This window comes from Catenulispora yoronensis, assembly GCF_039531695.1.
Classification (GTDB): domain Bacteria; phylum Actinomycetota; class Actinomycetes; order Streptomycetales; family Catenulisporaceae; genus Catenulispora; species Catenulispora yoronensis.
The window spans coordinates 1-56692 of the sequence record NZ_BAAAQN010000035.1 but is presented as its reverse complement, the minus strand read 5'-3'; the positions used below and the strand labels follow the sequence as shown (position 1 = coordinate 56692).

The window sequence follows — 56692 nt, the reverse complement described above, 5'->3', positions numbered from 1 at the left end:
GCGGTCAGGTCGACGCCGTACTTCTCCAGCGCCTGGTAGGTGGCCTCCGGGTCCTGCGACGTCACCCGCGCCGACCCGCGGACCTTGGTGAACGCCTCGCGCAGCGCCTTCGGCGTGGCGCCGGCCTGCTTGAGCAGATCGGCGGTGGCGTCGTCGCCGAGGGCCAGGCCGACCAGCAGGTGCTCGGTGGAGACGTACTCGTCGTCGAGCTTGCGGGCCTCGTCGCCGGCGGCGTTCATGGCGTTGAGGGTGTTGCGGGCCAGGGTGGGCGCGGACACCGTCGAGCCGCTGGCCGAGGGCAGCCGCTCGGCGGCCGCCGCGGCGGCCTCGCGCAGCGCCTTCGGATCGGCGCCGACGGCCTCCAGCAGCGGCCGGGTGGTGCCCTCGGGCTGGCCGAGCAGGGCGTGCAGCACCTGGACCGACTCCACCTGGGGGTTGCCGGCGCGCGTGGCCTCGCGGATCGCGACGCTCAGGGCCTCCTGGCTCTTGGTCGTCAGCTTCTGCGAATCCACTGTGAAACCTCCAAGAGATCAGCCCCCCGAACATTCAGTTGTGTCTCCCGCACCGCCCGGTGGCGCGCACCGGCCGGCGGCGGGTCAGCGGCCCTGCGGCTTCCACACCGCCAGCGCGGTGGTGAAGGTCGCCGGCAGCGCCGGCAGCAGGTCGCCGCGGTAGCCGGGCGGGGCCGGCGGCAGCGGGGAGGCGGGCGGGGACGCCGGCAGCGGCCCGGCGGGCCCCGCGGCCCGGGCCGGGTACAGGGTCGCGGCCTCCAGCTCGGCCACCCGCCGGGACAGCGCCGCGACCTGTTCCTCCAGCTCGCGGATCCGCTTGATCCCGGCCAGGTTCACGCCCTCGTCCTGGGACAGCCGCTGCACCTCGCGCAGCGTCTCGATGTCCCGGGCCGAGTACCGGCGGCCGCCGCCCCCGGTGCGCTCCGGGCACACGATGCCCAGCCGGTCGTACTGCCGCAGGGTCTGCGGGTGCATCCCGGCCAGCTGTGCCGCCACCGAGATGACGTAGACGGGCGTCCGGTCGGTCAACGGCAGGAACGGGTTCCTCGACGCCATCGGTCTACTCTCCCTTCGCGGCTTCCAGCAGCTCCGCCCGCGGGTGGTGGTTGCCGGTCGCCTCCTGGTACTTCTTCAGCGCCGTCCGGGCGTCCTCGCCGATCTCGGCCGGGACCGCGATCTCGAAGCGCACCAGCAGGTCGCCCTTGGTCCCGTCCTTGCGGAGCACGCCACGGCCGCGCACGCGCAGCACCCGGCCGTTCTGCGAGTTCTGCGGCAGTTTCACCGTCACCGGCATGCCGCCCAGGGTCGGGACCTGGATCTCCGCGCCCAGCACCGCCTCGGGGAAGGTGACGGGCACGGTCACGGTCAGGTTGTCGTCCTCGCGGCCGAAGACGGGATGCGGACTCACGTGGACCACCACATACAGGTCGCCGGCCGGACCGCCGCGCTCGCCGGAGGCGCCCTTGCCCTTGAGCCGGATGCGCTGGCCGTCGCGGACGCCCGCCGGGATGCGGGCCGAGATGGTGCGGGAGCTGGCGGCCCGGCCGGAGCCGTGGCACACCGGGCACGGGTCGTCGACCAGCAGGCCGCGGCCCTTGCAGTCCCGGCAGGGCTCGGAGAAGGCGAACCCGCCCTGGTTGCGGCTCACCTGGCCGGTGCCGGAGCAGGTCGGGCACACCCGGGGGGTGGTGCCGGCCTTGGCCCCGGTGCCCGAACAGGCCGAGCACGGGGTGTCCGAGGTCAGGCGCAGCGAGACCGTGGCGCCGTCGATGGAGTCGCTGAACTTCAGCGTCACCTCGGACTCCACGTCCGCGCCGCGCCGGGCCTGGGTGCTGCGGGTGCCGGTGGTCGTCGTCGGCCCGCCGCCGCGGTTGAACAGCCCGCCGAGCAGGTCGCCGATGTCGAAGTTGAAACCGCCGGGCGCGCCGCCGGTCGGGCCGCGGAACCCGCCGTTGCCGAACACCGAGCGCGAGTCGTCGTACTCCTTGCGCCGCTTGTCGTCCGACAGGACGTCGTAGGCCTCGGAGATCTCCTTGAACTTCTCCTCCGACGCCGCGTCGCCCTTGTTGGCGTCCGGGTGGTACTGGCGCGCCAGCTTCCGGTAGGCCTTCTTGATGTCGGCGGCCGGTGCGTCCTTCGAGACACCGAGGATCTTGTAGTAGTCCTTGTTGACGGCCACCTAAACCCACGCCTCCCGTCCGGGTCCTGCCTGTACGTTCACGCCGTCGCCCGCGCCCGCGCCGGTCACAGCCCCGAATCGTCGTCGTCGTCGACGTCCGCGGCACCGTCGGCGGGCTTGGTGCTCCCGTCCGGCGCGCTCTCGGCCGCCGCGGCCGGGCTCGGGGCCGCCGCCGGGGCGGGGGCCGGAGCCGGCTCGCTGTCCGGCGCCGGACCGGGCTCGGCCACCTGCACCTGCGCCGGGCGCACGATCCGCTCGCCGATCCGGTAGCCGGGGCGGAACACCACGTGCACGCTGACCTCCTCCACGTCCGGGGAGGAAGTGCTCATCAGCGCCTCGTGCAGGTTGGGGTCGAAGACCTCGCCGGAGGCCCCGAACCGGGCCAGGCCCAGCTTCGCGGTCACCGCCTCGAAGGCCTCGCCGACCTGCCGGAAGCCGCCCTCGAGCTCGCCGTGCTCGCGGGCCCGGCCGATGTCGTCGAGCACCGGCAGCAGCTCGCTGAGCGCGCCGGCCACCGCGGCCTCCTTGACCGCCTGGCGGTCGCGCTCGACCCGCTTCTTGTAGTTGCTGAACTCGGCCTGCAGCCGCTGCACGTCGTTGGTGCGCTCGGCCAACTCCGCCTGCACACCCTGCAGCTCGTTGGTCCGCTCGGCGAGCTTGGCCAGCAGCTCGGTGACCGCGAGATTGGCGCGCTCACCCTCGCCTTCCCGCTCGGCCGTGTACTCGTCGCTCACGAAAGGTCCTCCTGAACCCGCCGCTTCCCACGTCCTCGGGAAGTCTTCAATCTCGCTGGGGAGTGGTGCCGCGCGGGGCGGGCGGTCCATCCGTTGATGGTCCTGCCCCGCACGGCACCGTCTAGCCGTCCTGCCTCATCGCCTCATCGCCGGATCCGGCCCGGCGGCCCGAGGCTCAGGCCTGGCCGCCCGCCTTGCCCTCGTCGACGATCTCGGCGTCCACCACGTCGTCGTCGGCACCGCCGCCGGCCGCGCCCTCGGCACCCGGCTCGCCGCCGGCCGCGCCGGCCTCGCCGGAGGCCTGGGCCTGCTGGTACAGCGCGGCGCCGAGCTTCTGGCTGGTGGTGGCGAGCTTCTCCGAGGCCGAGCGGATGGTGGCGCTGTCCTCGCTCTTGAGGGCTTCCTTGGTCTCGCCGATGGCCGCCTCGACCTCGGACTTCACATCGCCCGGGACCTTGTCCTCGTTGTCCTTGAGGAACTTCTCGGTCGAGTAGACCAGGGTCTCGGCCTGGTTGCGGACCTCGGCGGCCTCGCGGCGGCTGTGGTCCTCGTCGGCGTACTGCTCGGCCTCGCGCATCATCCGGTCGATCTCGTCCTTCGGCAGCGCCGAGCCGCCGGTGATGACCATCGACTGCACCTTGCCGGTGCCCAGGTCCTTGGCCGAGACGTTGACGATGCCGTTGGCGTCGATGTCGAAGGTGACCTCGATCTGCGGCAGGCCGCGCGGCGCCGGCGGCAGGCCGGTCAGCTCGAACATGCCCAGCCGCTTGTTGTAGGCCGCGATCTCGCGCTCGCCCTGGTAGACCTGGATCTGCACCGAGGGCTGGTTGTCCTCGGCGGTGGTGAAGGTCTCCGAGCGCTTGGTCGGGATCGTGGTGTTGCGCTCGATCAGCTTGGTCATGATGCCGCCCTTGGTCTCGATGCCCAGGGACAGCGGGGTGACGTCGAGCAGCAGGACGTCCTTGACCTCGCCCTTGAGGACGCCGGCCTGCAGCGAGGCGCCGATGGCGACGACCTCGTCGGGGTTGACGCCCTTGTTCGGCTCCTTGCCGCCGGTCAGCTCGCGGACCAGGTCGGCGACGGCCGGCATCCGGGTCGAGCCGCCGACCAGGACCACGTGGTCGATGACCGAGATGGAGACCCCGGCGTCCTTGATCACGTTGTGGAACGGCGCCTTGCAGCGGTCCAGCAGGTCGGAGGTGAGCTGCACGAACTGGGAGCGGGACAGCCGCTCGTCCAGGTGCAGCGGGCCCTCGGCGCTGGCGGTGATGTAGGGCAGGTTGATCGAGGTCTCGGTGGAGCTGGACAGCTCGATCTTGGCCTTCTCGCCGGCCTCCCGCAGCCGCTGCATGGCCATCTTGTCCTTGGACAGGTCCACGCCGTGCGCGTTCTTGAACTGGGTCACCAGCCACTCGACGACCTTGTTGTCCCAGTCGTCGCCGCCGAGGTGGTTGTCGCCGTTGGTGGCCTTCACCTCGATGGTGGAGAAGCCGTCCTCGTCCTTGCCGACCTCCAGCAGGGACACGTCGAAGGTGCCGCCGCCGAGGTCGAAGACCAGGATCATCTGGTCGCCCTCGCCCTTGTCCAGGCCGTAGGCCAGGGCGGCGGCGGTGGGCTCGTTGATGATGCGCAGGACGTTCAGGCCCGCGATCTCGCCGGCCTCCTTGGTGGCCTGGCGCTCGGAGTCGGAGAAGTAGGCCGGCACGGTGATGACCGCGTCGGTGACCTTCTCGGACAGGTAGGCCTCGGCGTCGCGCTTGAGCTTCTGCAGGATGAACGCGGAGATCTGCTGCGGCGTGAACTGCTTGTCGTCGATCCCGATCTTCCAGTCGGTGCCCATGTGGCGCTTGACCGACCGGATGGTGCGCTCCACGTTCGTGACGGCCTGGCGCTTGGCGACCTCGCCGACCAGCACCTCGCCGTTCTTGGCGAAGGCCACCACGGACGGCGTCGTCCGGGAGCCCTCGGCGTTGGTGATGACGGTGGGCTCGCCGCCTTCCAGGACGCAGACGACGGAGTTCGTCGTCCCGAGGTCGATGCCGACCGGACGTGCCATGGGGATTCCTCCGCGAAAGACGTTTCGTTGTCGCTTCGTTGTCTCTGCCGCGCGCCCTGAGAGAAGTGGGGAAGGCCCGCGCCAGGTTGAGTCGAGTTCGCTCAATGATGCATGGTGCGGCCGGTCGAAGTCAAAAGGTTGCGCGCAGGGGGCTCAAGTTTATCGCCGGTATCGCGCCTGACCTGCGAGGAAGGTGTAGACGGAGCTACGTCGACGCGGTGATCACGAGTACCTCCCATGGCGGATACACTGCCTTGCCCGGCATCTCGAGCCCGCTCACCCAGGACGATCCGTACTGCTCCCTGTTCGCCATGAACACCGTGCCGCGCGGGGCGACGGTGCTGGTCGCCCCGGGCAAGGGCTACGACCTCGGAGGCAACATCGGCAACTCGGGGAACGCCTCCACCACGCCCATCGTGATCACCGGTGTCGGCGGTCACGTGAAAGTGCACGGCGGGTTGTGGCTCGGCGGCGTCGACAACGTCGTCGTCCAGGTGCGACGAGGGTGGTCGGGAACACGATCACCGGCCCCTACACGCAGGGGATCGCTGTCAGCAGCGGCAACGGGGACCGCTCCGGCCGCTGGACGACCCCCGGCCTGGTGGACGACAACGAAGTCTCCGGCATCGCCGCCGGCGGTGCCGCGATCAGCCTCTACGGCGCCAAGGTGCAGGTTTCCCGAAACCGGGTCCACGACAACGACGGCCCGGGCATCTCCAGCCAGTCCGCCCTCGCCGGCGGCGCGGCGGTCGTGATCGCCGACAACCTGGTCCGGGCCAACGGCGGCCCGGGCGTGTCGGTCACCACCGGGATCACGGACTACATCACCTCGAACACTATCGTCGGCAACAACGGCGCGCAGGTCGCCATCGACGTCAAGAGCTACAGCCCGGCGTTCGTCCGGAACAACATCATCGCCGCGCACGACGGGACCATCGCCTCCTACTCCGGCCCGGTCGCGGCGGCCCCCCTGGTCGGCATCCGGACCGACCCCGCCGCGTGGTCGAGCACGGTCATCGAGAGCAACATCGTCGACGTCCCCGGGGGCACCGCCTATTCGAACGGTTCCGCAACCTACGCCGACGCGGCAGCGCTGCGGCAGGCCGGCAAGGGCGCCCACGAGATCACCGCCGACCCCGGCCTGAACGCCGACGGCACGCTCAAAGCCAGCTCCCCGGCGATCGACTCCGCCGATTCCGGCGCCGACGGCGAGCTGGACACCGACCTCGGCAATGCCCCGCGCGTGAACGTCCCGTCCGTGGCCGACACCGGTCTGGGCCCTCGCTCCTACGACGACCGCGGCGCCGAGGAGTACGGCTCGACGTCCCCCGGCACCCGGTCTCCGGCTCCGACGATGCCGATCCTGCCGCACACCGACTGCGGAAAGGCGGCGGTCTCGCCCGAGCTCCCCGCCGACATTACGGACGAGCCGAGCCTGTCCTCGACCGATCTGCCGCCGCAGGGCTCCAGCGGGCACAACCTGTTCCAGGGCATCCCGGCGGTGGTCCACGCGCACTCCAGCGGCGGCACTGGCGGAGTGGTGTGCTACAAGTTCGCTGTCAGCCTCATCGGGAGCAACCCGGTCGGCACCACGGTCGTGGCCGCGGACGCCCAAGGGGACGCGGACCTGATCATCAGCGGCTACGCCTCAGGCGTCCAGGTGGTGAACGTCGTCGCCATCGACGCCGCCGGATACCAGTCGCCGCAAGGCACGTACATGTTCTACGCAGTGAGCGGCGGCACGGACTACACAATGCGGCTCACCACCGCCGGTGTCTCCGGCCAACCGCTCGCCATGGACGTGACCGGCCAGGCAGTCAGCAATGTCCTCCCGATTCCCCTGCCCCCGGGGTACTCGTACCTGTTCTCGTTCGGGGACGGTTCGCAGGCGGTGGCCCAGACCGGCACCACAGTCCGGCACGTTTTCCCGAGGCCAGGTACCTATGCCATCGCGGCCCGGCTTCTCGACGAGACCGGCGCGATCGTCACTGAGAACGCCCAGTACGTCAGCATCTCGGTGCCGGTCGCCACGCCGCCGGACGGAGGCGGGACCACTACGCCGCCCGGAGGTGGGACCACTACGCCGCCCGGGGGCGGGACGACCACGCCACCTGGAGGCGGGACCACCACCCCACCGCCCGGCGGCGGAACCGGGACCACCCCGCCGGCGACCGGGGTCACCGTCGACCGCATCGCCGGGAACGACCGGTTCGAGACCGGCGTGAACGTCTCCAAGAACCAGTGGCAGGCCGGCCAGGCCGGGGCCGTGGTGCTGGCGCGCGGCGGCACCTTCCCCGACGCCCTGTCCGGCGTCCCGCTGGCCGCGCACCGGCACGGCCCGCTGCTGCTGACCGACACCACCTCGCTGAGCCCGATCGTCGCCGCGGAGATCCGGCGGGTGCTCGGGCCGGACACCTCCAAGACCGTCTACATCCTCGGCGGCACCGGCGCGATCACCACCGATGTCGAGAAGGCGGTACGGGCTCTCGGCTACCAGGTGGTCCGCTACGGCGGCAAGGACCGCTTCGCCACCGCGCTCCAGGTCGCACAGAGCTTCGGGGCGACCCGTCACGTCGTGGTCGCCACCGGTCAGAACTTCCCGGACGCCCTGTCGGCCGGTCCGCTCGGAGCGGTCGAGGACGCGCCGATCGTGCTGTCGGACGACCACAACCTGGATCCGACAACCGCCGCCTTCGTGGCCTCCCACACCGCGATCGAGACGGTCGGCGGCCAGGCCGACACCGCGGTCCGGGCCCACGTCGGCCTGGCGGGCAAGACGTATCTTCCGCTGTGGGGCCACGACCGGTACTCGACCTCGAAGACCGTGGCCCAAGCGGTCGTCGCCGCGGCCGGCCACGCCCCGGCCGGCGTCGGCCTGGCCAGCGGGACGAATTTCCCCGACGCCCTGACCGGCGGCGCCTTCGTCGCCAACGCCGGCCGGCCGCTGCTGCTGACCGACCCCGCGTCGTTGCCCGGCCCGATCGGCGACGAGCTGGCCGCGCTGGCCGGACAGCTACGGACCGTCACCATCTTCGGCGGTCGCAACTCGGTCTCGGACGCCGTCGCGGCCCAGGTCGCGGCCCGGGTCCAGCGCCGCTAGGCGTCGGGCGGCCGGGCTGACGCCACCGCCCCGCCTCGCGGCCCCGCCACCCGCTCCTTCCGCCGTCTCCTTCCGCCGTTTCCTTCCGCCGGCCCCCTCCGCCCGCTCCGTCGCCCGGCTGCACCGCCAAGATGCAGCGGACCGGCCTACGGCATAGCTTCGGGCCGAGGGGGCTGGTGGAAGGAGCCACAGCATGATGCGCAACGTCGTCGGCGGCCTCCTCGTCATTCTGGGCGCGGCGGCCACGCTGGTCAGTCCCTGGCAGGCCTGGTACAACGGCCGCCACGGGAGCACGTACAAGTTCTGGGAAGTCTTCGGCAGCGGGGTCACCGATTCGCGGTCCGGTGTCACCGACTCGGTCTTCCTGATCTTCCTGATCACGGCGGTGGCCGCGGTGGTCGGCCTGCTGATGCGTTCGCGGACGCTGGTGTTCGTCGCGAGCCTGGTGGCGTTCGGCTTCACCATCCTGTGGATGGTGCGGCAGGGGCAGGCGGCCGGGGAGCTGACCATCAGCTCCAACAACCGCGGCCTGGGCACCGGTGTCGCCAACGCCTTCGGCGGCAGCTTGTTGATGATCATCGGTGCGCTGGTGATGACCGGCCGGCCGAAGGAGGTCGCGGTGGCGGACCGGACCGGGGCCAAGGCCGTGGTCGCGCCGGCGCCGGCCCCAGCACCAGCCCCGGCCGGCAAGATGCCGGAGTCGAACGCCATCCCGACCAACCCGCCGACGCCGTCGGCTCCGGCCAAGCCGGTGCCGCCCCCGCCGACTCCGTCCGAGCGCACCGGGACCGAGCGGCTGAGCAAGGAGGAACGGGAGATGCTGGGCCTGGACGAGGAGGCCCCGACGCAGAGCAAACCGCCGGAGAAGTGAGCGGGGCCGAGCTCGCGTCGAGCGTCTCCTGACGATGGCTCAGGTGATGTTTCACGTGAATCATCGGCGGCCCGCACCTCGACCAGCGGCTCAGAAGCCCTGGTCGAGGAACTCTATGACCTTCGGGAACGACGCCGTCACGAAGTCGTAGGTGTGGCCGCCGGGTTCGAGGTGCCAGTTCAGGTCGACGCCGCAGGCGCAGGCGTGCAGCCGTTGGGCGAACTCGGACGCCTCGCCCTGGATCAGCGAGTCGGTCTCGTCCTGGTCCTCCAGCAGCAGCACCCGCTTCCCGGACGCCTGCTGGACCAGGTCGTCCGGGGTGTTGGCGGCCTGCAGCCGGCTGTCCGAACCGAACATCCCGGCCGGGTCGTCGACATGGAAGTACCCGGCCAGCGAGGCGAACTGGCCGAACAGGTCCGGATGCCGCAGGGCCAGGTTGGCGGCGCCGTAGCCGCCCATCGAGAAGCCCACGATCGCCCGCATGCTCGCGGGGCGGGGCGTGGGCCCCTCCACCGCCGACAGCACGTTCTTGATCAGGTAGGTCTCGACCAGGTCCTTGCCGTCGGCGGCGTCGGCCCACTCGGTGTCGCTGTGGGCGCTGCCGCCGCCGGTCGGGGCGGCCACCTCGAACGGCGCCTGGCCGCCGGTGGTGAAGGCCTGGTCCAGGGTGTCCTTGACAGCCTCCATCATCCGGTCCGGCTCGCCCGGGACGCCGTGCAGCAGGTACACCACCGGCAGCACCGTCGCGTCGGGCACGGCGGGCCGGTAGACCACCACCGGCCGGCTCGTCAGGTCGCTGTCCGCGGACGTCACGTTCAGGGTGGTGACCGTGCCGGGCCCGGTGGCCTTGACCACGGGACGCGGCGACGTGGGCGCGGACGCGGTGGCGGACCCGGTGCCGCCAGTACCGCCAGTGCCGCCAGTGCCGCCAGTGCCGCCAGTGCCGCCGCTGCTCCCGGCGGGTGCGGGCACCGACGCCGACCCCGAGGGAACGGCGGCCTTCACCTCGGGCGCGGCAGCCTTCTCCGTGCCCTGATGCTTGGCGAACAGATGCGAGGCATAGCCGATGGCGGCACCGGTGCCGGCCACCAGGACGGCACTGACCATCACCAGCACCAGCGCACGGGACCGCCCCCGGCGTTTGGGCGCGCGACGCCGCCCTCGCGCCGTACCGGCCATAGACCCGTCGCCCTCCTCGCGAACCCGACTCTCGCAGGGCCGCGACAATCTCGCCCCGCGAGACCGTATCCCCCGTGTCCACTGGTTCACACGAGGCTAGTCAGACTACATAAAGCCCAGGTTAAGGATGATCCGGAAGATAGAGTGCGGCCATGTCAGGGACTTCAGCGCGGCTCCAGTCCCTCTTCCGGCGGTTCGGCCTGCCGGCGCCGACCAGTCTCCGGGCGGTCGACAGCGGTCTGCTCAACCGGTCCTACAAGGTGGCCTCGGCCGGTCAGAGCTACTTCCTCAAGCACTACCTGCCCTGGCGCGGCCAAGGACTGCCCGACGAGCACGGCCGGCACCGCTCGGCGGCGCAGACGCTGCGCTGGCAGCACGAAGCCGTGATCCGATTACAGGCCTTGGGAATTCCCGCGGTCGCCCCGCTACGGGATTTACGGGGCCGCACAGTCGCTTATGTTCGAGGCCGTCCACTCGCCGTGTTCCCGTGGAAATGCGGGGAACATCGCTACGGCCACCATATGCAGGAAACTGATGCGTACTACCTCGGGGCCTTGCTGGCCGACATCCACAGCGGCCTGGCCCGGGTCCTCCCGCGTGTTCCACAGCCGCTGTTCGTCACCACGAAGCCGGAACAGCGCGCGATCATCGAAGCTCAACAGCTCTTGGCCCTGATCGCCGTGCGTCCCGATCCCGACGACATGGATCTGCTCTCCGCACATCGATTATCCGAGCGCCTGGCGCTCATTCCCGAGGTGGCCCACTTACGGCCCGCGCCGAGCGCGGTCAGCACCGTCGGGTACATCCACGGAGATTTCCACGGGGGGAACATCATGTGGTCGGGCCTGGAGCCCGGCAGCCGGGTGACGGCCATCGTCGACTGGGAGAAGACCTCGGTGGGCCCGTGCGGGGACGAGGTGGTGAGCACCTCGCTGGTGTTCTTCACCGACCAGGTCTCCGGCCACCTGGACCTGGACCTGCTGCGCATGTTCGTCGCCGGCTATGTCGCGGCCCGCCCCCAGTTCTCGGAGCGGGAGCTCGCGGACTCGGTACGCCGTGTCTGGTGGGAACGCCTCACCGATTTCTGGATCCCGATGTGGCGGTATCTGCACGCCGACCACCGGGCGGACTCGCTGTTCCCCGCCACCGCGGCCCTGGTGCCGTGGTGGACGGAGAACTACGACAAGGTGCTGGACGCCTTCCTGGACGGCGCCGGCCAGGCTAGAGGTACGGCCCCGCGCCGCTGATGCGGCTCGGCTGGTCGCCCTCGCCGCCCATCCCGGGCGGCACCGAACCGGGCGGCAGGGCCCGGCGGATCTGCTCCAGCTGCGCCCGCGCCGCCATCTGCTGGGCGAACAGCGCGGTCTGGATGCCGTGGAACAGCCCCTCCAGCCAGCCGACCAGCTGCGCCTGGGCGATCCGGAGCTCGGACTCGCTGGGCACCTCGTCCTCGGCGAACGGCAGGGACAGCCGCTCCAGCTCGGCGACCAGCTCCGGGGCCAGGCCCTTCTCCAGCTCGGCGATCGAGGAGCGGTGGATCTCGCGCAGCCGGGCCCGGCTGGCCTCGTCCAGGGGCGCCGCCCGGACCTCCTCCAGCAGCTGCTTGATCATCGAGCCGATGCGCATCACCTTGGCCGGCTGCTCGACCATCTCCGCGACGTTCATCGGGTTCTCGCCGGCCTCGTCGTCGTCCCCGCCCGCGGGGACGACGATCACCCGGCCGGCCAGGTCGCCGTCGTGCTCGGGGTCGGTGTTCAGGCTCATGTTCATCGCTCCGAAGATGTCGCCGGTCATTCCCGTCATGTATCCGTCCCTAGGTTCCACGCGCGCGACTCCCCGTCACCCGCCGCCTGCCGCCGCCACGTCCAGCAAGACCTTGCCGACGTGCCCGCTGTCCTCCACGATCCGGTGGGCCTCGGCCGCCGCTTCGACCGGCAGCACGCGGTCCACCACCACCCGGAACCGCCCGGCCTCGATCAACGGCCACACCGCGTCCCGGGCCGCGGCGACGATCTCCGCCTTCTCCTCGGTCGGCCGCGCCCGCAAGGTGGTGGCGGTGACGCTGGCCCGTTTGGTGAGCAGGGTGCCGAGGTTCACCTCGCCCTTGACGCCGCCCTGCAGACCGATGATCATCAGCCGGCCGCCCACGGCGAGCGCCTGGACGTTGCGGTCCAGGTAGGCGGCCCCCATGTTGTCCAGGATCACGTCGACGCCCCGGCCGTCGGTGGCCTCGCGCACCCGTTCCACGAAATCCTCTTCGCGGTAGTTCACCAGCACGTCGGCGCCGAGGTCGCGGCAGGCCTGGAGCTTGGCCGCGCTGCCCGCCGTGACCACGACCCGGGCCCCGAGCTGGTGCGCGAGCTGGACGGCCGTGGTGCCGATGCCGCTGGAGCCGCCGTGCACCAGGAAGGTGTCCCCGGCCGAGAGCCCGGCCAGCAGGAAGACGTTCGACCAAACGGTGCACACGGTCTCCATCAGACCGCCGGCCTCCGTCATACTCAGCCCCTTGGGCAGCGGCGCGACCTGGCCGGCCGGCACCGCGACGCGCTGCGCGTAGCCGCCGCCGGCGAGCAGGGCGCACACCTCGTCGCCCGGCACGAAGCCGGTGACCCCGGCGCCGACCTCGGCGATCCGCCCCGAGCACTCCAGGCCCGGATAGTGCGAGGCGCCGGGCGGCGGCGTGTAGAAGCCCATCCGCTGCAGGATGTCGGCGCGGTTCACCGCCGTGGCCGCGACCTCGATCAGCACCTCGCCCGGACCGACGGCCGGATCGGGCACCTCGGCCCAGACCAACCGCTCCGGCCCGCCGGGTTCGGCGATCGTGATGGCACGCATGACTTCACCCTAGCGAGAGGTTCGCGCCGGGGTCGGATCAAGGCGGAGAACCGCTCTCGGCCGGTACCCCTGACCACGGCTGGGACCCGTGATCAGGATGAGGCGGCGGGATTCGCCCATTCGGTCGACAACAAGTAAAAACCCACCGGTATGACTTGGCACCGTCCTGGATCAGTCGTAGAAAGAGAACTAAGGCCGGACGACCACCCAACTCAAAGAGAAGGAATGGTTTGGCACAGGGCCGTCAGACCTCGACATCGATCGGGAACCCACGCAAAGACCGACCCCTTGAGGGGCCAGCCAGCCAGGCAGTCGGAAAGCAAGTAACAAGGACCTGGAAGGCGACTACGGCGAGCGACGCTTGGTAACTCGTTCTCGATGTCACTGACAGCGGTGCCGCTGCGCAGCGGCACCGCTGACGTTTGTTCCGGGGGAACCGCGGGCACCGCGCAAACGTCTGAGGGACATGACCGGTCTTATCAGGGCTCGCATTTCCGCGGGGGTCTCCGTCGCCGCGCTCACGCTCCTGGTCACGGGGTGCGCCAGTCAGCATTCGCACGTTTCAGGACACATGGTCCTGACCACGCCGCCGACCGACGGGCCGACCTCCGGCCTGGCCGGCAGCCCGACCGACAGCCCGGCCAACACCCCGACCAACACCCCGACCTCCGCCGTGGAACCCGCCGTCGGATCGTCCGCTCCGGCTCCCACGGCGACCACCTGGGTCTCCGGCATGCCGCCCGGGCAGAACACCCTCCTCACCGCCGCCGAGAGCATCCGGCCCATGCTGGCGCGGGACTACGCCGACTGGTTCGCCGCCATCGCGTTCCAGCAGCCCAAGTCGCCGGACGACAAGACCGAGTACGCGCTGCTCGTCTACCGGGTCCCGCATCCGGCCCTGGACGACGCGGTCCGCTCGGCCCTGCCGACGACGAAGGTCGTGTTCGTCGACACCAAGCTCAACCTCGAACAACAGCGGGCGCTGACGAACAGCGTCAGCTTCGGCTATTGGCGCGACCAGGGCCTCACGATCAACACGCTCGGCTGCGACTTCGACGGCGTGTGCACGTTCGGCGTCGACGACCCCGCCAAATGGCGCGCGGCCCTGGAGGCCAAGTACGGCAAGGCGAAAGTCGTGGTCATCAAACAGGGCCAGGCCACGTCCCTGACCGGTGACGTGGCGCCGGGCACGACGCTCGCTAGCGGTCCCCGGTAGCAGCCGCCCGCGGCAGACCCGCCGCGACCAGCGCGGCGGACAGCTTGTGCGCGGCGTCGGCGTCCAACGGCCGGTGACCGATCAGCCCCCGGTACCAGAGCAGGCCGTAGGCCAGATCGGTGAGGAAGTCCAGGTCCGTGCCCTCGGCGATCTCCTGGCGCTCGGCGCCCCGTTCGAGCAGCGTGCGCAGGCTCGCGCGGCGGTTGGCCAGGAACTCCTGGAACGGCGCGGCCGTCTCGGGGTTCTCGATGGACGCCGCCATCATGTTCTTCAGCTGGTTGAGCACCGCCGGATCCTCCGACTGGCGGAAGGTGGCCTCGAAGAACTCGGTCAGATCGGTGCCGAGCTCCCCGGTGTCCGGCAGCGGGATGGTGTGCCGCGCCCGGGTGCCCACCGCCTCGGCGATCACCGCCGCCTTCGACGGCCACCAGCGGTAGACCGTCTGCTTGCCGACGCCGGCGTCCTTGGCCAGGCGCTCGATCGTGAACCCTTCGTAGCCGACGTCCTGCAGCAGGGCGATCGCGGCGTCGATGATCGCGTCGCGGGCCGCCTCGTTGCGGCGTCTTCCGGTGTGGGGGCGCTCCATGACCGGCAGCCTAGCCGAGTTGTCTAGACGCGTCGTCTCGGTAATAATTGTCGAGACGGATCGTTTCGACAAAGTGGTTCGACGGAGGGGACGGGTATGTCCACCCAGGGCAGGTTCACCGGCAAGACCGTTTATGTGATCGGCGCCAGCCACGGCATCGGCGAGGAGACGGCCCGCGCGTTCGCCGCCGACGGGGCCGAGGTGCTGATCACCGGACGCAGCAAGGAGCGGCTGGACGCGGCGGCCGAGCGCATCGGCCACACGGTCCGCGTCTTCGAGGCCGACGCCACCCGGCAGGCCGACGTCGACGCCCTGTTCGCGGCCGCCGGGAAGATCGACCACCTGGTGCTGGCGGTCAGCGGCGGCATGGTCGGCCTGGGCGCCCTGGCCGACCTCACCGACGAGGCCCTGCGCGAGGGCTTCGAGGGCAAGGTGTTCGCCCAGCTGCGGGTCCTGAAGGCGGCGCTGGCGCACCTGGCCGCCGACGCCTCGGTGACCTTCATCGCGGCCGGCAGCTCCCGCGCCGCCTTCCCCGGCACCGTCGCCCTGGCGGCGGCCAACGGCGCCCTGGACGCCGCGGTCCCGCCGCTGGCCACGGAACTGGCCCCGATCCGGGTGAACGCCGTGAGCCCGGGCGTCATCGACACCGCGTGGTGGCACCCGCTGGGCGAGAACCGCGACGGGTTCATGGCCCAGCAGGCCGCGGCCACCCCGGTCGGCCGGGTCGGCCGGCCGCACGACGTGGCCGAGGCGGTGCTGTTCCTGGCCGGCAACGGCTTCACGACTGGCGTGGTGCTGGACGTGAACGGCGGGACCACGCTGGCGGCTGGGAAGTAGTGCTCAGCCCCGCATGATCGCCTCGCACACCGCCAGCGACTCCCGCGCCCCGAGCGCGACGGCCTCGGCGTAGTGCGCGAGCCAGGCGGTACGGCCCTCCTCGGTGCCGCTCGCGTAGCCGCGCGCCGCCGCCAGATAGGCCTCGACCCCCAGATCGACGTGCCCGGCCTCGACCACGGCCAGCGACTGCGGGTCCAGGCCGCGGTCGGCCAGGATCAGCCGGGACGAGGCCCGGGCCAGCAGGCCGTCGCCCCAGCCGAAGGGCTCGGCGACGAGCAGCTCGGCGTGCACGGCGGCGGCGACCACGACCGCCGGGACCTCGGCCGACGCCGGGTCGCGCAGGTCGTTGGCCAGGGCGGTCAGCAGGGCCGCGGCCTCCGGGCCGCGGGGGCGGCCGACGGCGTCCGGGTCGACCGAGCCGGCGGCGGCCAGCAGATGCATACGGGACAGCGCCTGGATCGGCGAGCGCTTCCAGACCGTCGCGAGGCTGCCCAGCTCGCCGGAGATTCGCAAGGCGCCGCGCAGGTGGCCCGAGCCGTCCTCGTCCCCGAGGTCGGTCCGGCGGCGGACCTCCTCCAGCGGCCAGTCGGTGCCCGGCTCGCCCAGCGACCCCAGCGCCGCCGAGGCCCGGGCGCCGCGCAGCTGGGACTCGGCGGTGACCCGGGACGACTGGCTGCGCAGGACTTTGTGGCCGCGGACGCGGTCCACGGCCTGGCGCGCGGTCTCCGCCGCGTCGGCGGCGTTCGGGGCGGCGGCCAGGCGCCGGATCGGAGAGCTGCTGTCCATGCCCCGGACTCTACCTACTGGCAAGTAGCGCGGCCGCCACCCGATCGGAGGACGCTTGGTTGACGCGCCGCCACGACGGCGCGGAGACTCGGCGCGTATCCGTTTTAATGAAAACGGTTGTCATCAGACGCGGACCCCGCTGGGGGCCCGCGCTCTGCTTCCCTCTCCCGGCGCAAGGAGGTCCGGCATGCGCATCGCCCTGGTCGGCAAAGGCGGCAGCGGCAAGACCACGGTCTCGGCCCTGCTCATCCGGCACCTGGCGGCCGGCGGCCGGCCGGTGGTCGCGGTGGACGCCGACATCAACCAGCACCTGGGCGCGGCCCTCGGGCTGTCGGACCGGGAGGGCGCGGCGCTGACCCCGATGGCCGCGCGGCTCCGCGAGATCAAGGACCACCTGCGCGGCGACAACCCCCTGATCCCCGACGCCGAGGCGATGGTGAAGACCACCCCGCCGGGCCGCGGGTCGCGGCTGCTCCGGCTGGACGAGGACAACGCGGTCCACAGCCTGTGCGCGACCCGGCTGACCGGCGACCTGGAGAACGTGCGCCTGCTGGTCACCGGCGGGTTCGAGGAGCAGGACCTCGGCGTGTCCTGCTACCACTCCAAGGTGGGCGCGGCCGAGCTGTACCTGAACCACCTCGTCGACGGGCCGGACGAGTACCTGGTGATGGACATGACCGCGGGCGCCGACGCCTTCGCCTCCGGGCTGTTCACCCGCTTCGACCTGACCTGCCTGGTGGTCGAGCCGACCCGCAAGTCGGTGTCCGTCTACCAGCAGTACCGGGAGTACGCCAAGGAGTACGACGTCGCGATCCGCGTGGTCGGCAACAAGGTGACCGGCCCGGACGACGTCGCCTACCTGCGCGACCACACCGGCGCCGACCTGGTGGCCTGCCTGGGCGCGTCCGGCTACGTCCGCGCCCAGGAACAGGGCCGGGACAAGGGCTTCGACTCCCTCGAACCGGCCAACCGCACCGCCCTGGCGCGGCTTCAGATGGCGGTGGACTCGGTGCCGCAGGACTGGGCCAAGTTCACCCGGCAGGCGGTCCACTTCCATCTGAAGAACGCCAAGGCGTGGGGCGACCGCGCGACCGGCGTCGATCTCGGCGCGCAGGTCGACCCCGACTTCGTCATGGGACCGGAAGCGTTCGCGGCACAGCGCTGAACGTCACGACCGTCCGCACCACGTCCGGATCGATCAGGATCCGGAAGTGGCCGAGGCTGGTCCACGGGTCCAGGACGGCGCCCGGCCACATCGCCTTCAAGTGCTCGCCCGACGCCGCCGGTACCTCGCGGTCGCCGAGGTCGTGGACGATCAACAGCGGAGGAAGAGTGGCCGGGTCCACAGTGCGCATGCGCTGAGGGATGTCGAACCTGTCCATCGGCATACCCACGCGCTGTTCGACGAGCTCAAGGAACCGGGTCCTTATACGTTCGCCGAAGCCGGCTGTCTTCGCGAACGTATAGGAGAACCCGATGGGGTCGGACATAGGAGCGATCACTGCGACGCGACCGGCCGGGAGCCCGTCGAGCACGGCCAGGACGACGGCGGCCGCGCCGAAGGAGTGCGCGATCACCGCATGGGGTTCGCCATAGCGGTCGACAGCCGCCTGCAAGCTCTCCATGAACTCGGGAAGCGTGCTGCGGCCGGGCCCCGCCATGCTCTGCGCGGACGTTCCGTGCCCCGGCACGTCGAACGACACCACGCGGTGCCCGGCCGCCACCAGCGGTTCGACGAACGCATCGAGTTGTTCGGCGACGCCGCCCCATCCGTGCACCAGATAGACCGTCGGGCCTTCGCCCCAGACTCGGCCGTGCACCGTGCTGGCGCGCACTGCCACAGTGAACGGCTCACCGGCCGGCACGGCCACCGGTGTCCGCGGCCGCCAGGCCCGTTTGGGCACGGTGAGCCAGAGCCGCTCGGCCCAGCGCGCGCCCGGCCCCGGCGCGACGGTCTCCAACACCCGGAACGCGGTGCGTGCCGTGCCCAGCGCGAGAAACTTTTTAGCACGAACGATCGTGCTTTTTTTGCCCGACGGCGATGACGAGGACGAGGACGACATGGAGCGGACCCCCTGTTAGCGGTTGGAATCGATCAGCCGGGCGAAGGCGTGGCGCGCCCGCTCCTCGGCCTTGGCGTCACCGAGCAGATGGTGCGCCTGGAAGTGGATGAGCATGATCCCGTGCAGATCGTGGGCGAACTGCTCCGGATCCGCGCTCTCGGCGAAGAAGCCCTCGGCGATCCCGGTCCGGAACATCTGGCACACGGAGTCGTTGAAGTCGAGGTACATGCGGATCAGCCGGTCGCGGACCGGCCCCGGCTGGTCGTCGTACTCCCACGCGGCCGAGGTGAACAGGCATTCCGCGCGACCGTCGCGGGACACCCGCAGCCAGCTCTCGAACAGCACGGTGATCCGCTTCTCGCCGCGCGGAGCGGCGAGCGCCGGCAGGATCACGTCCTGGACGAAGGCCTCGCCGGCGAACTCCAGGACCTGCACCTGGAGTGCTTCCTTGGATTTGAAGTGGGCGAACAGCCCGCTTTTCGACATCCCGGTCCGCTCGGCGAGCGATCCGATCGTGAGCGAGGCCAGGCCGCCGGACGCCGCGGCGTCGACCGCCGCTTCCAGCACCGTCTTGCGGGTCTCCTCACCCTTGCTCACGGTCTCAAAATAGCACGATCGTTCGCTGTATGCGATGGCACGCTTCGCGGTGGCGCGGTCCGCGGCCCGCAGTCCGGCACCGATCCCCGCACCGCCCTCGACTTCGAACCCTGATCCCTTCAGACTGGGACATGTGGCATCGAACCCCGCCACTGTCGGCATCGTGGCCGCTCTCGTCGCCCCGGCGGTCGCGGTGTCCCGTGCCGTGCAGCGGCACCGGCTGGCCGGGACCTCGGCCGAGCGCGCCGCCTATGCGGCCATGCACGCCGTCGCCCTCGCCGGGCCGCCATTGCGCGCCGGGCTGACCCCGGACTCGACCCGCCGCGCGGCGCGGCATCTGCGCCCGCTCCTGGGGACGGCCGCCTTGGCGTTCCACGACACCGACCGGATCCTGACGTGGGACGGCGCCGGACAGCACCGGCATTCGCAGAACTCCTATGAGCTCTCCGTCAGCGCGCTGAACGCCGGGGACCTGAAGGTGCTGGGCCCGGAGGAGGTGCACTGCGGCAGCGAGTCCTGCGTGCTCCGGCACGCTGTCTTCGCCCCGATCATCCCGCCGAGCAGCATCGGCGGGATTCGTAACGGTGGCGGCAGCACGGCGATCGGCACGCTGGCCGTCTACAGTCCCAGCACTTCGGTGGCCTTGGTACGAGCTGTCGGAGAAGTCGCCTACTGGGTGGCGACCCAGATCGAGCTGGCCGAGTTGGACCGCTCCCGGGCACGTCTGATGGAGACCGAACTCAGAGCACTGCGCGCGCAGATCTCTCCGCACTTCATCTACAACTCGCTCACAGCCATCGCCTCCTTTACACGGACCGACCCGGGACATGCGCGCGAGCTTCTCTTAGAGTTCGCGGACTTCACGCGCTACTCGTTCCGCGCGCACGGCGAGTTCACGACTCTCGCTGAAGAGTTGCGCTGTGTGGACCGCTACCTGTTACTGGAGCGCGCACGGTTCGGTGAGCGGCTCCATGTGACGTTGCGGATCGCCCCCGAGGTGCTTCCTGTGGAAGTTCCCTTCCTCTGCGTTCAGCCCATAGTGGAGAACGCTGTGCGCCACGGCCTGGAGGGCAAGCCCGGCCCGGGCCACGTCACCATCACCGCCGAGGAGACCCGGCACGACTTCCGCATCACCGTGGCGGACGACGGCGTGGGGATCACCGCCGACGTCCTGCACGAGGCCCTGGCGCCGGCCGAGCCGGGCACCCGCACCTCCGTGGGCTTGTCGAACGTCCACGAGCGGCTGCGCGCGGTCTACGGCACCTCGTACGGCCTGCTCATCGACTCACGGCCCGGAACGGGCACCACGGTGGTGATCCGGATTCCCAAGAAGCAGGGACGGCAGACCACCGCATGACCATCGCGCCCTCGGCCGGCTTACGGGTCCTCGTGGTCGACGACGAGCCGCCGGCCGTCGCCGAGCTGGCCTATCTCCTGTCCCGCGATCAGCGCGTCGCCTCGGTGCTGACCGCCAACGACGGCGAGGAGGCGCTGCGGATCCTGAAGAACTCCCCGGTGGACGCGCTGTTCCTGGACATCCGGATGCCGGGGCTGGACGGGCTGGAGATAGCGGCGGTGCTGAACCAGTTCGCCACGCCGCCGCAGATCGTCTTCGTCACCGCGCACGAGGAGTTCGCCCTGGAGGCGTTCGACCTGCACGCGTCCGACTATCTGCTCAAGCCGGTGCGCGCCGAGCGGCTCGCCGAGGCGATCCGGCGGATGTCGCCGGCCGGGGCGTCCAGACCGGTATCGGAGGCGGGGCCCTACGACGTCATCCCCGTGGAGCTGGCCGGCGTGACCCGCTTCATCCCGCGCCAGGACGTCGCCTACGTCGAAGCGCAGGGCGACTATGTCCGCTTGTACACGGCCACCAGCAACCACCTGGTCCGCATCCCCTTGACGGTCTTGGAAGAACACTGGTCCGGCGCCGGCTTCGCGCGCACGCATCGACGCTTCCTGGTCCGGGTGGACGCCGTCTCCGAAGCCCGCTGGGAGAGCGGCCACCTGACGGTGATCATCGGCGGCACTCCCATCCCGGTGGCCCGTCGGCACACGCGTGAAGTGCGCGAACGCCTGAATCACCGTTGATCGCACCGCCGCTACCGCTCGTCTGCCGTTGGTCATCCGTTGGTCGCGCGGCAGGAACCGTCCGGAGATCGGACCCTTATCCCCTCTGTCCGAGTTTGATGGGTAATTCCTATCGTGATCGGTGGGCGGACCGATGAGATCCGCCGACCGCACGACAAAGGGGAGACGAAGTCGTGAGCGAGACCACCACCACCGCCGCCACCGTCGCCGCCGCCGGTACGCGACTGGGCGACCCGGCACCGCTGGGCCTGGCCGGCCTGGCCATGTCCCTGGGACTGCTGTCCTTCCACAACTCCGGTCTGGTCAAGGAGGCCGGGCTGACCTCGCTGACCGCCGCGACCGCCGTGGTCTTCGGCGGCCTGGTGTCGGTCTTGATGTCTATGTGGGAGTACCGCCGCGGCAACACCTTCAGCGCGACCTTCTTCGGCGCGCTGGGGGCCTTCTGGCTGACGACCTACTGGGCGCACGCCGGAGCCACGGCCGGCTCCAAGTCGATGGGCCTGTACTTCGTGGGCTGGACGGTCATCGGGGTGTACCTGACCCTGGCCGCCCTGAAGACCAGCGGCACGACGCTGGCGACCACCGCCGGGCTCAGCCTCACCTGGCTCCTGCTGGCCCTGGGCCAGTTCCAGAACGGCACCGACCCCGACAGCCTGACCAAGGTCGGCGGCTGGGTCGGCCTGGCCACCGCGCTGGCCGCCTTCTACGGCTCCTGCGCGGGTGTGGCCAATGAGACGCACGGGAAGCAGGTGCTGCCGACCTGGCCCAGGTAGCCACCTGCCCCAGGTAGCAGCGCCACCGAGCACGCCGCCCACCGAAACCGGGTCCCGGTGGGCGGCGTACCGCTGTCCGGACCCTGAACAATCGCTGCACGATGGTTGTCGATCGCTGCTCGATCCGCGCCCGGCCCTTGCCCCGGTCACCGTCCGAAGGTAAAAGGTCTATACCAATAGGCTCGAAAAGCTTGTGCTGAGCTCGCTTCGTTGGTGTGCTACAGCCTGGATACAGTGTGACCACTGTCATAAAGGATCGAACGAGGAGAGACGGTGTCGAACGAGGCCCTTTCGAACCTGCTGCACGAGGAGCGCCGGTTCGCGCCGCCCGCGGCTTTCGCCGCCGCCGCGAACGTCACGGCCGACGCCTACGCCGAGGCCGAGGCGGACCGGCTGGGGTACTGGGAGAAGCAGGCCGACCGCCTGTCGTGGGACACCAAATGGAGCGAGGTTCTGGACTGGTCGGAGAAGCCGGTCGCCAAGTGGTTCGTCGGCGGCACGCTGAACGTCGCCTACAACTGCGTGGACCGCCACGTCGAGGCCGGCAACGGCGACCGCGTCGCGATCCACTTCGAGGGCGAGCCGGGCGACTCCCGGGCCATCACCTACGCCGAGCTCAAGGACGAGGTGTCCCAGGCCGCCAACGCGCTGACCGCGCTGGGCATCGGCAAGGGCGACCGGGTCGCGATCTACATGCCGATGATCCCGGAGACCGCGGTCGCGATGCTCGCCTGCGCGCGCATCGGCGCGGTGCACTCCGTGGTGTTCGCGGCGTTCTCCCCCGACGCCCTGCGCTCCCGCATCGACGACGCCGGCGCCAAGCTGCTGATCACCGCCGACGGCTACCACCGCCGCGGCGGCACGGTGAACCTGAAGGCGAACGCCGACGAGGCGGTGGTCGGCGCCGAGACGATCGAGCACGTGCTCGTCGTGAAGCGCACCGGCGCGGACGTCGCCTGGGGCGAGAAGGACGTCTGGTGGCACGACACCGTCGGCGCGGCCGGCACCGAGCACACCCCGGAGGCCTTCGACAGCGAGACGCCGCTGTTCATCCTCTACACCTCGGGCACGACCGGGAAGCCGAAGGGCATCGTCCACACCACCGGCGGCTACCTGACCCAGGCCTCCTACACCCACCACGCGGTGTTCGACCTGAAGCCGGAGACCGACGTCTACTGGTGCACCGCCGACGTCGGCTGGGTCACCGGCCACTCCTACATCGTCTACGGCCCGCTCTCCAACGGCGCCACCGAAGTCATGTACGAAGGCACCCCGGACACCCCGCACCAGGGCCGCTTCTGGGAGATCGTCCAGAAGTACAAGGTCTCCCTGCTCTACACGGCCCCCACCGCGATCCGGATGTTCGCCAAGTGGGGCGACGACATCCCGGCCAAGTTCGACCTGTCCTCGCTGCGCCTGCTGGGCTCGGTCGGCGAGCCGATCAACCCCGAGGCCTGGATCTGGTACCGCAAGAACATCGGCGGCGAGCGGACGCCGGTGGTGGACACCTGGTGGCAGACCGAGACCGGCGCCATGATGATCTCGCCGCTGCCCGGCGTCACCGAGGCCAAGCCGGGGTCGGCCATGCGCCCGCTGCCGGGCATCTCGGCGAACGTCGTGGACAAGGACGGCAACATCGTCGAGAACGGCCACGGCGGCCTGCTGGTCCTGGACAAGCCCTGGCCGTCCATGGCCCGCGGCATCTGGGGCGACCAGCAGCGGTTCATCGACACCTACTGGTCCCGGTTCGCCGAACAGGGCTACTACTTCGCCGGCGACGGCGCGAAGAAGGACGAGGACGGCGACCTGTGGCTGCTCGGCCGCGTCGACGACATCATGCTCGTCTCCGGCCACAACATCTCCACCACCGAAGTCGAGTCCGCGCTCGTCTCCTACCCCTCGGTCGCCGAGGCGGCGGTCGTCGGCGCCAAGGACGAGACCACCGGGCAGCGGATCGTCGCCTTCGTGATCCTGCGGTCCGGCCAGGAGGAGACCCCCGAGCTGGACGCGGCGCTGAAGGCGCACGTGGCCAAGGAGATCGGCCCGATCGCCAAGCCCAAGCAGATCCAGATCGTGCCCGAGCTGCCGAAGACCCGCTCCGGCAAGATCATGCGCCGGCTGCTGAAGGACGTCGCCGAGGACCGCGCGGTCGGCGACACCACCACCCTGGCCGACTCCGCGGTCATGGACCTGATCAAGGCCAAGCTGCCGCACGCCGGGGAGGACTGATCCGCTCCCGGCGGACGCCGGACCACTGAGCGCCGAACTACTGAGCACCGGATCTCGGACCGCCGGATCTCTGAGCGCCGGGCCCACAGGACACCTGTTCTGTGGGCCCGGCGTTTCTGTGGGCCCGGCATTTCCCGAGGCTCGGGTTTTTCCGCGGGTCCGGCGTTCGCGTTAGCCTGAACGGCGCAGGAGTGCCGGAAAGGCCGGCCGGCATGGGTAGTGGTCCGTTGGACCATCACCCGTCCGCCGGCGACCGCCCAGACCTGGAGGACGCGCCCCGATGACGCCCCCGGCCCGGCCCGCCGCCCCGAAGCGCGTCTTCGCACGTCTGAGGCGCATCGAACGCCGGCACGTCGCGGAGGTGCTGCGCACCGAGACCGTGGGCGGCGCACTGCTGATCGTCTTCGCGTTCCTCGGGCTGGTGTGGGCCAACTCGCCGTGGAGCGATTCCTACGAGACGGTCAAGGACACCGTCGTCGGGCCCCATCTGTGGCATCTCGACCTGTCGCTGGCGGACTGGGCCGCCGACTTCCTGCTCGCGTTCTTCTTCCTGGTGGCCGGCATCGAGCTCAAGCACGAGCTCCAGGTCGGCGAGCTGTCCGACCGGCGGGCCGCGGTGCTGCCGGTGGCGTCGGCGCTGTGCGGCATGGTCGTGCCGATCGGCGTCTACCTCGCGGTCAGCGCCGGGCACGAGCACGCGGCCAGCGGCTGGGCCGTGCCGACGGCGACCGACATCGCGTTCGCGCTCGCCGTGCTGGCGGTCGTCGGCCAGAACCTGCCCTCGGCGCTGCGCGCGTTCCTGCTCACCTTGGCGGTGGTCGACGACCTCGGCGCGATCGTCATCATCGCGATCGCCTACACAGAGAAGATCGATACCGTCGCACTGGTGGTCGCGGCGCTACTGGTGGTCGCGTTTTACCTGGTGCAGCGTGCGCGGATCACCAACCTGTGGCTGAACGTGCCGTTGGGCCTGGGGATCTGGATCGCGGTGCACGCCAGCGGTGTGCACGCCACGGTGGCCGGAGTGGCCATCGGCCTGATGCTGCGCGGTACGCATAACGAGGGGGACAAAGACGCGACGCATCAGGGCCAGGCCCAGGAGCGGTCGTCGCCGGCCGAACAAGTCCAGTGGCGACTCCAACCGTTCTCGGCCGGTTTCTGCGTCCCGGTCTTCGCGATCATGTCCGCCGGGGTGGACATCGGCGGCGACACGCTCGGCAACCTCTTCAGTAACCGGATTCCTTTGGCGATCGCCGCGGGCCTTTTCGTCGGCAAGACGGTCGGCGTGTTCGGCGGCGCCTATCTGACGGCGCGGTTCACCCGGGCAGAGCTGTCCGACGAACTCCGCTGGCGGGACATCGCGGCGGTGTCGACGCTGACCGGTGTCGGGTTCACGGTCTCGCTGCTGATCGCCGAGCTGGCTTTCGACGACGCGCCCGAGCTGCTGAACCTCGCCAAGGGCGGGGTGCTGCTGGGTTCTCTGGTGTCCTCACTGGTCGCCGTAGTGCTGCTGCGGCGGCGGAACCGCTTCTACGTCCAACTGTGTGGTGAAGAGGCCACAGAAGACTCTGGGGAAGAATAGGGCGCGTCCCTTCCGCACTGGCCGCGGAAGGGACGCTTTTACGTTTCTGCGCGGAAGCTCCGTATCAGTCGGACAAGCGCGCTTCGGCGTACGCGGCCATAGCTGCCGCCTGGTACTCGGCGAGCCCTTCGGCGATCTTCGTGTAGTTCGCCTTGAACCGCTCGTCGTCGACGTACATCCGGCCCAGGCAGGTGTAGGCCGTGCGGTTCGGCGTCCACCAGTGGCAGATGCTCAGCCAGTGCTGGTGGGTCTCGTCCAGCACCGCCGGATCGTCGACCGGCGTCCCGGCCGCCATGAACTCGGCCATGCGGATCATCGCCGCGGTCGCCTCGCGCTGCCAGCGCTCGACGTCCGCGTCGGTCATGGACTCGCGTGTGCGCTGGGCCCTTTCGAAGTCCTCGGGCCAACGCTCGCGGGCCTCGTCGTCGTACTGCGAGGAGTCGAAGCCCTCGAACAGGTTCTCCGGGCGGTTGATGCGGACAGCCACCTCCGGCCTCCCTTCCAGATCGGCGATGGTCCGCGCCACGGTGCGGGCGACCCGGGCCAGCCGGTCGCGCTCCCCGATCAGGCGCGCGTGCTGGCGCCGGAGCGCCGCGATCAGGTCCGGCTCGGAGTCGATCGCGGTGGCGATGTCCGCCAGCCCCAACCCCAGTTCCCGCAGCACGAGGATCTGCTGAAGACGCAGCAGCTGCGCTTCCTCGTAGTAGCGGTAGCCGTTCGCGCCGACGTGGTCGGGCTTGAGCAGCCCGATGTCGTCGTAGTGACGCAAGGTGCGCGCGGTCACTCCGGACATCCGGGCCACTTGGGCGATCGACCAGCTCACGGCACTTCCTGCCCTCCCGTCGCGCGCCGCCACTCATTGCGGAGACGCCGCGCGTCACGGATCCATCGGTGTGCGGTCGGCTGTTCCGACCGCTTCTTCGACGGTAGAAGCTTCCGTAACGTCAAGGTCAAGCCGGAGTCACCGACCGTCAGGGGCGGCCGAGGATCAGGTCGAAGGCCTCGGCGGTGCGCTCAATAATGTACTCCGGCTGCGGATCACCGGCGGCGGCCGACGGCAGCGGGCGGCCGTGGTGCAGCCAGGCCGTGTGCAGGCCGGCCCCGTTGCCGCCGGCGATGTCGGCGGCCAGCGAGTCGCCGATCATCCAGCCGCCCTCCAGCGGCGCGCCGGCCCGGTCCGAGGCCAGCTCGAAGATCTTCGCCTCGGGCTTCCAGGTGCCCTCGACATCCGAGATGCACACCACGTCCACATAGGCGCGCAGGCCGACGGCGTCGATCTTGGCGTTCTGGAAGTCGCCGAAGCCGTTGGTGACGATGCCGATCCGCCAGCCGGCGTCCCGCAGCGCCTCCAGGCCGTCCTGCACGCCCGGGTACGGCGTCAGCAGCTCGACCATACGGCCCCGGTAGGCGTGCATCAGGTCGGCGGGATCGGCGGGCAGCGCGAAGAACTCGACCAGGCCCCGGAACGTGTCGTCCGGGGTGCCGGTCCAGAAGACGTGCTCCTTCTCAAGGAAGCTGTGCGCGTCGCCCCCTACGCCATGCTCCGCCACCACCTCGCCGATCCACGCGACGAAGGCGTCCTTGGAGGAGATCAGAGTGTCGTCCAGGTCGAAGAGTGCGAGACGGGGCATGGCTCCGAGATTAACTGATCGTTCCGACAGGCAACGGAACGTAGGGTTACGGCTGGTGGCGAAGTGGCTGTTCGGACCATCGGGGCCAAGGCGGCGGCCATGCAGGTCAACAGGCGGTTTCGGGGGCGGGTCAGAGGGCACTGAGCAGCAGTCCCGACGTGGGCACCCCGGTGCCCGCCGTGACCAAGACGTTGCGGACGTCGGCGACCTGGTTGACGGCCGTGCCGCGGGCCTGGCGCACCGCCTCGGCGATGCCGTTCATGCCATGGATGTAGGCCTCCCCGAGTTGACCGCCGTGGGTGTTGAGCGGAAGGCGGCCGCCGAGGTGGATGGCGCCGTCCTGGATGAAGTCGCGCGCCTCGCCTCGCCCGCAGAAGCCGAACTCCTCAAGCTGCGTCAGCACGAACGGCGTGAAGTGGTCGTAGATGACCGCGGTCTGTATGTCCTGCGGCCCCAGACCGGACTGGCTCCATACCTGGCGAGCCACGGTGCCCATCTCCGGCAGACCGGTGATGTCGTCGCGGTAGTAGCTGGTCATCATGTGCTGGTCATGAGCCGATCCCTGTGCGGCGCCAGCAATAAGGACTTCCTGCCCCGGGAGGTCCCGTGCGCGCTCGGCGGAGACGATCACCAGTGCCACCCCGCCGTCGGACTCCTGACAGCAGTCCAGAAGCCGCAGCGGTTCCGCTATGAGCTTCGATCTCTGGTGGTCGTCCAAGGAGATGGGGCGCTGATAGAACCAGGCCTTCGGGTTTGTGGCGGCGTGCGCGCGCGCCGCCACCGCGACGCGGCCGAAGTCTTCGGAGGTCGCGCCGTACCGGTGCATATAGCGCCGGGCCGCCATGGCGACCCATGCCGCAGGCGTAATAAGACCGTACGGCGCGTAGTAACCGAAGTGCTGCGCCATAGGCGACTCACCGCGCATCTGGACAGCGGCGTCGCCGGAGCCGAACCGGCGGCCGGAGCGCTCGTTGAAGGCGCGGTAGCAGACCACGACATCGGCAAGTCCCGTCGCAACCGCCGCAGCGGCGTGCGCCACCGTCGCACACGCCGCGCCGCCGCCATAGTCGACGAGCGAGAAGTAGCGCAGCTCTTTGACGCCCAGGCCGCGGCCGACCATGATCGAAGGGCTGGAGTCCATGGAGAACGTCACCAGGCCGTCGACGTCCTGTGGTGCGACGCCGGCATCGTCGAGCGCGGCCTTGCAGGCCTCCAGACACAGCTGGAGTTCGCTGCGGCCCGACTCTTTGGAGAACTCCGAAGCGCCGATACCGACGATCGCCGCCTTACCGGACAAGGATCTGCTCACTCGCCGACACCCCTCACGATCACAGTGCCGGTGACATGGTCGCCGAGCCGGTTGGCGCCGCGCACCGCGACCTCCACGGTGCCGTCCTCCTCAGCGCGGGTCACCGTCCCGGTCAGGGTCATCGTGTCGCCGGGGTAGTTCGGTACGCCGAGCCGGATGGCGATCTTGAGGATCCGGGCACCGGGTCCGGCCCAGTCGGTGACGTAGCGCCCGACGTGGCCGTTCGTGGTGAGGATGTTCATGAAGATGTCGGGGGAGCCCTTCGCCCGCGCCGCGGGGACGTCGTGGTGCACGTCCTGGTAGTCCCGCGAGGCGATGGCGCCGGCAACGATCCGGGTCGGGGTGATCGGGACGACGAGGTCCGGCAACGTCTCGCCGACCTTCGGCAGCTCGCTCACTCGTCCTCCTCGATCGGGTGGGTCGCGATCAGTTCTCCGAGCTCGCCGGACCAGGCCTCGGCGGAGCCGCCGTAGAGCTCCCAGTAGCGCGCCCAGGCGTGATACCTGTGCAGCGGATAGGTGACATCGACGCCAAAGCCGCCATGCAAGTGCTGCGCGGAGCCGACAACGCGACGCGCGCCGTCGGCGGCCCAGATCTTGGCGGTCGCCGCGGCGTAGCGGACACGCGGCGAGTCATGCGGGTGCTCGGTCAGCGCGTAGGCGGCGTCCCAGAGCGCGGCGTTCATAGCGCGCGAGTCGATATAGCGGTCGGCCGCACAGAGTGCGACGGCTTGGAAGGTCGCTAGCGGATGGCCGAACTGCACACGACCGCTGACGTACTCCGACGTCATCGCCAAGGCGCGGGCCGCGATCCCGCAGAGCATGGCAGAGGAGAAGACCGCGGCGAGGATCCGGGCCCGGTCGGCGGCGTCGCAGAGCTCCATGACCTCGGCGTCGATGAACTCCAGGACGCCCAGCGGTTCGCCGGTCGTGGTGACCTGGTCGCCGATCCGTGCGGTGGAGAGCGAGACCAGGGCGAGGACTTCATAACCGTCTTCACGCACAGCGGGAACCAGTGCCGCGTCAGCGCTCAACGGATACGGCACGAGTTGTGTGATGCCGTTGAGGCGGCGGCCGGTCAGCCGGAGGGGACTGGCGATGGTGGAAGGGTGCTCGGTGAGGGCCGCGCTGATGACCAGTTCGCCGGACAGCACTGAAGGGAGATGCTTCTCGCTGATGACCGGGACGGCGACGAAGGTCTCGACCAAGGGCACGCGTGCGAGCGCCGCGCCGGCTTCGGTCAGCAGCCGCACCATGCCCGGAATGCCGGTCCCACCGCCTCCGACGCTCTCCGGAAGCACCGCGGCGAGCAGTCCGGTATCGGCGAGTGTGCGCCACAAGCGGCGGTCGTGTTCGTCGGAGACCGCTTCGTTGCTGTAGGCAGGACTGCGGGTGGCTTCGATGTCAAGGTCTCTGAAAACCGCTGTGGACAAGTCGTCCACAGCTTCCAGTGCCTCATCCACAGGCTGTTCCGTAACAGTCATGACGCCGCCTCGGGTCCCACGAAGACGAGGCCGTCCGCGAAGAGGAGACGTAGCGGCATCTCTATCCGGAGGTCTTCGTTGGCGATGCCGCGCGTACCGCACACAATGCGCGGCCGCTCATCGCTGTCCTCGATCTCCAGGTCTATGAGGACGACCGCGTAAGGGCCCTCCTCCCACGGCGGCAGCGGGTGATGGCAGATGGTGTAACTGTGAAGGACCGCGCGACCGGTGGCGGGCACCGTCGTCCAGTCCAGTGACTGGCAGTCCGGACACATGGGGGAGGGCGGGTGCCGCAGCGATCCACAGGCTGTGCACTTCTGGATGAGCACGCCGCCCTTGGCGACGCCCTCCCAGTAGTAGGCGTTGTCGCGGCCGGTCAGGGGCTGCGGCCGCGTCATGACTGCTCCTTGGGCCTGAACCACAGAGTACGGAACGACATCTCCCCGACGAGTTCGCCATGCTGGTCCCGGTACTCGGTGACCGAGGTGAGGAAGTAGCCGTCACCGAGCGCGGTCCGCTTGCGCGCCGACACCGACTCCAAGTACGAGACGGCGTACAGGTGGTCCCCGAGGGTGAGATAGCGGTGGTAGGTCTGCTCGCAGTTGGTGGCGACCACCGCCAGATAGCCGGCTTCGACGAGTTCGGCCTGGGCCCGGGTGGTGCCGTCCTGGAATCCGCGCATCCGCAGTCCGGGCATGGTCCAGGCCTGGAGGGCGGCGGGCGGGGCGACGACGTCCGGGTGCCCGGCGGCGCGCGCCGCGTCGGCATCGGTGTAGATCGGCAGCTCGTCGCCCATCGCGTCGCACCAGTGCCGGATCATCGGCTGGTTCACCGGGTCCCAGGCCGGGACCGGGTCGGACGGCGGATCGGCCAGGTGCGCGGACACTTGCTCGTACAGCGGATCGGTCTCCACGGCTCTCCCTATCTGCGTACTCGGGGCATCGCCAGACCGGTCATCGCGATGATCTCCCGCTGGATCTCGTTGGCACCGCCGCCGAAGGTGTTGGTCACGGCGTACCGGTAGAGGAATTCGAGGTCGCCCGCGAGGAGCGCGCCGGGGGAGCCCGCCTTGAGGATTCCGCCCGCGCCGAGAACCTGGAGCAGCTCCGCGAGCGCCTCTATATGGGTTTCGGTTCCGTGCACCTTCGCGGCCGAGGCATCGGCGGGGGACAGGTGTCCCCCGGTCTGGTCCTTCTGCAGGGCCGCGACCATCTGGCCGTTCAAGAGTCGCAGGCCGCTGATCCGGACATAGGCGCGCGCCATGGTCGCTTTCACCCACGGCAGGTCCATGACGCGCTTGCCGTCGGCGGCGGGCGTGTTCGCGGCCCAGTGCTGGACGTTCGCGAACGACCGGATCACGCCCTGGGCCACCGCGGCCAGGGCGACGCGCTCATGGTTGAGCTGCGTGGTGATCAGCTTCCAGCCCTCGTTCTCGGCGCCGACCCGCATGGACACCGGGACGCGGACGTCGCGGTAGTAGGTGGCGGTCGTGTAGTGCGAGGCGATGGTGTGGATCTTGGTGGCCTCGAAGCCGGGGGAGCGGGTGTCGACCAGCAGGATCGTGATGCCCTTGTGCTTGGGCGCGTCGGGGTCGGTGCGGCAGGCGAGCCAGATGTACTCGGCCGAGTCGCCGTGCGTGGTGAAGATCTTCTGGCCGTTGACGATGTAGGCGGAGCCGTCGTCGGTGCGCACCGCGCGGGTGGCCAGGCTCGCCAGGTCGGTCCCCGCGCCGGGTTCGGAGTAGCCGGCGGCGACGTCGGTCTCGCCGGCGAGGATGCCCGGCAGAAGCAGGTCTCTCTGTTCCTGCGAGCCGAAGCGCATAAGGGTGGGGCCGACGGTGTTCAGCGCGACCAGCGGCAGCGGGCAGCCCGCCCGGGCCGCCTCGTCGAAGAAGACGAACTGCTCCACCGGGGTGAGCCCGCGGCCGCCGTACTCCCGGGGCCAGCCGACGCCGAGCCAGCCGTCCGCCCCGAGCTTCAGGTGCAGGGTGCGCGCGGTGGCCGTGGAGGTGTCCGGCAGCCGCAGGTCCCGGCGCACGTCCTCGGTGACCAGCGCGGCGAAGTAGGCCCGGAGCTCGGCCCGCAGGGCGCGCTGGGCCGGGGTGTAGGCCAGGTGTTCCGGTGGGCGCATGCGGCGGTGTCTCCCGCGGTCGGCGTGATCGGGATGATCTGAGCACTCGTCAGATTAGAACACGTTCTACCGATTGAGAAGGCACCGCGGAAGGTGCGCTCCAGGCGGCACGGCGGGAGACGAGCAGTGGGAAACACCGCGTTAAGGTGGCGGTCATGGACGATCCGGACGGCTTCGGCGTGCCCTTCGACGCCATCGTGCTGGCCGGCGGCGGTGCGCGGCGGCTCGGCGGCGTCGACAAACCGGCGCTGGACGTCGGCGGGATGAGCCTGCTGGACCGCGTGGTGGCGGCGTGCGCGGGCGCGGCGTCGATCACCGTCGTGGGCCCGCCGCGCCCGGTGCGCCGCCCGGTCGTGTTCACCCGCGAGGACCCGCCCGGCGGCGGCCCGGTGCCGGCGCTGGCCGCCGGAATGGAAATCGGCTCCTCGGAAGTGGTCGCCGTCTTCGCCGCGGATCTGCCTTTCCTGGATCCGGCGGCGGTCGAGTTGTTGCGGCGGGCATTGACCGCCGACGCGGTTGTCTTCACCGACGCGGACGGCAAAGACCAACCGCTGGCCGCGGTATATCGGCGGCCGGCATTGGCCCGGGCATTGACCAAGATCCCGGAACCGTCCGGCGCCCGGCTGTTCTCGATTCTGCGCGGGCTCGCGATCACCCGCGTGCCGGACCGGGACGGCGTCACCGCGGACTGCGATACCTGGAACGCGTTACACGCCGCTCGCGCGGTGCTCGCGACACGGCCCGCCGCACCGGCAAAGATGGACGGCATGGACGATGACAAGCTGCTCGCCGACTGGTGCGCCGCCGCCGCGGCCGAACTGGGCCTGGCCGGCCACGAACTCGCCCCGGGCGACCTGGACGCGATCCTGGGCCTGGCCGGCGTCGCGGCGCACAACGTCAAACGACCTGCCGCGCCACTGACCACCTTCCTGGCCGGCTACGCGATCGGACTGCGCAGCTCCGCCGACGGCGGACGCGGCGCCCTGGACGGCCCGATCGCGAAGCTCAGCGCCCTGGCTCAGGCGTGGGGACAGGGACACCCGCAGGAGCAGCAACTGGCCGGCGCGCAAGGCGGAGCCGGCGGCGCCCGCCAGACCCCGACCGGCGCCGCACCGGCCCGCGGCTCAGTGGCCGAACACGCCGCGGGCTCCGGACCGGCGCGCGCCGCGGAATCCGGGCAGGCGACGGGCGGCGGGGCAAGCTCGGGCACAGGTTCGAGCTCAGGTTCGAGCTCAGGTTCGAGCTCAGGTTCGAGCTCAGGTTCGAGCTCGGGCTCGGCCTCAGGTTCGGGCTCAGGTTCGAGCTCGCTTCCCTCCGGCAGCGCAACCGGCGGGCCGGCCCATGCCTCCATCGGCGACGCGACCGGCACCTCGGCCGGCGGCGCTTCGGAATCCCCCGACCGGTGAGCACCTCCTGGCCCGAGGCCCGCCGGATCGCCGCCGGCGCCGCGATCCCGCTGCCGGTCACCCGGGTGCCGCTGGCCGAGGCCTGCGGCGCGGTGCTGGCCGAGTCGCTGTCCGCGCTGGTGGATCTGCCGCCGTTCGCGACGTCCGCCATGGACGGCTGGGCGGTCGCGGGCCCGGGTCCGTGGAAGGTCACCGGCCAGGTCCTCGCCGGACAGGAGTCCTCCCGGATCGCGGACGGCGAGGCCGTCGAGATCGCGACCGGCGCGCGGATGCCGTCGGGCGCCGAGGCCGTGCTCCGCCGGGAGCGGGGATTCGTCGACCCCCACGAGCGGCTCCATGTCGGCGAGGGCGAGGATCCACACAGCCGCCCCGCCGTTCCGGCCCCGCAGCGGAGGTACGGGGAGTCGGCGGCCGGCAGCGTCACCACCCGCGCCCTGCGCGGCACGGAGCTGGGCCTGCCGATAGGGACCGACATCCGGCCGCAGGGCCAGGAGTCGCGGCGGGGCGAGACCATGCTGTCGACCGGGACCCGGGTCACCCCGGCGGTGCTCGGCCTGGCCGCCGCGGCCGGCTACGACGACCTGCCGGTCCACGAGCCGCCGCGGGTGACGCTGCTGGTGATCGGCGACGAGTTGGCGGCCTCCGGCCTGCCGGACGGCGCCCGGGTGCGCGACGCGCTCGGGCCAATGTTCGGCGCCTGGCTGGCCCAGCTGGGCGTGCGGACCACCCTGGCCCGGGTCGCCGACGACGCCGGGGACCTGCTGGCCGCCGTCGCCTCCTCCCCCGCCGACCTGGTGATCACCACCGGCGGCACGGCCCGCGGCCCGGTGGACCACGTGCACCGGGTGCTCTCCGAGCTCGGGGCCCGCCTGCTGGTCGACGGCGTCGCGGTCCGGCCCGGGCACCCGATGCTGCTGGCCCAGCACGGCGGCACCCGGCACCACCGCCGGTTCGTCGCCGGGCTGCCGGGCAATCCGCTGGCCGCGGTCGCCGGCTTCGTCACCCTGGTGCGCCCGCTGCTGCGCCGGCTGTCCGGCCTGGACGGCGGCGGCGCGGGAGCGGCGGCGTCACACTTCCTGCCGCTCGGGGATGCCGTGCGCACCCACCCGACCGACACTCGACTCGTGCCCGTATCCGTCACCGACGCCTGCGCCGCCCCGCTGCGCTTCACCGGCCCGGCGATGCTGCGCGGGCTGGCGCTGGCCGACGGGCTGGCCGTGGTGCCGCCGGGGGGAGGGGTGGTCGCCCTCGGCGCGGGACAGCGGGTGGAGGTGCTGGCGGTCTGAACGAGGACGTCACGTACGCCGCGCCGTATCGCCCTTCGGTGATGCTGCCGCGCGCGGTCCCGGGCCCGCTGTGGGCGGTGCTCAAACGGGTGCTGCTGGCGCTGGCGATCCTGGTGCTCTCGGCGGTGATCGTCTACCTGGGCCGGGACGGCTACAAGGACTCCTCGGGGCGGCCGGTGGGCTGGCTCACGGCGTTCTACTACGCGACCGTGACCCTGTCCACCACCGGCTACGGCGACGTGGTGCCGGTCAGCGGCACGGCCCGGCTGGTCAACACCCTGGTGGTGACGCCGCTGCGGGTGCTGTTCCTGCTGGTGCTGGTCGGCACCACGCTGGAGGTGCTCACCGAGCGGACCCGCAACGAGTGGCGGCTGGAGAGGTGGAGGTCGAAGGTGCGGGATCACACGGTGGTCGTCGGCTACGGCACCAAGGGCGCCTCGGCGGTGCAGACCTTGCTGAAGAACGGCTTCGACCCGGCCTCCATCGTCGTGGTCGACACCGACCCGGTCCGGATCGCCGAGGCCAACCGCCGCGGCCTGGTCGGCATCGTCGGCGACGGCAGCCGCAGCGAGGTGCTGGAGCGCGCCGAGATCGGCAAGGCACGGCACGTGGTGGTCAGCGCCCAGCGCGACGACACCGCGGTGCTGACCACCCTGACCGTCCGACGCCTGACCCGCCGCGCCACGATCGTGGCCTCGGTCCGCGAGGCCCAGAACGCGCCGCTGCTCCGCGAGGGCGGCGCCACCTCGGTGGTGACCAGCTCCGACACCGCCGGCCAGCTGCTCGGCGTGGCCACCTTCAGCCCCAAGGTCGGCCAGGTGGTCCAGGACCTGCTGTCCTACGGCGACGGCCTGGAACTGGTGGAACGCCCGGCCGACGCCCGCGACGTCGGCAAGGAGCCCCGCGCGCTCAAGGAACCGGTGCTCGCGGTCATCCGCGGCTCCCGCACCATGCGCTTCGACGACGACTCGATCGGCACGATCAAGCAGACCGACCGAATGGTGGTGGTGCGCTCGGTCCCCGACCGCCCGGGCGACCGGTCCCCGAGCGCCGGCTGAGCGGTCGGCCGAGCGACAGGCGCGGCTGCCGAACCGGTGGCGCCGGGAACTGCTCACTCCACCGGTGCCGGCGGCGCTGGCAGGTGAGCCGGCTGGTTCAGCCGGTTCAGCTGGTCTCGCTGTTTCAGCTTGGTTTGCTGAGCTGGTTCAGCTGGATTTTCCGGTGTGAGCCGGGTCTGTGTATCAGGTGCGCCGAGCCGGTCCCGGCGCCCTCAGGCCCGGCCGGAGCGTCCCCGGCGGCGGCCGCGGGTACCGAGCCACCAGATCGTCCCGGCCACCGCCAGCGCCAGGCCCAGGGCGGTGCCGGAGACCGCGGGCTTGGCCGCCAGCTCGCCAACCCGGGAGCGCAGGGCCACCGGCTTGTCGAAGACCAGGATCGGCCAGTCCCGGGCGGCGGCCTCCTTGCGCAGCGCGCGGTCCGGGTTGACCGCGTAGGGGTGGCCGACCGACTCCAGCATCGGGACGTCGGTGGCCGAGTCGCTGTAGGCGAAGGAGCGGCTCAGGTCGTAGCCGCGCTCGGCGGCCAGTTCGAGGATCGCCTTGGCCTTGTTCTCGGCGTAGGCGTAGAACTCGATCTCGCCGCTGTAGCGGCCGGCGTCGTCGACCGCCATCCGGGTGCCGATGGCCAGATCCGCCCCGAGCATCTCGGCGATCGGCTCGACCACCTCCGAGCCGGAGGTGGAGACGATCACCACGTCGCGCCCGGCCGCCTTGTGCTCGGCGATCAGTGCCGCGGCCTCGGAGTAGATCAAGGGGTCGATCAGATCGTGCAGGGTCTCGGCGACGATCTCCTTGACCTGCTCCACGTCCCAGCCGGTGGCCATGGCCGACAGGAACTGCCGCATCCGCTCCATCTGGTCGTGGTCGGCGCCGCCGGCCAGGTACACGAACTGGGCGTAGGCCGTCCGCAGCACCGAGCGGCGGTTGATCAGGCCGCCGTTGTAGAACGAGCGGCCGAACGCCAGGGTCGAGGACTTGGCGATGATCGTCTTGTCCAGGTCGAAGAACGCGGCCGGGCGGCCCGCGTCATCCGCACGTGCGTCCGCATGCTCATCCACACAGTCGAGGATAGCGTTGCGTAAAGCTACTAGGTCGAGCCCCTCGACAGATGCGGGCTCGATGACGGCTTTGTCGTGCAGTTGCGCGTGGTCGCAGCGTCGCGCTTCACGCATTCGGCGTAATGGATCGGCCCGGGGTTTGCATTCTGCGAGCGTCGGGTACACCATGGAAGTCACGGATCGTTCGCGACCGTGCTACCACGGCCCGGCTCCTCCCCCCCGAGCCTGGTCGTGGAGAAGACCCCCGCTCTCCCCCCCGGCGGGGGTCTTCACTTTTCCCCTGGCTTGCGATGTCACAGCCCCGGCCCGCCCTCACCGGCGGGCCGTCGGCGTTCAGGGGTCCGGTTGTTCGGACAACCGGTGTGCCGAACCGCCCCGGGACTTCCCTCCCGCCCCTTCGGACACATCCTTCGACACTTCCGCCGGGCACAGTTCCGACAACCGATGTCCGCCATATCCCGGCGCCTTCGTTTTTCCTTCCTGAGAAATCCACAAGTTCGCACACGAACTAAGACTGGGCATCCAATAACAGCGGGGGCACTACACCGAACGAGGGATAGCGGTTATCCCCAAGCCGGGTTTATCCACAAGTGCTTCCGGGAGTCCTGGCGCGAACCGCGATTCCTTCGCGACCGTGGGACCGCGGCCCGCCGAGCACCGGCGGGCCCCCGAACCCACGGAGGCGCCATGCGTGAAGTCCCGCGGCAGCCCGCGTCCGGACGGCCCCGCGCCCGCCGGCCCGGTCCCGTCGATCCCGCCTATCCGTCCGGCCGGCCGGTCGAGCGCCGGTCCGGCGAACGCGATTCGCCCTGGTCCGAGCACTCATACGGCGGTGATGCGGACGGCGATGCCGATACCGGTCCGGCTTCCGGCGGCGTCCCGCCGCTGGCCGTGACCTCGGACCCGGCGCTGGTCCGGGCCCTGACCCGGGTGGCGGCCGAGGCCGGGGTCCGGATCGAGGTGGTCCCGCACGCCGGGGCCGCCCGGCGGCGCTGGGACGCCGCCCCGCTGGTCCTGGTCGGCGCCGACCAGGCGGCCGCCACCGCCCGGGCCGGGCTGCCGCGCCGCCCCGAGGTGGCGCTGGTCGGCCGGGACCTGGACGACGCCACGGTCTGGCGGCGCGGGACCGCCGTGGGCGCCGCGCACGTGCTGATCCTGCCGGACTGCGCCCGCTGGCTGGCCGGGATGCTCGCCGAGGCGGACCGGCCGCGCGGCGAGCCCGGGGCGCTGGTGGCGGTGCTCTCCGGCCGGGGCGGCGCCGGGGGCTCGACCCTGGCCGCCGCGTTGGCCCTGGCCGGGACCCGGCGCGGGCTGCGCTGCACCCTGGTCGACCTGGATCCGGCCGGCGGCGGCATCGACCTGCTGTTCGGCCTGGAGACCGAGCCGGGCCCGCGCTGGTCGGAACTGGCCCGCTGGCGGGACGGCCGGCTGTGCGGCCGCTCGCTGCGCGAGGCGCTGCCCACCTACGCCGCCCGCTCCCGGCACGGGCTGGCCGCCGGCCTCGGCTTCCCCGACCAGGGCGGGGACCGGCTGCCGGTGCTGGCCTGGCCCCGGGCCGACCGGGCCGACCGGTCCGACCCGCTCGACGGGCTCGACGGGCCCGAAGGAAACGACGGCGCCGACGGGTCCGGCCGCACCCCGGACGACGGTATGGGCATCGGCGACGGTTTGCGCGACGACCTCGGCCTCGACCTCGGCCTCGGCGGCATCGCCCGCCCCGAGCCCACCGGGACCGCCCCCGGCGCCCCCGGGATCGGCGCCCCGGCGCCGCTGGGCGGCCCGGCCGACTGGTCCGGCGCCCCGGGCGGCGTCGCGGAGTCCTGGTATCACGGCGGCGCTCCGCCCGGCCCGGAGAATGGGGATCCGTGGCTCGGGATGGAACCAGGACATCCGTTCGAATCCGGGGTCCGGGAAGTCGCCGGGAATCCCTTGTATGGCACCCGATCCTCGTCCGCCGACGCGGAACTCCGGCCCGGCCCGGGGCGTGCGATGTCCGGGGAAACCCTCGGTCGCCGCGGCCCCGATTCGCCACTCGGGGACGATCCGGCGCTCCGGGAATCGCTTTCCCGGAGCGGAGTCGTCCCGCTTTACCAGGGTTCTGATTCCGGTTCGGGCGCGCGCCTGGCGCCCGGCGGCGGGGCGGGCGCGGGCGCCCCCGGGGCGGCCCCGGCGCCCGACTCCGGGCTGCCGGTGCTCACCTGGCCCCGGACCCGGACCGATCTGGCCCTGCCCGGCGTCGGCGCGGAGCCGGCCCGCGCCGTCCTCAGCGCCCTGGCCCAGGCCGGGGACCTGGTGGTGGTGGATCTGCCGCGGACCCTGGACGAGGCGGCCACCGAGGCGCTGGGGCTGGCCACCACGGCGCTGATCGTGGTGCCCGCCGAGGTGCGGGCCTCGGCGGCGGCCGCGCAGCTGGCGGCCGCGGTGCGGCTGCTCACCCCGGATCTGCGGGTGGTGGTGCGACTGCCGGCGCCGGGCGGCCTGGAGCCGCTGGACATAACGGATGTGCTGGGCGGGCTGCCGCTGGCCGGGGTGATCGGGCCGGACCGGCGGCTGTCGGTCGCGGCCGAGCACGGCGAGCCGCCCGGGGCCACGAGCCGCGGCAGCGTGTCGACGTTCTGCCGGGCCTTCCTGGACGACCTGTTCGGCGCCCCGGCCGGACGGCGCGGGACCGTGTCCCGGGCGGCGGCATGAACCCGCCGTCCGCCCTTCCGGCCCCGCCGCCCCGGCCGATCCCCCGCGCCCCGGGGGCCCCGGGCGGCCCGGGGGCGATGCTCCAGCCGGTCCCGTCCCGCCCCGGGACCCCCGGGACCCCCGGGCCGCCGGACCGGCCGCGGCTGAGTCCGTCGCTGATCGAGCGGGTCCGCACCCGGCTGGCCACCCCGCCGGTGCGGGTGGACATGCAGGCGATCCTGGCCGCGCTGCGGGCCGAGGGCTGCATGCTCGACGGCCGGGACCTGCGCGCGGCGGCGTACCAGGTGCGCTCCGAGCTCACCGGCGCCGGGGTGTTGGACCGCTACCTGGCCGATCCGGAGGTCACCGACATCCTGGTCAACGGCCCGGACTCGGTGTGGATCGAGCGGGCCGGGCAGCTGAGCCGGGCCGAGGTGCGGTTCCCGGACGAGACCGCGGTGCGCCGGCTGGCGCAGCGGCTGGCCGCGCATGCCGGCCGCCGGCTCGACGACGCCGTGCCCTATGTCGACGGCGTCCTGCCGGACGGCACCCGCCTGCACGCGGTGCTGCCGCCGGTGGCCGCCCGGGGCACGCTGGTCTCGCTGCGGGTGCCGCCGCGCCGGGCCGTCCCGCTGGAGCGGCTGGCGGCCGCCGGGCTCGCGACCGAGAACGGGGCCCGCCTGCTGCGCGCCGTGGCGACCGCCCGGCTGTCGTATCTGGTCACCGGGGGCACCGGCAGCGGCAAGACCACGCTGCTCGGCGCCCTGCTGGGCCTGGTCCCGGCCGCCGAGCGGATCGTCGTCGCCGAGGAGTGCGCCGAGATCGTGGTCGAGCATCCGCACGTGGCGCGGTTGCAGTGCCGGCTCCCCAACCAGGAGAACCGCGGCGCGGTGAACCTGCGGACGCTGGTCCGGCAGGCGCTGCGGATGCGGCCGGACCGGGTGGTCGTCGGCGAGGTGCGCGGGCCGGAGGTGCTGGAGCTGTTGGCGGCGATGAACACCGGCCACGACGGCTGCGCCGCCACGCTGCACGCCAACGGCGTGGAGGACGTGGTGGCCCGGGTCGAGGCGCTGGCCGCGCCGGCCGGGCTGGAGCGCGGGGCGCTGCACGCCCAGCTGGCGTCGGCGGTGCAGGTGGTCGTCCACCTGGTGCGGGACCAGGGCCGGCGGCGGCTGGCCGCGATCGGGGTCCTGGAACGCGGGTTCCCCGAGACCGAGGTGCGGCCCGCGGTGGTCTTCGGGGCCGACGGCTCCACGACCTACGGCCCCGGCGCCGATCGGCTGAATCGGTTGCTGGGCCTGGAGATCCGCGACTGGACGCCGCGGGCCCCGGCCGGGCCGCCGTCGGGCGCGCCGCTGGCCGAACCGCTGGAGCACCTGCTGGAGCACCGGGGACCGGGGGCGCACGCGGCACCGACCGATCCGGCCCTGCTGGGTCCGACCACGCTGAGTCCGACCGTGCTGGGTCCGACCACGCTGGATCCGGCGCTCCTGGATCCGATCCTGTTGGGCCCGACCGTGCTGGATCAGACCGTGCTGGATCCGACCCTGCCGGGTCCGACCCCGACAGCTCCGGTCCCGACCGGCGGTCCGGAGCGGCTGGAGGGCTGGCAGAAGGCGTTGGCGGTGGCCGACCGCCTGCTGCCGGTGGTGGGTGACGCGCCGGCCGACGGCGGCACCGCCGCGGGCGAACCGTTCGTCGCCGACTACGGTCCGGCGGCCGCCGGCCCCGGGGGGCCGCGATGAACTCCATGATGGCCGGGGTGCTGGCCGCCTCGGCGGTGCTGACCTTCCCCGGGCGCGGGGCGCGGCGCCGGTTGGAGACCGCGGTGCTGGGCCGGCCGCGGGGTCCCCGGTGGCGGGTGCGGTGGGCCGGGGTGTGGCCGACCGCGTTGTCCGCGGTGGCGCTGGGGATCCTGTGCTCGCTGCTGGCCCGCTCGACCGTGCTGGCGATCCTGGTGCCGTTCGGGGCCTGGCGCGGCTACCAGCTGTGGACGGCCCGGAACACCCGGCTGGCGGTGGAGCGCCGCCGGGCCGAGATCATCGAGCTCTGCGTCACCCTGGGCGCGGAGCTGCGGGCCGGGCGGGAGGCCCGGGAGGCGCTGCGGGTGGCCGCCGCCGGGGCCTGTCCGGAGCTGGCGCTGTACTTCGCCGGGCCGCCGAGCGCGGTCGGCGACGTGGTCCAGGTGCTGCGCACGGCCGCCGGCACGCCGGGCCGGGAGTCCCTGGCCGGGTTGGCGGCGTGCTGGCAGGTCGCCGACGGCGGCGCGGGCATGGTGGCCGCCGTCGGCGAACTCGTCGACGTGCTGCGCGCCGAGCGGACGCAGCGCCGCGAGCTCGACGCCGAACTCGCCGGGGTCCGCTCGTCGGCGCGGCTGCTGGCGCTGCTGCCCTCGCTGGGACTGGTGATCGGGTCCGGCATGGGCCTGGCCCCGGTGCCGATGCTGCTGCACACCGGGGTCGGGCAGGGCTGTCTGGTCCTGGGCATCGGCTTCGTGGCCGGCGGCGTGATGTGGATGAACCGCATCGCCGGGGCCGCGGAGGCGCTGTCGTGACCGCCCTGGGCATCGCGCTGACCGGGCTCGCGGCCGGTCTGTCGGCGGCCTTGTCGGTGCTCTGCTGGCCGCAGCCGGCCGACCGCGGGCCCCGGCGCCGCCTGGCCCGGCTGGCCGTCCCCGGGACCGGCGCGGCGGCCAGGCGGGCCGGCCGGCGCGCCCGGTTCCTCCAGGGCCTGCGCCGCAACCCCTGGACCGCGGCGCGGCACGCCCGCCGGGTGGCCGAGGCATCGGCCCGGCTGTGCCCGGAGGCGGCGGAACTGCTGGCCGCCTGCCTGACCGCGGGCGCCGAACCGGTGCGGGCCGCCGAGGTGGTGGCGAACGCCATCCGGCCGCCGGGCCGGCTGAGCACCTGCGCCGACCACGCCGCCTCGGCCCTGGCCGACCGGTTCCAGGAGGTCGCGCACCTGCTCCGGCTCGGCGGCAACCCGATCACCAGCTGGCGCGCGGTGGCCGCCGAACCCGGGCTGCGCCCGGTGGCCGAGGCCCTCGGCCGCGCCGGGCTGTCCGGCGACGCGCCGGCGGCCGCGATCCGCGCCTGCGCCCAGGATCTGCGGGCCGAACGCCGGGCCGCCGGCACCGCCGCCGCCCGCCGGGCCGGGGTGCGCGGCGTGGCCCCGCTCGCCGGCTGCTTCCTGCCCGCCTTCGTCCTGATCGGCATCGTGCCGATCGCCCTGGGACTGGCCCACCGGCTGCTCCCCTGACCCGGAAGGAAAACCATGCGCCCAGCAGTGAACCGGCTCCACCGCGACGACGGCATGTCGACCGTCGAGTACACCCTCGGCACCCTGGCCGCCTGCGCCTTCGCGGTGATCCTCTACAAGGTGATCACCAGCCCCACCGTCCAGAGCGCCCTGGCCGCGGTGCTCCACAAAGCCCTGAGCACCAACTTCTGATGCGCCCGCCCCGCGACGCCGGCTACGCCACGGTCGAGACCGCCCTGGCCATCCCCAGCCTGGTCCTGCTGACCCTGGCCCTGGCCGGGGTCCTCGCCGGCCTGGCGGCCCAGATCCGCTGCGTCGACGCCGCCCGGCTCGGCGCCCGGGCCGCCGCCCGCGGCGAGCCGCCCGACGCGGTCCGGGCGGCGATCGCCCGGGCCTCCCCCGACAGCACCGTCAGCCTCACCCGGGACGGCGGACTGGTCCATGTCGTCGTCAGTGCGCCGGTCGCGGCGATGTCGCTGCTGAAGGCCTTCAGCGTGCACGCCGAGGCCGTGGAGGCGGACGAAGCCGCGGTAAGTGACGCGGAAGGCGTGCCGTGACCACGGCGCGCACCGTCCGAAGGGCCCGGGACGAAGGCTCGGCCACGGTCTACGCCGCGCTCCTAGCCGCGCTGCTGACCACCGTCGCCATGGCGGTTCTCGCCCTCGGCGCCGCCGTCCTCGCCCGCCACCGGGCCGGATCCGCCGCCGACCTGGCCGCGCTGAGCGCCGCCGTCCATACCGACGCCGGGCCGGCGGCCTGCGACTGGGCCCGCCGGACGGTCGCCGCCCAGCGCGCCGAGCTGCTCCGCTGTGCCTGCGACGGCCCGGTTTGCCTGGTCCGCGCCGCGGTCGGCACGCCATGGGGCACGGCGGCCGTGACCAGCCGGGCCGGCCCCGCCGCCGGCCCGCAGCCCGCCGTCGACGGCTGAGCCGGTGCCGGTGCCGGTCCCGGTACCCAGCGGGAGAATGCCGAGCGGGACGGTGTTCTCGGTCGCTGCGGTCCGGAAGCGGACCCCCCGCCCCTCGGCGGCCCAGTCGTCCCACGCGCCCCAGCCCTGGGGATCGTCCGGGTCACCGAAGCCGAGCCAGTCGGCCGGCCGGCGCCCTCGGCGCGCGGCCAGCGCCGCGCACCGCTCACTGGAGCGATGGACGCCTATCCGCAGCAGCCATATCGCCACCAGGAACAGCCAGCCGAATATCGCGCCGGTGACGAAGACCTGCGCGGTGGTGGTCTGGACGCCGACGCCGAGGAACGTCAGGTGGTCGTCGCCGCTGCTGGAGGCGACGACGCCGGTGGCGACCATCACCACCAGGCTGATCAGACCCAGCGCTACGGCGATCATCGCGAGACGCCTTTCGGAAGGGGAGGGCGTGATCCCGGTGCGATCCGGGTGGGCACGGACTCAGGGCGATCCGGGTGCCCCCGGGCTCAGGGCTGCTCAGGGCCAGCGGTTGGCCGGGGAGTCCTTCCGGTCCGAGGACGACGCGTCGGCGTCGTCGGTCCCGGCGGACCGGTCCCGCCGATTCGCGGTGGCGCGCGCGTCGGCCTCCTCCCAGCGGCCCACCGGCTCCATCTCGGCGTCCTCGTCGAGGATCCACACCGAGTCGCGGTCCATCCGGGAGCGGCGCACCAGCAGGACGCCGACCGCGCCGGCGGCGCCGAGCGCCATCAAGGCCATCGGGGCCCTGCCGCGGCGGGTCACCGTGGTCACGGTGGCCACCGGCAGCACCGAGGTGACGCGGGCGATCGGGCTGGGGCGCCTGGGGACGCCGTGGCGCAGGATCTGCCAGGCCGCGCCGCCGCGCTCGACCGCCTCGGCGGCGACCGGACGGGCCCGCTCGGCCACGGTCGAGGCGGCCGTGGACGCGCGGTCGGAGACCTCGTGGGCGGCCAGCGCGGCCCGGTCGGCGACCGCGTAGGCCGCCTCCTGCGCGGCGCCGGCGGCGGTCACCGCCGCGCCCTGGGCCGCTCCGGCCGCTCCGGAGAAGGTCTGCGCGGCGTCGGAGGCACGGCCGGAGACCGCACAGCGCATGCGCTCCATCCGGGTCGGCGGCTCCGGTCGGCGGAACGGCATCCTCATCGTCGGGCTCCCTTACACATCGCCTGTTCACCGCTGCCCGGCGGCCCCGCCGGGCAGCGCCGGGCAGCGCCGCCGGAAGCAGGGTCGACCTGGCAAGCGGCTCGAAGACGTGCCTGCCCGGCCCCGTCGGGGGACAACCTCACGCAGGGCCATTGGGGCTACTCCGAGGGTGAGCGGTGCTCCGTGCGAGGATGGAGAGCGTCCATACGACAGAAACCGAAAGGCAATCGACTGTGGCCGAGAACCTGTACGCCACCATCAAGACGAACCTCGGTGCCATCACCGTGCGTCTGTTCCCGGACTTCGCTCCGAAGACCGTCGCCAACTTCGTCGGCCTGGCCGAGGGCAGCAAGGAGTGGACGCACCCGGAGACCCAGGTGAAGTCGACCACTCCGCTCTACGACAACACGATCTTCCACCGGGTGATCCCGGGCTTCATGATCCAGGGCGGCGACCCGCTCGGCCAGGGCTTCGGCGGGCCGGGCTACGTCTTCGACGACGAGCCGCACCCGGACCAGACCTTCAACGACCGGGACTACCTGCTGGCCATGGCCAACGCCGGGGTCCGGGGCGGGCGCGGCACCAACGGGTCGCAATTCTTCATCACCGTGCCGACCCCGCGCCGTCCGACCCACCTGAACGGCAAGCACACCATCTTCGGCGAAGTCGTGGACGCCGACAGCCGCAAGGTCGTGGACGCCATCTCGGCCGTCCCGACCGGCGACCAGGACCGGCCGGTGCAGCCGGTCGTGATCGAGACGATCACCATCGAGCGCCGCCAGGACTGAACCGGCGCGCGCGGGGCCCGGAGGAAACTCCGGGCCCCGCGCGTTCGTTTCCTCTACATTCGACAATCGGCCGATCTCATCCGAACCAGCCGCCCGTCTCCCACCGCCACCGCGCGTCACCCCCGGCACCGGGGCCGCCCGCGCGCCGCGGTGTCAAGAGAAGGATCACCGTGACGATGCCGCCCGGCAGCTACGGCAGCCAGTCCGCGCCCGCGACCGACCTCCCCGTCTGCTACCGGCATCCGGGGCGCGAGGCCCACATCCGGTGCAACCGCTGCAACCGCCGGATCTGCCCGGAGTGCATGGTCCCGGCCTCGGTCGGCTTCCAGTGCCCGGAGTGCGTGCGCGGCGGCAACCAGCAGGTGCGGCAGGCCCGGACCCCGTTCGGCGCGGTGCTGCGGCCCCAGGTGGTGCCGGTGGTCACCTACAGCCTGATCGCCCTGAACTTCGTGATGTTCGGGCTCCAGCACATCGTCGGCACCTCGCAGGTCGGCGTGCTCGGCGGCGGCGTCTACGAGGTCAACACCCTGGACATGCGGCTGGAGCTGATCGCCAAGGCGCACTGGGTGGACGGCGAGCCGATAGGCGTGGCCAACGGCGAGTGGTACCGGCTGGTCACCTCGATGTTCCTGCACGCGAACGTGGTGCACATCGCCTCGAACATGATCTCGCTGTTCTTCATCGGCCCGATGCTGGAGGCGCTGCTGGGCCGGCTGCGCTTCGCCCTGGTCTACCTGATCGGCGGCCTGGCCGGGGCGGTCACCTCGTACTGGTTCATGACCCCGATGAGCCCGGCCAGCCTGGGCGCCTCCGGCGCCATCTCGGCGGTGTTCGGCTGCCTGGTGGTGATCGGGCTGCGGCGCCGGATCCTGGACCCCGGGATGATCATGGTGGTGCTGATCATCAACATCGTCATCCCGCTCCAGAACACCAGCATCGACTGGCGCGACCACGTGGGCGGCGCGGTGGCCGGGGCGCTGATCGGCGCGGTCTACGCCTTCGCCCCGGAGCTGATCCGGGCCCTGGGGCGCGCCACGGCGCCGCGCGAGCAGCAGACCCGGCTGCTGAACCTGCTCGGCTTCGGCACCATGGCGCTGGTGCTGGCGGCGGCGGTGATCGCCACCGCCGTCCACACCGCCCGTCTGAACGATCCCGCCAACCGTACGCGCACCCTCGATGGCGCCGCGCACACACCCGGGCCGACCAGGGTCGTCACCGAGATCCCGGAGAGTTATCCACAGGCTTTGGGCACTTATCCACACTGGGGATAAGCCTGTGGATGTTGTGTTAGGGGTGGGCCGCTCACCGAGCGTGAGCACCGGACGCAATGCCCGGCGTTCGCGCGGCGGCTACTTCCACTTCATCGACGTGATGAACCCGGTGATGATCAGACCGAAGCCCACGGCCATGTTCCAGCCGTGCAGCTGCGGCACCGGGTACTTCATGTCGGACAGGTAGTACACCACTATCCACAACAGGCCGAGCACGAAGCAGCCGACCATCAGCGGCAGCACCACGCGGTTGCCGGTGTCCAGCTTGATGGGCTGCTTCTTGTCCGGCGGCGGGGTGTACGCGGCCTTCTTGCGGACCTTCGACTCGGGCACGGTTCCACTCCTGGATTCGTCGGCTGCCGCACCCTGGTCCAGGCATGCGGCGGGGTGCGTCCGATAGCGTATCCGCCATGGCGTCAAGGCGCGATCAGCTGGACGAACCGGTAGGGCCCCAGGCCGTCGGCCCGCGGGCCCGGCCGCGCTCCCGGGTGGCCTGGCACACCGGCGTGGTGCTGGTCTTCGCCCTGGCCGGCGGGCTGTTCATGACCGCCCGGGACACCGCCGACGGCCAGGGCGACATCCGCCCGGACCGGCTCTCCCAGCTCTCCGACGTGATCCGCACGCAGAACGGCCACAACCAACAGCTTACCGACCAGGTCGCGGCCCAGCGCGCGGACCTGGACGCGCTGACCCGGGGCCAGGCCGCCGACTCCCGGGTGAAGGCCGCGCAGGCCCAGATCGACGCGCTGTCCGGCCTGGCCGGGGTGCTGCCGCTGTCCGGCTCCGGGCTGACCGTGACCCTGAACGACGCCCCACCCAACGCCCAGCCCGCCGCCGGGGCCGCCGCGCCGCAGCCGGACTGGCTGATCATCCACCAGCAGGACGTGCAGGCCGTGGTGAACGCGCTGTGGGCCGGCGGGGCCACCGGGATCCAGCTGATGGACCAGCGGATGATCAACACCTCGGCGGTCCGCTGCGTCGGCAACACGCTGCTGCTCCAGGGCCGGGTCTACTCCCCGCCCTACGTCATCACCGCCGTCGGCGACCCGGGCCGGCTGCGCACGGCGCTGCTGGGCTCCTCGGCGGTGCAGACCTATCTGGAGTACGTCACGGCCTACGGCCTGGGCTGGGACGTCAAGGCGCGCGATCGGGTGACTCTGCCGGGATACTCGGGTTCGCTCGACGTGTCGCACGCCACTGTGATGCCCTGATTCCGACAAAATGGCGGAATGTGGGCTGAACGAGCACGGCTGGCGACCCGGACCGTCGGGGAGATCCTGATCACGCTCGGCGTCACGCTGTTCTTGTTCTGCGCCTACCAGCTTTTCTATACCAATGTGGTCGCCGACGACGCCATGCGGGCCGAGGTCTCCGACCTGCACAAGCAGTGGGCAGTACAGACGCCCGCGCCGCGTACCGCCGTGCCCAAGACGCCCGGGCCGTTCGACAGCGCCGACAGCCAGGGCCGGGCCGGGGCGGCGTTCGCGATCCTGCACATCCCGCGCCTGGGCGACAAGTCCATCCCGGTGGTCGAGGGCACCAGCCTGGACCTGCTCTCCCGCGGCGTCGGGCACTACAAGGACTCGGTGCGGCCGGGCCGGGTGGGCAACTTCGCCGTCGCCGGCCACCGCAAGACGCACGGCGAACCCTTCCGCTACCTCGACGAGATGCGCGCCGGCGACCTGATCGTGGTGGAGACCGCGGACACCTGGTACACCTACCGGACCGACCGCGACCCGTTCATCGTCGATCCGACCGACCTGGCGGTGGTGGCCCCGGTCCCGGACCACCCGGGCCGCAAGCCGACGCAGGCGCTGATCACCCTGACCACCTGCAACCCGTGGTGGGCCTCCACGGAGCGGATGATCGTCACCGGCACCCTGGTCGCGCAGCAGCCCCGTTCCAAGGGCACGCCGCCGGCGCTGACGGTGAACGCCCCCAAGTTCCAATAAGACTCTGGTAGAACCTCATAGGAACCTCTATAGAGGACTCTGTAGAGAATGGAGTAGGCGATGTACGCGTTCCTGTGGCGGCACATCCCCGGGCCCGTCTACGTGAAGGTGCTCGTCGCCGCCACCGCGGTGGCCCTCATCGTGGTGCTCCTGTTCGGCTGGGTCTTCCCCTGGGTCGAGCCGCTGATGCCGTTCAGCGGGAACACGGTCTCGCAGTAGCGATCCCGCCGCTGCCGGTAGGCTCACCGCATGGCAGCGCGGATCCTGGTCGTCGACAACTACGACAGCTTCGTCTACAACCTCGTGCAGTACCTGTACCAGCTCGGCGCGGAGTGCGAGGTGGTGCGCAACGACGCGATCGGCGTCGAAGCCGCGCACGACTTCGACGGCGTCCTGCTCTCACCCGGCCCCGGCACCCCCGAGGAGGCCGGGATCTGCGTGAAGATGGTCGGCTACGCCGCCGAGCACCGGATCCCGGTCTTCGGCGTCTGCCTCGGCCTGCAGTCCATCGCGGTGGCGCACGGCGCGGTGGTCGGCCGGGCCCCGGAGCTGCTGCACGGCAAGACCAGCCTGGTGACCCACGACGGCACCGGCGTCTTCGCCGGCGTCCCGGACCCGTTCACCGCCACCCGGTACCACTCGCTGGCCATCGAGCCGGACACGCTGCCCGACGAGCTCGTCGTGACCGCGCGCACCGAGACCGGCGTGATCATGGGCATCCGGCACCGCGAGCTGCCGATCGAGGCGGTCCAGTTCCACCCCGAGTCGGTGCTGACCGAGGCCGGGCACCTGATGCTGGCGAACTGGCTGGCGGTGTGCGGCGACGCCGAAGCCGTCGGACGGTCGGCGGGGCTGGCCCCGGTCGTCATCGCCGCCGCGAACTGAGCAGGCCCCGGCGGACTGAGCCCGCACTGAACGCGAGCTGAGAAGCTCCGGCCGGCCGAGCAAGCACAAAACCGACAGAGAAAGCCCCGCGCGGAGAACTCCGCGCGGGGCTTCGCTGTCACGGCTCAGCGCTCAGCCGCCGCCCTTCTTCGTGCTGGTCGGCGAGCTCGGGCAACCGAGCACCGCGCCGAACTGGCAGGTCGCGCTGCTGGTCGGCTGCCCCGGCGGGGTGGTCTGCCCGCCGGTCGGCTGCGTCGGCGGCTGCGAGCAGTCCTGCTGCGTCGGGTCGCAGCCCTGGCTGCTGGACGACGTGCTCGGCGGCGCCGGCGGCTGCGGCGCGTAGTACACGATGATCTGCTGGTCGGCGGTGTACTGGCCGTCGCCCGGGTCGACCTTGATCACGGTGTTCGGCTGCTGGCCGGAGTTGGCGTCGCCGGGCAGCTTCTGGACCTTCGTGAAGCCCTGGGACTTGATCAGGTTGACGACGGTGTCGGCGTCCTGGTTCTTGTACTGGGCCGCCGACAGCTGGATCTTCTTCTGGCCGTCCGAGACGATCCAGCCGATGCTGACCTTGTCGACGTTGACGTTCTTCTGGCCGGCCAGCGAGGTCTGGCCGCCGCCGGAGCCGTCGAACACGTCCATGATCTTCCCGGCCGGGATCTTGTCGTCGTTCAGGTGGATCACGATCGGGTTGGCGAGGTTGAACTTGGCCGCGGTCAGCGTCGCCTTCAGCGCGGTCTCGTCCATCTTGTTCAGCGTGGCCTTGTCCGGCACCGCGCCGAGCTGCGGGCCCAGCGACAGGCAGTAGCTGACCGGGCCCGGCTTCTGGAACCCGCTCGCCTTCGGGTTCTGGCTGATGATCGTGCCTGCCTTCTGGCTGTGCCGGTCGTCGTCGCTGGAGCAGTCCTCGCCGTTGCCGGTCAGCGTGAAGCCCTTGTAGGCCGGCTGGGCCAGCATGGCGTTGGCGTCGGCCACCGTGTGCACGCCGTAGCCGAAGTCCGGGACCTGCTCGGAGTTGTCGTTGCCGCCGGACTTCAGCAGCGACTTGGCCAGCAGGACCGCCGCTATCACCGCGGCGATGCCGGCCACCGCCAGCACGATGTACCCGGTCTTGCCGCTTTTCTCCGGCTCCGGGGCCCGGCGCGGCTCGGTGCGGCGCGGCGGACCGCCCGGCGGCCGTCCGCCGGGCTGGTACTGGTCCTCGCCGTAGCGGGCCTGGTTGGCCGGCGGCTGCTGGTAGGAGGTCGGGCTCTCGACCGCGGGCATCGCCTTGGTCTGGCCGACCCCGGCCGCCGCGCCGACCTGGCGCGGGTCCAGCCGCTGGGTCGGCATGTTGGCCGCGCCCAGCACCGCGGTCTGCGCCTCGGTGGGCCGCCCGTCCAGCACCCGCTCGATGTCGGCGCGCATCTCGGTGGCCGACTGGTAGCGCTGGTCGGCGCTCTTGGCCAGCGACTTGAGCACCACCGCGTCGATCGCCGGGGTGACCTCCGGGTCGTAGGAGGAGGGCGGCTGCGGCTCCTCGCGCACGTGCTGGTAGGCCACCGCGACCGGGGAGTCGCCGACGAACGGCGGGCGCCCGGTGAGCAGTTCGTACATCAGGCAGCCGGTGGAGTACAGGTCGCTGCGGGCGTCGACGGTCTCGCCCTTGGCCTGCTCCGGCGACAGGTACTGCGCGGTGCCGATGACCGCCGCGGTCTGGGTCATCGTCATGCCGTTGTCGGCCATGGCCCGGGCGATGCCGAAGTCCATCACCTTCACGGTGCCGGCCCGGGTCAGCATGATGTTCGCGGGCTTGATGTCCCGGTGGATGATGCCGTTGCGGTGCGAGTAGTCCAGCGCCTGCAGCACGCCCGCGGTGATCTCCAGGGCCCGCTCCGGCAGCAGCCGGCGGCCGGAGTGCAGCAGGTCGCGCAGCGTCGAGCCGTCCGCGTACTCCATCACGATGTACGGGACCGAGACCCCGTTCTCGAAGTCCTCGCCGGTGTCGTAGATGGCCACGATCGCCGGATGGTTCAGGGAGGCCGCGGACTGCGCCTCGCGCCGGAACCGGGCCTGGAACGTGGGATCGCGGGACAGGTCGGCGCGCAGGGTCTTCACGGCGACCGTGCGGCCCAGACGGGTGTCCCGGCCCATGAAGACCTCGGCCATCCCGCCTCGGCCCAGCACGGCGCCCAGCTCGTACCTGTCCCCGAGCCGCCGCGGTTGCTCCGCGCCGGGGTAGGTTCCGGACATCTCATCGCTCCAGCTCATCGAACGCCGCCCAGGCGGGAGACGGCCTGCAAAATCGGTCCCAGTCGAAAACGTGCTTCCGGCAGTATCCCCCGAACCCGGCCCCGCGCCAGTCCCGGCGCCGGAAACCGCTCCCCGGCCCGGCCGCCGCGGCGACACCGGGTGGTGCGGCGGCCACGGCGCGTACCGGGGAGCCGTGCGTCAGTGCTGTCCCACCCCCAGCGCGGCCTCCATGACCGCCTTGGCGACCGGCCCGGCGTAGCCGCTGCCGGTGATGTCGTCGCGCAGGTTCGGGTTGTCGGTCTGCACCAGCACCGCCACCGCGACGTGCTTGTCGCCGATGGAGGCGTAGGAGATGAACCAGGCCAGCGGGTTCTGCTTGTCGCCCTGCTGCGCGGTGCCGGTCTTGGCGCCCATGTGCGCGCCGTCGATGGCCAGGCCGTTGGAGGCTGTGCCGTTGGTCACCACGTTCTGCATCATGTCGTCGAGCACAGCCGCGGTCTGCGGGGACACCGCCTGGCTCAGCACGTGCCGGTGGTCCTGGCCCTTGTACGTGACGTGGCCGTTGGGGGCGGTCTCCTTGTCCACCAGGTACGGCTGCATGATGGTGCCGCCGTTGGCCACCGCCGCGGCGACCATCGCCGCCTGCAGCGGGGTGACCTGGGTGTCGCCCTGGCCGATCGAGTCCTGGGCCAGGCCCAGCTGGTTGCTGCCGATCTTGTCCGCGCTCGGGAAGCTCGAGGGGGTCACGGTCAGCGGGATCTTCAGGCCGGGGGTGTTGAACCCGAACTTCTGCGCGTACTGGTTCATCACCGTCGGGCCCAGCTTGGCGCCGACGAAGCCGTACACCGAGTTGCAGGAGGCGGCCAGCGCCCGCTTCAGGTCGGTGCCGGGGCACACCGAGGCGTTCTCGTTGGTCAGGGTGTAGGCCGCGCCCGGGACCGTGAACCCGCGGGCATCGGCGCCGGTCGGGTCGGACTCGGTGAAGGCGCCGGTGTCCAGCGCGGCGCCGGCGGTGACCACCTTGAAGATCGAGCCGGGCGGGTAGAGCTCGCCGACCGTGTGGTTCAGGTTGGGCTTGTCCTTGCTCGCCTCCAGCGCCTTGCCGGCCGCGACCGAGGTGTCGTGGTCGTTGGACGCTATCCCGTTCGGGTCGAAGGTCGGGTCGGAGTACATCGCCAGGATCGCGCCGGTGGTCGGGTCCAGCGCCACCACCGAGCCCTTGCGGCCCTTCATGTTGGCGACCGCCGCCTGCTGCACCGCGTTGTTCAGGGTGAGCTGGACGTCGCCGCCCTTCTTGGACTTGCCGGTGATGGTGTCCATGAAGTTCGCGACCGACTCCGAGCTGTCCGTGCCCTGGAGGTAGCCGTCGAGGATGCCCTCCAGATAGCGGGACCCGTAGTCGATCGACTTGTAGCCGGTGATGTTGGCGTACGCCGGGCCCAGCGGGTAGTTGCGCTGGAACTTGTAGGAGATGCCCCCGGAGGGCAGCGACTGGGCGATCACCGTGCCGTCGGCGGTGGTGATCTTCCCGCGCGGGAAGGCGAGCGCGTCCAGCGTGGTGCGCTTGTTGCCCGCGCGCGCCTTGTAGTTGTCGGCGTTGACCACCTGGAGGTAGTTGGAGCTGACCAGCAGTGTGACGATCAGCAGGAAGCAGAACAGGGCCACCCGCCTGATGGGCTGGTTCACGGTCCGTACCTCCGCTCCGGCGGACCCGGCCGTTCGGCCGCCTCGTCCGGTGTCGCACCGGGCGCCGGCGCCGGCCGGGTCTGCTCGTGGTCTTCGGCGTCGTCCTCGAACGCCGGGGGATAGGACTCCTCCGCGCCCGGTTCCGGTTCCGTCTTCGGGCCGGATGTGGCCGGGATCGCTTGAGTCGACTCCGCCGCGCGCAGCATCGTCTGCTCACCGTAGCCGCGCGGCTGGGCGGGGACGGCCTGGGTGGGATCGGAGGCCCCGGCCGATCCGGCGGCGCCGGCCGGGCGGGTCGGCATCGCCTGGGTGACGTCCCGCGCGCCCGGCGGCACCGGGCCGTTCTGGGTCGCGCCCGGGTTGTTCGCGCCCGGGGTCTTCTGGCCCGGGTTCTTCGGGTCCAGGCCGGCCCGGCCCAGGATGTTCTGGCCCAGGCCGGAGGCGCCGGCCGCGCCGGGCGGCACGGACACGCCCGAGGCCGCGCCGGGAGTGGCGGCGGAGGCCGCGCCCGCGGCCGCGGCCGGGACGCCGCGCCGGCCGCCGCCGGCGCTCACGGTGGACGGCATCCGCGAGGCGGCCACCAGCCGCATCGAGCGCAGCTCGTCCTCGGTCAGCGGGATGGCCGGCGGCAGCGGGCGCCGCGCGGCGTCGGACAGCCGGATCAACAGCGCGATCACGACCCAGTTGGCGACCAGCGCCGAACCGCCGGCGGCCAGGAACGGCATCGGCAGACCGGTCAGCGGGATCACCCGCATCACGCCGCCGGAGGTGATGAACACCTGGAGCGCGAAGGTGGTCGCCAGGCCGGCGGCCAGCAGCTTGCCGTAGTTGTCGCGGATCAGCAGCGCGGTCTTGAAGCCGCGCATGACGATCAGCAGGTAGACCATCATCAGCGCGAACAGCCCGACCATGCCGAGCTCCTCGCCGACCGTGACCAGGATGAAGTCGGCGTTCTTGGCGAACCCGACCAGCCACGGGCGGCCCTGGTCCAGGCCCTTGCCGAAGATGCCGCCGCTGGCGAACCCGTAGATGGACTGCGCGATCTGCGGCGAGGCCTTGCTGCCCGGCAGCTCGGCGTCGAAGGGGTGCAGCCAGTTGTTCACGCGGGCCACGACGTGCGGCACCGTGGTGCCGATGACGAAGGCGCCGGCCAGGAACGCGGTGACGCCGATCGCCAGCCAGCTGGTCCGCTCGGTGGCGATGTACAGCAGCACCACGAAGGCGCCGAAGAACATCAGCGAGACGCCGAGGTCGGTCTCGAAGATCAGGATCAGCATCGCCAGGACCCAGCAGACCGCGATCGGCCCCAGGTCGCGGCCGCGCGGGATGTTCAGTCCGAGCACCTTGCGCGAGGCGACGCGCAGAGCGTCTCGCTTGGCCATCAGGAACGCCGCGAAGAAGGAGACCAGCAGCAGCTTGCCGAACTCGGCGGGCTGTATCGACACCCCGCCGGGGAACCGGACCCAGCTCTTGGCGCCGTTGGCGCCGGAGATCGACTCCGGCAGCATGGCCGGCACCGCCACCAGGAACAGGCCGCCGACCATCGAGATGTAGGCGTAGCGCTGGAGGATCTTGTGGTCCTTGATGAACAGCAGGAAGCCCGCGAAGGCGATGATGCTCAGCGCGGTGAACATCAGCTGGTTGCTCGTCGACCCGTGCGGCGGCGTGTGGTACCGTACCGGGTTCACGGCGTGCAGCGCCTGGAAGTATTCCTTGTCGTAGATGTCCAGCCGGTGGATCAGCACCAGGCCGATGCCGTTGAGGAAGATCGCCAACGGCAGGAACAGCGGGTCGGCGTAGGGCGCGGCGTACCGGATGAGCAGGTTGGCCACCACCACGACGCCGGCCAGCCCGGCTCCGTAGCCCCACATCCCGGCCGGCAGCTTGCCGTTGTCGGCCAGGCCCACGTTGGCGTACGCGAACATGGCGATCCCGACCGCGAACAGGCTCAGCGCGAGCTCGGTGTTGCGGCGCTTCGGGATCGAGGGTTCTTCCGGCCGGGGCGGGGCGGCTGACATCGACACTACTAGGGACCGTCCGTTGTTCCGGCGCAGAACGCCTGCATCTGCGATTCGCCACCGGTGGTCGGCGCGGAGGCCGAGGTCGACGGCGGGTTCGGGGACTGGGGCGCGACCGTGGCGCTCGGGCCGGTGGACGCGGTGCCGACGGAGTCCGTCGGCTCGGTGACCACGCCGATGGTCGACGGCGAGGTCTGCGGGTCGGCGCCGATCACCGCTCCGGGCTTGGCCTCGGTGCTGGTCGGGGCCGGAGGCACCTGCTGCTTGGGCGCGGTCTGGGCCTGGCTCTGGGTCGCGGTCCCGGGGTGGCGCAGGTCCGCGCAGACCTTGGCGGCCTTGCGGTACTGGTCCAGATAGGTCAGCGCGGCCTGCTCGGAGCCGAAGGTCACGGTCTTGGTCAGGTCGCCGCGCTTGTCGGCGGGCACCGAGCTCAGGTACAGCGGGCCCTGGGCCAGGGTGACCTGCGAGGCCAGGAACGACAGCTGGGTCGTGCCCTGGTACAGCAGCACCTGCTTGCCGTCCGAGGACGGCTTCACGTAGTACTGGCCCTGGCTGTAGACGTAGCCGCCGGCCGCGACACCGGCCAGCACCAGCACGACGGCGCCGCCGATGAGCAGGCCCTTCTTGCTGCGCTTGGCACTCTCCGGCGCACCGGGTCCGCCCGGTCCGCCCGGGCCGCCGGGCCCGCCGGGGCCGTACGGCCCGCCGGGTGCGCCCTGCGGCCCGCCGTCCGGGCCGGCCCCGGGCTCCGGGCCGGGGCGCCGGCCGG

At 71.6% G+C, this 56692-nt stretch carries 53 protein-coding genes and 1 pseudogene (1 of these 54 cut by a window edge); 27 read left to right on the top strand and 27 right to left on the bottom strand.

Annotated features, from left to right (window positions below; genetic code table 11):
- The 5 genes from clpB to dnaK form a co-directional block, all read right to left on the bottom strand.
- Positions 1–512, bottom strand: partial view of an ATP-dependent chaperone ClpB gene (clpB, locus tag ABD481_RS26110; protein ID WP_344668391.1) — the start only. The gene continues 2104 nt to the left of window position 1, outside the view; the window shows 512 of its 2616 coding nt (coding positions 1–512); its start codon is at positions 510–512; its stop codon lies beyond the left edge, outside the window.
- Positions 513–596: 84 nt separating this feature from the next.
- Positions 597–1067: a heat shock protein transcriptional repressor HspR gene (locus tag ABD481_RS26105; protein ID WP_344668390.1), complete on the bottom strand. Its 471-nt coding sequence runs from the start codon at positions 1065–1067 to the stop codon at positions 597–599.
- 4 nt (positions 1068–1071) lie between these two features.
- On the bottom strand, positions 1072–2190 hold the full coding sequence (gene dnaJ / locus ABD481_RS26100) for a molecular chaperone DnaJ (RefSeq protein WP_344668389.1): 1119 nt from the start codon (positions 2188–2190) through the stop codon (positions 1072–1074).
- A gap of 65 nt (positions 2191–2255) precedes the next feature.
- On the bottom strand, positions 2256–2924 hold the full coding sequence (gene grpE, locus ABD481_RS26095) for a nucleotide exchange factor GrpE (RefSeq protein WP_344668388.1): 669 nt from the start codon (positions 2922–2924) through the stop codon (positions 2256–2258).
- Between the two features lie 175 nt (positions 2925–3099).
- Positions 3100–4980, bottom strand: coding sequence for a molecular chaperone DnaK (gene dnaK, locus ABD481_RS26090; protein WP_344668387.1), 1881 nt, complete (start codon positions 4978–4980; stop codon positions 3100–3102).
- 505 nt (positions 4981–5485) lie between these two features.
- Between dnaK and ABD481_RS26085 the strand changes: the two genes are divergently transcribed.
- Positions 5486–8080, top strand: coding sequence for a cell wall-binding repeat-containing protein (locus tag ABD481_RS26085; protein WP_344668386.1), 2595 nt, complete (start codon positions 5486–5488; stop codon positions 8078–8080).
- Positions 8081–8273: 193 nt separating this feature from the next.
- Positions 8274–8951, top strand: coding sequence for a hypothetical protein (locus tag ABD481_RS26080; protein ID WP_344668385.1), 678 nt, complete (start codon positions 8274–8276; stop codon positions 8949–8951).
- A gap of 90 nt (positions 8952–9041) precedes the next feature.
- Here the strand turns inward: ABD481_RS26080 and ABD481_RS26075 are convergent, their stop codons facing one another.
- Positions 9042–10058, bottom strand: a complete 1017-nt coding sequence (locus ABD481_RS26075; protein ID WP_344668384.1) for an alpha/beta hydrolase — start codon at positions 10056–10058, stop codon at positions 9042–9044.
- Positions 10059–10282: 224 nt separating this feature from the next.
- Here ABD481_RS26075 and ABD481_RS26070 point away from each other — a divergent pair, with 224 nt between their 5' ends.
- Positions 10283–11377, top strand: coding sequence for a phosphotransferase enzyme family protein (locus ABD481_RS26070; protein WP_344668383.1), 1095 nt, complete (start codon positions 10283–10285; stop codon positions 11375–11377).
- Here ABD481_RS26070 and ABD481_RS26065 read toward each other — a convergent pair.
- Positions 11352–11894, bottom strand: coding sequence for a bacterial proteasome activator family protein (locus tag ABD481_RS26065; protein ID WP_344668451.1), 543 nt, complete (start codon positions 11892–11894; stop codon positions 11352–11354). The two genes, ABD481_RS26070 and ABD481_RS26065, sit on opposite strands and share 26 nt — an antisense overlap.
- 75 nt (positions 11895–11969) lie before the next feature.
- Positions 11970–12965, bottom strand: a complete 996-nt coding sequence (locus ABD481_RS26060) for an NAD(P)H-quinone oxidoreductase (RefSeq protein ID WP_344668382.1) — start codon at positions 12963–12965, stop codon at positions 11970–11972.
- A 571-nt stretch (positions 12966–13536) separates the two neighbouring features.
- On the opposite strand from ABD481_RS26060, the gene ABD481_RS26055 reads away from it, so the two are divergent.
- Positions 13537–14181, top strand: a complete 645-nt coding sequence (locus ABD481_RS26055) for a hypothetical protein (RefSeq protein ID WP_344668381.1) — start codon at positions 13537–13539, stop codon at positions 14179–14181.
- Here ABD481_RS26055 and ABD481_RS26050 read toward each other — a convergent pair.
- Positions 14165–14767: a TetR/AcrR family transcriptional regulator gene (locus tag ABD481_RS26050; protein ID WP_344668380.1), complete on the bottom strand. Its 603-nt coding sequence runs from the start codon at positions 14765–14767 to the stop codon at positions 14165–14167. The genes ABD481_RS26055 and ABD481_RS26050 overlap by 17 nt on opposite strands.
- 96 nt (positions 14768–14863) lie before the next feature.
- Here ABD481_RS26050 and ABD481_RS26045 point away from each other — a divergent pair, with 96 nt between their 5' ends.
- The gene (locus tag ABD481_RS26045) at positions 14864–15604 is read left to right on the top strand and encodes an SDR family oxidoreductase (protein ID WP_344668379.1); all 741 of its coding nucleotides are present in this window, start codon (positions 14864–14866) and stop codon (positions 15602–15604) included.
- Positions 15605–15607: 3 nt separating this feature from the next.
- Here ABD481_RS26045 and ABD481_RS26040 read toward each other — a convergent pair whose 3' ends face one another.
- Entirely contained in the window at positions 15608–16390 is a 783-nt protein-coding gene (locus ABD481_RS26040; protein ID WP_344668378.1) for an oxidoreductase, read from the bottom strand.
- A gap of 187 nt (positions 16391–16577) precedes the next feature.
- Here ABD481_RS26040 and ABD481_RS26035 point away from each other — a divergent pair, with 187 nt between their 5' ends.
- On the top strand, positions 16578–17555 hold the full coding sequence (locus tag ABD481_RS26035) for an ATP-binding protein (protein WP_344668377.1): 978 nt from the start codon (positions 16578–16580) through the stop codon (positions 17553–17555).
- On the opposite strand, the gene ABD481_RS26030 is transcribed toward ABD481_RS26035, so the two are convergent.
- A complete protein-coding gene (locus tag ABD481_RS26030) occupies positions 17521–18453 on the bottom strand; it encodes an alpha/beta fold hydrolase (protein ID WP_344668376.1) in 933 nt (310 codons plus the stop codon). The two genes, ABD481_RS26035 and ABD481_RS26030, sit on opposite strands and share 35 nt — an antisense overlap.
- A gap of 15 nt (positions 18454–18468) precedes the next feature.
- Positions 18469–19050, bottom strand: coding sequence for a TetR/AcrR family transcriptional regulator (locus tag ABD481_RS26025; RefSeq protein ID WP_344668375.1), 582 nt, complete (start codon positions 19048–19050; stop codon positions 18469–18471).
- Positions 19051–19183: 133 nt separating this feature from the next.
- Between ABD481_RS26025 and ABD481_RS26020 the strand changes: the two genes are divergently transcribed.
- The 5 genes from ABD481_RS26020 (at position 19184) to nhaA (ending at position 25722) form a co-directional block, all read left to right on the top strand.
- On the top strand, positions 19184–20407 hold the full coding sequence (locus ABD481_RS26020; RefSeq protein ID WP_344668374.1) for a sensor histidine kinase: 1224 nt from the start codon (positions 19184–19186) through the stop codon (positions 20405–20407).
- Complete coding sequence (locus tag ABD481_RS26015; RefSeq protein ID WP_344668373.1) at positions 20404–21138, top strand: LytR/AlgR family response regulator transcription factor; 735 nt, start codon at positions 20404–20406, stop codon at positions 21136–21138. Before ABD481_RS26020 ends, ABD481_RS26015 begins: the two co-directional genes overlap by 4 nt.
- A gap of 173 nt (positions 21139–21311) precedes the next feature.
- On the top strand, positions 21312–21911 hold the full coding sequence (locus ABD481_RS26010; protein ID WP_344668372.1) for an acetate uptake transporter: 600 nt from the start codon (positions 21312–21314) through the stop codon (positions 21909–21911).
- Between the two features lie 273 nt (positions 21912–22184).
- A complete protein-coding gene (gene acs / locus ABD481_RS26005) occupies positions 22185–24140 on the top strand; it encodes an acetate--CoA ligase (protein WP_344668371.1) in 1956 nt (651 codons plus the stop codon).
- A gap of 280 nt (positions 24141–24420) precedes the next feature.
- A complete protein-coding gene (gene nhaA, locus ABD481_RS26000; RefSeq protein WP_344668370.1) occupies positions 24421–25722 on the top strand; it encodes a Na+/H+ antiporter NhaA in 1302 nt (433 codons plus the stop codon).
- Positions 25723–25786: 64 nt separating this feature from the next.
- Here the strand turns inward: nhaA and ABD481_RS25995 are convergent, their stop codons facing one another.
- The 8 genes from ABD481_RS25995 to ABD481_RS25960 all read right to left on the bottom strand — a co-directional run bounded on the left by ABD481_RS25995 (position 25787) and on the right by ABD481_RS25960 (position 32275).
- On the bottom strand, positions 25787–26545 hold the full coding sequence (locus tag ABD481_RS25995) for a MerR family transcriptional regulator (protein WP_344668369.1): 759 nt from the start codon (positions 26543–26545) through the stop codon (positions 25787–25789).
- Positions 26546–26693: 148 nt separating this feature from the next.
- Positions 26694–27353, bottom strand: a complete 660-nt coding sequence (locus ABD481_RS25990; RefSeq protein ID WP_344668368.1) for an HAD family hydrolase — start codon at positions 27351–27353, stop codon at positions 26694–26696.
- Positions 27354–27483: 130 nt separating this feature from the next.
- Positions 27484–28662, bottom strand: a complete 1179-nt coding sequence (locus tag ABD481_RS25985) for a lipid-transfer protein (RefSeq protein WP_344668367.1) — start codon at positions 28660–28662, stop codon at positions 27484–27486.
- The gene (locus ABD481_RS25980) at positions 28659–29060 is read right to left on the bottom strand and encodes a MaoC family dehydratase (RefSeq protein WP_344668366.1); all 402 of its coding nucleotides are present in this window, start codon (positions 29058–29060) and stop codon (positions 28659–28661) included. The genes ABD481_RS25985 and ABD481_RS25980 overlap by 4 nt, the downstream gene beginning before the upstream one ends.
- Complete coding sequence (locus ABD481_RS25975; protein ID WP_344668365.1) at positions 29057–30124, bottom strand: acyl-CoA dehydrogenase family protein; 1068 nt, start codon at positions 30122–30124, stop codon at positions 29057–29059. The genes ABD481_RS25980 and ABD481_RS25975 overlap by 4 nt, the downstream gene beginning before the upstream one ends.
- 17 nt (positions 30125–30141) lie before the next feature.
- Positions 30142–30543, bottom strand: coding sequence for a Zn-ribbon domain-containing OB-fold protein (locus tag ABD481_RS25970; protein WP_344668364.1), 402 nt, complete (start codon positions 30541–30543; stop codon positions 30142–30144).
- Positions 30540–31058 (bottom strand): FAS1-like dehydratase domain-containing protein, encoded by a 519-nt coding sequence (locus tag ABD481_RS25965; RefSeq protein ID WP_344668363.1) that lies wholly within the window; start codon positions 31056–31058, stop codon positions 30540–30542. The genes ABD481_RS25970 and ABD481_RS25965 overlap by 4 nt, the downstream gene beginning before the upstream one ends.
- Before the next feature lie 8 nt (positions 31059–31066).
- Entirely contained in the window at positions 31067–32275 is a 1209-nt protein-coding gene (locus ABD481_RS25960; protein WP_344668362.1) for an acyl-CoA dehydrogenase family protein, read from the bottom strand.
- A 155-nt stretch (positions 32276–32430) separates the two neighbouring features.
- Here ABD481_RS25960 and ABD481_RS25955 point away from each other — a divergent pair, with 155 nt between their 5' ends.
- From ABD481_RS25955 to ABD481_RS25945, 3 genes are read left to right on the top strand one after another with little or no spacing between them, the layout of a single operon-like run.
- Positions 32431–33681: an NTP transferase domain-containing protein gene (locus tag ABD481_RS25955; protein WP_344668361.1), complete on the top strand. Its 1251-nt coding sequence runs from the start codon at positions 32431–32433 to the stop codon at positions 33679–33681.
- Positions 33678–34967 carry a molybdopterin molybdotransferase MoeA gene (locus ABD481_RS25950; RefSeq protein WP_344668360.1) on the top strand — a complete coding sequence of 430 codons (1290 nt, stop codon included), beginning with the start codon at positions 33678–33680 and terminating at the stop codon, positions 34965–34967. Before ABD481_RS25955 ends, ABD481_RS25950 begins: the two co-directional genes overlap by 4 nt.
- Positions 34968–35008: 41 nt before the next feature.
- Entirely contained in the window at positions 35009–36025 is a 1017-nt protein-coding gene (locus ABD481_RS25945) for a potassium channel family protein (protein ID WP_344668450.1), read from the top strand.
- Between the two features lie 212 nt (positions 36026–36237).
- Here the strand turns inward: ABD481_RS25945 and ABD481_RS25940 are convergent, their stop codons facing one another.
- Positions 36238–37083, bottom strand: coding sequence for an HAD family hydrolase (locus ABD481_RS25940; protein WP_344668359.1), 846 nt, complete (start codon positions 37081–37083; stop codon positions 36238–36240).
- A 687-nt stretch (positions 37084–37770) separates the two neighbouring features.
- Between ABD481_RS25940 and ssd the strand changes: the two genes are divergently transcribed.
- The 7 genes from ssd to ABD481_RS25905 all read left to right on the top strand — a co-directional run bounded on the left by ssd (position 37771) and on the right by ABD481_RS25905 (position 43939).
- Positions 37771–39774, top strand: coding sequence for a septum site-determining protein Ssd (gene ssd, locus ABD481_RS25935; protein WP_344668358.1), 2004 nt, complete (start codon positions 37771–37773; stop codon positions 39772–39774).
- Complete coding sequence (locus ABD481_RS25930) at positions 39771–41498, top strand: TadA family conjugal transfer-associated ATPase (RefSeq protein ID WP_344668357.1); 1728 nt, start codon at positions 39771–39773, stop codon at positions 41496–41498. Before ssd ends, ABD481_RS25930 begins: the two co-directional genes overlap by 4 nt.
- Positions 41495–42307 carry a type II secretion system F family protein gene (locus tag ABD481_RS25925; RefSeq protein WP_344668356.1) on the top strand — a complete coding sequence of 271 codons (813 nt, stop codon included), beginning with the start codon at positions 41495–41497 and terminating at the stop codon, positions 42305–42307. Before ABD481_RS25930 ends, ABD481_RS25925 begins: the two co-directional genes overlap by 4 nt.
- Positions 42304–43011, top strand: a complete 708-nt coding sequence (locus ABD481_RS25920) for a type II secretion system F family protein (RefSeq protein WP_344668355.1) — start codon at positions 42304–42306, stop codon at positions 43009–43011. The genes ABD481_RS25925 and ABD481_RS25920 overlap by 4 nt, the downstream gene beginning before the upstream one ends.
- A 15-nt stretch (positions 43012–43026) precedes the next feature.
- Positions 43027–43203, top strand: coding sequence for a DUF4244 domain-containing protein (locus tag ABD481_RS25915; protein WP_344668354.1), 177 nt, complete (start codon positions 43027–43029; stop codon positions 43201–43203).
- On the top strand, positions 43203–43568 hold the full coding sequence (locus ABD481_RS25910) for a TadE family type IV pilus minor pilin (RefSeq protein ID WP_344668353.1): 366 nt from the start codon (positions 43203–43205) through the stop codon (positions 43566–43568). The genes ABD481_RS25915 and ABD481_RS25910 overlap by 1 nt, the downstream gene beginning before the upstream one ends.
- A gap of 89 nt (positions 43569–43657) precedes the next feature.
- A complete protein-coding gene (locus tag ABD481_RS25905; protein WP_344668449.1) occupies positions 43658–43939 on the top strand; it encodes an Rv3654c family TadE-like protein in 282 nt (93 codons plus the stop codon).
- Positions 43940–44449: 510 nt separating this feature from the next.
- Here ABD481_RS25905 and ABD481_RS25900 read toward each other — a convergent pair.
- Complete coding sequence (locus tag ABD481_RS25900; RefSeq protein ID WP_344668352.1) at positions 44450–45091, bottom strand: hypothetical protein; 642 nt, start codon at positions 45089–45091, stop codon at positions 44450–44452.
- Between the two features lie 233 nt (positions 45092–45324).
- On the opposite strand from ABD481_RS25900, the gene ABD481_RS25895 reads away from it, so the two are divergent.
- Positions 45325–45879: a peptidylprolyl isomerase gene (locus ABD481_RS25895; RefSeq protein ID WP_344668351.1), complete on the top strand. Its 555-nt coding sequence runs from the start codon at positions 45325–45327 to the stop codon at positions 45877–45879.
- A 176-nt stretch (positions 45880–46055) separates the two neighbouring features.
- The gene (locus ABD481_RS25890; RefSeq protein ID WP_344668448.1) at positions 46056–47150 is read left to right on the top strand and encodes a rhomboid family intramembrane serine protease; all 1095 of its coding nucleotides are present in this window, start codon (positions 46056–46058) and stop codon (positions 47148–47150) included.
- Between the two features lie 78 nt (positions 47151–47228).
- Here the strand turns inward: ABD481_RS25890 and crgA are convergent, their stop codons facing one another.
- Positions 47229–47483, bottom strand: a complete 255-nt coding sequence (gene crgA / locus ABD481_RS25885) for a cell division protein CrgA (protein ID WP_344668350.1) — start codon at positions 47481–47483, stop codon at positions 47229–47231.
- Between the two features lie 77 nt (positions 47484–47560).
- On the opposite strand from crgA, the gene ABD481_RS25880 reads away from it, so the two are divergent.
- The 4 genes from ABD481_RS25880 to ABD481_RS25865 are packed head-to-tail and all read left to right on the top strand — an operon-like array spanning position 47561 to position 49987.
- Positions 47561–48361, top strand: a complete 801-nt coding sequence (locus ABD481_RS25880) for a DUF881 domain-containing protein (RefSeq protein ID WP_344668349.1) — start codon at positions 47561–47563, stop codon at positions 48359–48361.
- A gap of 18 nt (positions 48362–48379) precedes the next feature.
- Positions 48380–49102 carry a class E sortase gene (locus ABD481_RS25875; RefSeq protein WP_344668348.1) on the top strand — a complete coding sequence of 241 codons (723 nt, stop codon included), beginning with the start codon at positions 48380–48382 and terminating at the stop codon, positions 49100–49102.
- Positions 49103–49162: 60 nt separating this feature from the next.
- Complete coding sequence (locus ABD481_RS25870; RefSeq protein ID WP_344668347.1) at positions 49163–49321, top strand: hypothetical protein; 159 nt, start codon at positions 49163–49165, stop codon at positions 49319–49321.
- Between the two features lie 30 nt (positions 49322–49351).
- On the top strand, positions 49352–49987 hold the full coding sequence (locus ABD481_RS25865; RefSeq protein ID WP_344668346.1) for an aminodeoxychorismate/anthranilate synthase component II: 636 nt from the start codon (positions 49352–49354) through the stop codon (positions 49985–49987).
- A gap of 132 nt (positions 49988–50119) precedes the next feature.
- Here the strand turns inward: ABD481_RS25865 and pknB are convergent, their stop codons facing one another.
- From pknB to ABD481_RS25845, 4 genes and pseudogenes are all read right to left on the bottom strand, one after another.
- On the bottom strand, positions 50120–52219 hold the full coding sequence (gene pknB / locus ABD481_RS25860; RefSeq protein ID WP_344668345.1) for a Stk1 family PASTA domain-containing Ser/Thr kinase: 2100 nt from the start codon (positions 52217–52219) through the stop codon (positions 50120–50122).
- A gap of 198 nt (positions 52220–52417) precedes the next feature.
- Positions 52418–53905 (bottom strand): peptidoglycan D,D-transpeptidase FtsI family protein, encoded by a 1488-nt coding sequence (locus ABD481_RS25855; RefSeq protein WP_344668344.1) that lies wholly within the window; start codon positions 53903–53905, stop codon positions 52418–52420.
- 596 nt (positions 53906–54501) lie between these two features.
- Positions 54502–55923, bottom strand: a pseudogene (locus ABD481_RS25850) (FtsW/RodA/SpoVE family cell cycle protein); the annotation flags it as partial.
- Between the two features lie 8 nt (positions 55924–55931).
- The coding region (locus ABD481_RS25845; RefSeq protein WP_344668343.1) for a hypothetical protein at positions 55932–56692 on the bottom strand (761 nt) is incomplete at its 5' end.

Coding starts and splice junctions, on each gene's coding strand:
- ABD481_RS26065 (WP_344668451.1), bottom strand. CDS start 11,894: ATGAGCCTGAACACCGACCCCGAGCACGACGGCGACCTGGCCGGCCGG.
- ABD481_RS25905 (WP_344668449.1), top strand. CDS start 43,658: ATGGCGGTTCTCGCCCTCGGCGCCGCCGTCCTCGCCCGCCACCGGGCC.
- ABD481_RS25900 (WP_344668352.1), bottom strand. CDS start 45,091: ATGAGGATGCCGTTCCGCCGACCGGAGCCGCCGACCCGGATGGAGCGC.
- ABD481_RS25910 (WP_344668353.1), top strand. CDS start 43,203: ATGCGCCCGCCCCGCGACGCCGGCTACGCCACGGTCGAGACCGCCCTG.
- ABD481_RS26055 (WP_344668381.1), top strand. CDS start 13,537: ATGGTCCTGACCACGCCGCCGACCGACGGGCCGACCTCCGGCCTGGCC.
- ABD481_RS26050 (WP_344668380.1), bottom strand. CDS start 14,767: ATGGAGCGCCCCCACACCGGAAGACGCCGCAACGAGGCGGCCCGCGAC.
- ABD481_RS25945 (WP_344668450.1), top strand. CDS start 35,009: ATGCTGCCGCGCGCGGTCCCGGGCCCGCTGTGGGCGGTGCTCAAACGG.
- ABD481_RS25955 (WP_344668361.1), top strand. CDS start 32,431: ATGGACGATCCGGACGGCTTCGGCGTGCCCTTCGACGCCATCGTGCTG.
- ABD481_RS26070 (WP_344668383.1), top strand. CDS start 10,283: ATGTCAGGGACTTCAGCGCGGCTCCAGTCCCTCTTCCGGCGGTTCGGC.
- ssd (WP_344668358.1), top strand. CDS start 37,771: ATGCGTGAAGTCCCGCGGCAGCCCGCGTCCGGACGGCCCCGCGCCCGC.
- ABD481_RS25970 (WP_344668364.1), bottom strand. CDS start 30,543: ATGACGCGGCCGCAGCCCCTGACCGGCCGCGACAACGCCTACTACTGG.
- ABD481_RS26015 (WP_344668373.1), top strand. CDS start 20,404: ATGACCATCGCGCCCTCGGCCGGCTTACGGGTCCTCGTGGTCGACGAC.
- dnaK (WP_344668387.1), bottom strand. CDS start 4,980: ATGGCACGTCCGGTCGGCATCGACCTCGGGACGACGAACTCCGTCGTC.
- ABD481_RS25875 (WP_344668348.1), top strand. CDS start 48,380: ATGTGGGCTGAACGAGCACGGCTGGCGACCCGGACCGTCGGGGAGATC.
- ABD481_RS25870 (WP_344668347.1), top strand. CDS start 49,163: ATGTACGCGTTCCTGTGGCGGCACATCCCCGGGCCCGTCTACGTGAAG.
- ABD481_RS25990 (WP_344668368.1), bottom strand. CDS start 27,353: ATGCCCCGTCTCGCACTCTTCGACCTGGACGACACTCTGATCTCCTCC.
- ABD481_RS25880 (WP_344668349.1), top strand. CDS start 47,561: ATGGCGTCAAGGCGCGATCAGCTGGACGAACCGGTAGGGCCCCAGGCC.
- ABD481_RS26075 (WP_344668384.1), bottom strand. CDS start 10,058: ATGGTCAGTGCCGTCCTGGTGGCCGGCACCGGTGCCGCCATCGGCTAT.
- nhaA (WP_344668370.1), top strand. CDS start 24,421: ATGACGCCCCCGGCCCGGCCCGCCGCCCCGAAGCGCGTCTTCGCACGT.
- ABD481_RS25890 (WP_344668448.1), top strand. CDS start 46,056: ATGCCGCCCGGCAGCTACGGCAGCCAGTCCGCGCCCGCGACCGACCTC.
- ABD481_RS25960 (WP_344668362.1), bottom strand. CDS start 32,275: ATGCGCCCACCGGAACACCTGGCCTACACCCCGGCCCAGCGCGCCCTG.
- ABD481_RS26080 (WP_344668385.1), top strand. CDS start 8,274: ATGATGCGCAACGTCGTCGGCGGCCTCCTCGTCATTCTGGGCGCGGCG.
- ABD481_RS26035 (WP_344668377.1), top strand. CDS start 16,578: ATGCGCATCGCCCTGGTCGGCAAAGGCGGCAGCGGCAAGACCACGGTC.
- ABD481_RS25925 (WP_344668356.1), top strand. CDS start 41,495: ATGAACTCCATGATGGCCGGGGTGCTGGCCGCCTCGGCGGTGCTGACC.
- ABD481_RS25930 (WP_344668357.1), top strand. CDS start 39,771: ATGAACCCGCCGTCCGCCCTTCCGGCCCCGCCGCCCCGGCCGATCCCC.
- ABD481_RS25915 (WP_344668354.1), top strand. CDS start 43,027: ATGCGCCCAGCAGTGAACCGGCTCCACCGCGACGACGGCATGTCGACC.
- ABD481_RS26030 (WP_344668376.1), bottom strand. CDS start 18,453: ATGTCGTCCTCGTCCTCGTCATCGCCGTCGGGCAAAAAAAGCACGATC.
- ABD481_RS26105 (WP_344668390.1), bottom strand. CDS start 1,067: ATGGCGTCGAGGAACCCGTTCCTGCCGTTGACCGACCGGACGCCCGTC.
- ABD481_RS26060 (WP_344668382.1), bottom strand. CDS start 12,965: ATGCGTGCCATCACGATCGCCGAACCCGGCGGGCCGGAGCGGTTGGTC.
- pknB (WP_344668345.1), bottom strand. CDS start 52,219: ATGTCCGGAACCTACCCCGGCGCGGAGCAACCGCGGCGGCTCGGGGAC.
- ABD481_RS26045 (WP_344668379.1), top strand. CDS start 14,864: ATGTCCACCCAGGGCAGGTTCACCGGCAAGACCGTTTATGTGATCGGC.
- ABD481_RS25865 (WP_344668346.1), top strand. CDS start 49,352: ATGGCAGCGCGGATCCTGGTCGTCGACAACTACGACAGCTTCGTCTAC.
- ABD481_RS26040 (WP_344668378.1), bottom strand. CDS start 16,390: ATGGACAGCAGCTCTCCGATCCGGCGCCTGGCCGCCGCCCCGAACGCC.